The 57284-nt window shown below is 63.8% G+C and carries 50 protein-coding genes and 1 pseudogene (2 of these 51 cut by a window edge); 30 read left to right on the top strand and 21 right to left on the bottom strand.

The window, feature by feature from the left end; all coding sequences use genetic code 11:
• From AC07R1_RS13700 to AC07R1_RS13680, 5 genes are all read right to left on the bottom strand, one after another.
• On the bottom strand, positions 1–2511 hold the 5' portion of the coding sequence (locus tag AC07R1_RS13700; RefSeq protein WP_015637299.1) for a sarcosine oxidase subunit alpha. 507 nt of this gene lie to the left of the window's left edge; only the first 2511 of its 3018 coding nucleotides appear in the window; it begins with the start codon at positions 2509–2511; the stop codon falls past the left edge of the window.
• On the bottom strand, positions 2508–2810 hold the full coding sequence (locus AC07R1_RS13695; RefSeq protein WP_011063902.1) for a sarcosine oxidase subunit delta: 303 nt from the start codon (positions 2808–2810) through the stop codon (positions 2508–2510). The genes AC07R1_RS13700 and AC07R1_RS13695 overlap by 4 nt, the downstream gene beginning before the upstream one ends.
• Before the next feature lie 14 nt (positions 2811–2824).
• Positions 2825–4075 (bottom strand): sarcosine oxidase subunit beta family protein, encoded by a 1251-nt coding sequence (locus AC07R1_RS13690; RefSeq protein ID WP_016964291.1) that lies wholly within the window; start codon positions 4073–4075, stop codon positions 2825–2827.
• Between the two features lie 23 nt (positions 4076–4098).
• Entirely contained in the window at positions 4099–5352 is a 1254-nt protein-coding gene (locus AC07R1_RS13685) for a serine hydroxymethyltransferase (protein WP_125062331.1), read from the bottom strand.
• Between the two features lie 312 nt (positions 5353–5664).
• Complete coding sequence (locus AC07R1_RS13680) at positions 5665–6405, bottom strand: TraX family protein (RefSeq protein WP_210672114.1); 741 nt, start codon at positions 6403–6405, stop codon at positions 5665–5667.
• A 100-nt stretch (positions 6406–6505) separates the two neighbouring features.
• On the opposite strand from AC07R1_RS13680, the gene AC07R1_RS13675 reads away from it, so the two are divergent.
• From AC07R1_RS13675 to AC07R1_RS13665, 3 genes are all read left to right on the top strand, one after another.
• Positions 6506–7546 (top strand): threonine aldolase family protein, encoded by a 1041-nt coding sequence (locus AC07R1_RS13675; protein ID WP_011063906.1) that lies wholly within the window; start codon positions 6506–6508, stop codon positions 7544–7546.
• A 379-nt stretch (positions 7547–7925) separates the two neighbouring features.
• Positions 7926–9371: a purine-cytosine permease family protein gene (locus tag AC07R1_RS13670; protein ID WP_495110608.1), complete on the top strand. Its 1446-nt coding sequence runs from the start codon at positions 7926–7928 to the stop codon at positions 9369–9371.
• A complete protein-coding gene (locus AC07R1_RS13665; protein WP_495110607.1) occupies positions 9368–10195 on the top strand; it encodes a nitrilase-related carbon-nitrogen hydrolase in 828 nt (275 codons plus the stop codon). Before AC07R1_RS13670 ends, AC07R1_RS13665 begins: the two co-directional genes overlap by 4 nt.
• A gap of 78 nt (positions 10196–10273) precedes the next feature.
• Here the strand turns inward: AC07R1_RS13665 and gbcB are convergent, their stop codons facing one another.
• On the bottom strand, positions 10274–11374 hold the full coding sequence (gbcB, locus tag AC07R1_RS13660) for a glycine betaine monooxygenase reductase subunit (RefSeq protein ID WP_011063909.1): 1101 nt from the start codon (positions 11372–11374) through the stop codon (positions 10274–10276).
• Between the two features lie 291 nt (positions 11375–11665).
• On the opposite strand from gbcB, the gene gbca reads away from it, so the two are divergent.
• The gene (gene gbca / locus AC07R1_RS13655; RefSeq protein WP_011063910.1) at positions 11666–12961 is read left to right on the top strand and encodes a glycine betaine monooxygenase oxygenase subunit; all 1296 of its coding nucleotides are present in this window, start codon (positions 11666–11668) and stop codon (positions 12959–12961) included.
• Between the two features lie 422 nt (positions 12962–13383).
• Here gbca and AC07R1_RS13650 read toward each other — a convergent pair.
• Positions 13384–13679 (bottom strand): annotated as a pseudogene (locus tag AC07R1_RS13650) (hypothetical protein); the annotation flags it as partial.
• 392 nt (positions 13680–14071) lie between these two features.
• Here AC07R1_RS13650 and AC07R1_RS13645 point away from each other — a divergent pair.
• Entirely contained in the window at positions 14072–14473 is a 402-nt protein-coding gene (locus AC07R1_RS13645; RefSeq protein ID WP_495110606.1) for a hypothetical protein, read from the top strand.
• A 365-nt stretch (positions 14474–14838) separates the two neighbouring features.
• Here AC07R1_RS13645 and etfB read toward each other — a convergent pair whose 3' ends face one another.
• The 6 genes from etfB to AC07R1_RS13615 form a co-directional block, all read right to left on the bottom strand.
• On the bottom strand, positions 14839–15609 hold the full coding sequence (gene etfB / locus AC07R1_RS13640) for an electron transfer flavoprotein subunit beta (protein ID WP_011063912.1): 771 nt from the start codon (positions 15607–15609) through the stop codon (positions 14839–14841).
• A gap of 9 nt (positions 15610–15618) precedes the next feature.
• Positions 15619–16839 carry an electron transfer flavoprotein subunit alpha gene (etfA, locus tag AC07R1_RS13635; protein WP_041120168.1) on the bottom strand — a complete coding sequence of 407 codons (1221 nt, stop codon included), beginning with the start codon at positions 16837–16839 and terminating at the stop codon, positions 15619–15621.
• Entirely contained in the window at positions 16839–18788 is a 1950-nt protein-coding gene (gene dgcB, locus AC07R1_RS13630) for a dimethylglycine demethylation protein DgcB (protein WP_072443626.1), read from the bottom strand. The genes etfA and dgcB overlap by 1 nt, the downstream gene beginning before the upstream one ends.
• A gap of 114 nt (positions 18789–18902) precedes the next feature.
• Positions 18903–20963, bottom strand: coding sequence for a dimethylglycine demethylation protein DgcA (dgcA, locus tag AC07R1_RS13625; RefSeq protein ID WP_015637308.1), 2061 nt, complete (start codon positions 20961–20963; stop codon positions 18903–18905).
• Between the two features lie 15 nt (positions 20964–20978).
• On the bottom strand, positions 20979–21509 hold the full coding sequence (locus tag AC07R1_RS13620; protein ID WP_011063916.1) for a 4-vinyl reductase: 531 nt from the start codon (positions 21507–21509) through the stop codon (positions 20979–20981).
• Positions 21510–21670: 161 nt separating this feature from the next.
• Positions 21671–22648 (bottom strand): dipeptidase, encoded by a 978-nt coding sequence (locus AC07R1_RS13615; RefSeq protein ID WP_011063917.1) that lies wholly within the window; start codon positions 22646–22648, stop codon positions 21671–21673.
• A gap of 235 nt (positions 22649–22883) precedes the next feature.
• Here AC07R1_RS13615 and AC07R1_RS13610 point away from each other — a divergent pair, with 235 nt between their 5' ends.
• Positions 22884–23285, top strand: coding sequence for a lysozyme inhibitor LprI family protein (locus AC07R1_RS13610; RefSeq protein ID WP_019095253.1), 402 nt, complete (start codon positions 22884–22886; stop codon positions 23283–23285).
• 108 nt (positions 23286–23393) lie between these two features.
• Here AC07R1_RS13610 and AC07R1_RS13605 read toward each other — a convergent pair whose 3' ends face one another.
• From AC07R1_RS13605 to AC07R1_RS13595, 3 genes are read right to left on the bottom strand one after another with little or no spacing between them, the layout of a single operon-like run.
• The gene (locus AC07R1_RS13605; RefSeq protein WP_220223383.1) at positions 23394–23744 is read right to left on the bottom strand and encodes a hydroxyisourate hydrolase; all 351 of its coding nucleotides are present in this window, start codon (positions 23742–23744) and stop codon (positions 23394–23396) included.
• Positions 23741–24250 (bottom strand): nucleoside deaminase, encoded by a 510-nt coding sequence (locus AC07R1_RS13600; RefSeq protein ID WP_041120175.1) that lies wholly within the window; start codon positions 24248–24250, stop codon positions 23741–23743. The genes AC07R1_RS13605 and AC07R1_RS13600 overlap by 4 nt, the downstream gene beginning before the upstream one ends.
• A gap of 55 nt (positions 24251–24305) precedes the next feature.
• The gene (locus tag AC07R1_RS13595) at positions 24306–25643 is read right to left on the bottom strand and encodes a nucleobase:cation symporter-2 family protein (RefSeq protein WP_072451775.1); all 1338 of its coding nucleotides are present in this window, start codon (positions 25641–25643) and stop codon (positions 24306–24308) included.
• Positions 25644–25824: 181 nt separating this feature from the next.
• Here AC07R1_RS13595 and AC07R1_RS13590 point away from each other — a divergent pair, with 181 nt between their 5' ends.
• The 5 genes from AC07R1_RS13590 (at position 25825) to AC07R1_RS13570 (ending at position 28535) form a co-directional block, all read left to right on the top strand.
• Positions 25825–26739, top strand: coding sequence for a LysR family transcriptional regulator (locus tag AC07R1_RS13590; protein WP_011063922.1), 915 nt, complete (start codon positions 25825–25827; stop codon positions 26737–26739).
• A 99-nt stretch (positions 26740–26838) separates the two neighbouring features.
• Positions 26839–27093: a type II toxin-antitoxin system RelE family toxin gene (locus AC07R1_RS13585; protein WP_011063923.1), complete on the top strand. Its 255-nt coding sequence runs from the start codon at positions 26839–26841 to the stop codon at positions 27091–27093.
• Complete coding sequence (locus AC07R1_RS13580; RefSeq protein ID WP_015637312.1) at positions 27077–27400, top strand: helix-turn-helix domain-containing protein; 324 nt, start codon at positions 27077–27079, stop codon at positions 27398–27400. The genes AC07R1_RS13585 and AC07R1_RS13580 overlap by 17 nt, the downstream gene beginning before the upstream one ends.
• Before the next feature lie 34 nt (positions 27401–27434).
• Entirely contained in the window at positions 27435–27848 is a 414-nt protein-coding gene (locus AC07R1_RS13575) for a DUF3010 family protein (RefSeq protein WP_410036801.1), read from the top strand.
• A gap of 48 nt (positions 27849–27896) precedes the next feature.
• Positions 27897–28535, top strand: a complete 639-nt coding sequence (locus tag AC07R1_RS13570) for a hypothetical protein (protein ID WP_262213794.1) — start codon at positions 27897–27899, stop codon at positions 28533–28535.
• Positions 28536–28616: 81 nt separating this feature from the next.
• Here the strand turns inward: AC07R1_RS13570 and AC07R1_RS13565 are convergent, their stop codons facing one another.
• Positions 28617–29561, bottom strand: a complete 945-nt coding sequence (locus AC07R1_RS13565; RefSeq protein ID WP_495110605.1) for a GlxA family transcriptional regulator — start codon at positions 29559–29561, stop codon at positions 28617–28619.
• Positions 29562–29755: 194 nt separating this feature from the next.
• Here AC07R1_RS13565 and AC07R1_RS13560 point away from each other — a divergent pair, with 194 nt between their 5' ends.
• The 5 genes from AC07R1_RS13560 to AC07R1_RS13540 all read left to right on the top strand — a co-directional run bounded on the left by AC07R1_RS13560 (position 29756) and on the right by AC07R1_RS13540 (position 34571).
• A complete protein-coding gene (locus AC07R1_RS13560) occupies positions 29756–30700 on the top strand; it encodes a choline ABC transporter substrate-binding protein (RefSeq protein ID WP_011063927.1) in 945 nt (314 codons plus the stop codon).
• 88 nt (positions 30701–30788) lie between these two features.
• On the top strand, positions 30789–31676 hold the full coding sequence (gene cdhC, locus AC07R1_RS13555) for a 3-dehydrocarnitine:acetyl-CoA trimethylamine transferase CdhC (RefSeq protein ID WP_019095257.1): 888 nt from the start codon (positions 30789–30791) through the stop codon (positions 31674–31676).
• A 159-nt stretch (positions 31677–31835) separates the two neighbouring features.
• The gene (locus tag AC07R1_RS13550; RefSeq protein WP_019095258.1) at positions 31836–32801 is read left to right on the top strand and encodes an L-carnitine dehydrogenase; all 966 of its coding nucleotides are present in this window, start codon (positions 31836–31838) and stop codon (positions 32799–32801) included.
• Positions 32802–32909: 108 nt separating this feature from the next.
• Positions 32910–33386 carry a thioesterase family protein gene (locus tag AC07R1_RS13545; protein ID WP_103408019.1) on the top strand — a complete coding sequence of 159 codons (477 nt, stop codon included), beginning with the start codon at positions 32910–32912 and terminating at the stop codon, positions 33384–33386.
• Positions 33387–33410: 24 nt separating this feature from the next.
• Complete coding sequence (locus tag AC07R1_RS13540; protein ID WP_065365102.1) at positions 33411–34571, top strand: gamma-butyrobetaine dioxygenase; 1161 nt, start codon at positions 33411–33413, stop codon at positions 34569–34571.
• A gap of 254 nt (positions 34572–34825) precedes the next feature.
• On the opposite strand, the gene AC07R1_RS13535 is transcribed toward AC07R1_RS13540, so the two are convergent.
• Positions 34826–35254 carry a DUF4952 domain-containing protein gene (locus AC07R1_RS13535; protein ID WP_495110604.1) on the bottom strand — a complete coding sequence of 143 codons (429 nt, stop codon included), beginning with the start codon at positions 35252–35254 and terminating at the stop codon, positions 34826–34828.
• Between the two features lie 314 nt (positions 35255–35568).
• On the opposite strand from AC07R1_RS13535, the gene AC07R1_RS13530 reads away from it, so the two are divergent.
• Positions 35569–35832: a hypothetical protein gene (locus tag AC07R1_RS13530; protein ID WP_015637320.1), complete on the top strand. Its 264-nt coding sequence runs from the start codon at positions 35569–35571 to the stop codon at positions 35830–35832.
• 62 nt (positions 35833–35894) lie between these two features.
• Positions 35895–36341 (top strand): aminoglycoside 6'-N-acetyltransferase, encoded by a 447-nt coding sequence (gene aac(6'), locus AC07R1_RS13525; RefSeq protein ID WP_019095262.1) that lies wholly within the window; start codon positions 35895–35897, stop codon positions 36339–36341.
• Here the strand turns inward: aac(6') and gbdR are convergent, their stop codons facing one another.
• Together gbdR and AC07R1_RS13515 are read right to left on the bottom strand one after the other, a co-directional pair.
• A complete protein-coding gene (gene gbdR / locus AC07R1_RS13520; RefSeq protein WP_011063935.1) occupies positions 36342–37445 on the bottom strand; it encodes a choline metabolism transcriptional regulator GbdR in 1104 nt (367 codons plus the stop codon). It lies immediately after the preceding gene.
• Positions 37446–37857: 412 nt separating this feature from the next.
• Complete coding sequence (locus AC07R1_RS13515) at positions 37858–39234, bottom strand: L-serine ammonia-lyase (protein WP_011063936.1); 1377 nt, start codon at positions 39232–39234, stop codon at positions 37858–37860.
• 427 nt (positions 39235–39661) lie between these two features.
• Here AC07R1_RS13515 and AC07R1_RS13510 point away from each other — a divergent pair, with 427 nt between their 5' ends.
• The 3 genes from AC07R1_RS13510 to choV all read left to right on the top strand — a co-directional run bounded on the left by AC07R1_RS13510 (position 39662) and on the right by choV (position 42709).
• Positions 39662–40618: a choline ABC transporter substrate-binding protein gene (locus AC07R1_RS13510; RefSeq protein ID WP_011063937.1), complete on the top strand. Its 957-nt coding sequence runs from the start codon at positions 39662–39664 to the stop codon at positions 40616–40618.
• Positions 40619–40688: 70 nt separating this feature from the next.
• Positions 40689–41534 carry a choline ABC transporter permease subunit gene (gene choW, locus AC07R1_RS13505; RefSeq protein WP_019095263.1) on the top strand — a complete coding sequence of 282 codons (846 nt, stop codon included), beginning with the start codon at positions 40689–40691 and terminating at the stop codon, positions 41532–41534.
• Positions 41531–42709, top strand: a complete 1179-nt coding sequence (choV, locus tag AC07R1_RS13500; RefSeq protein WP_011063939.1) for a choline ABC transporter ATP-binding protein — start codon at positions 41531–41533, stop codon at positions 42707–42709. Before choW ends, choV begins: the two co-directional genes overlap by 4 nt.
• A gap of 166 nt (positions 42710–42875) precedes the next feature.
• On the opposite strand, the gene AC07R1_RS13495 is transcribed toward choV, so the two are convergent.
• Positions 42876–44828 (bottom strand): BCCT family transporter, encoded by a 1953-nt coding sequence (locus AC07R1_RS13495; RefSeq protein WP_225368821.1) that lies wholly within the window; start codon positions 44826–44828, stop codon positions 42876–42878.
• A gap of 486 nt (positions 44829–45314) precedes the next feature.
• On the opposite strand from AC07R1_RS13495, the gene betI reads away from it, so the two are divergent.
• From betI to yccS, 9 genes are all read left to right on the top strand, one after another.
• The gene (betI, locus tag AC07R1_RS13490; RefSeq protein WP_011063941.1) at positions 45315–45908 is read left to right on the top strand and encodes a transcriptional regulator BetI; all 594 of its coding nucleotides are present in this window, start codon (positions 45315–45317) and stop codon (positions 45906–45908) included.
• 108 nt (positions 45909–46016) lie between these two features.
• Complete coding sequence (betB, locus tag AC07R1_RS13485) at positions 46017–47489, top strand: betaine-aldehyde dehydrogenase (RefSeq protein WP_011063942.1); 1473 nt, start codon at positions 46017–46019, stop codon at positions 47487–47489.
• 135 nt (positions 47490–47624) lie between these two features.
• Positions 47625–49328 carry a choline dehydrogenase gene (gene betA / locus AC07R1_RS13480; RefSeq protein WP_011063943.1) on the top strand — a complete coding sequence of 568 codons (1704 nt, stop codon included), beginning with the start codon at positions 47625–47627 and terminating at the stop codon, positions 49326–49328.
• Between the two features lie 229 nt (positions 49329–49557).
• Positions 49558–51000 (top strand): TldD/PmbA family protein, encoded by a 1443-nt coding sequence (locus AC07R1_RS13475; RefSeq protein ID WP_019095264.1) that lies wholly within the window; start codon positions 49558–49560, stop codon positions 50998–51000.
• Positions 51000–52337, top strand: coding sequence for a TldD/PmbA family protein (locus tag AC07R1_RS13470; RefSeq protein WP_495110603.1), 1338 nt, complete (start codon positions 51000–51002; stop codon positions 52335–52337). Before AC07R1_RS13475 ends, AC07R1_RS13470 begins: the two co-directional genes overlap by 1 nt.
• Before the next feature lie 36 nt (positions 52338–52373).
• Positions 52374–53804 carry a multidrug transporter subunit MdtD gene (gene mdtD / locus AC07R1_RS13465; RefSeq protein WP_011063946.1) on the top strand — a complete coding sequence of 477 codons (1431 nt, stop codon included), beginning with the start codon at positions 52374–52376 and terminating at the stop codon, positions 53802–53804.
• A gap of 244 nt (positions 53805–54048) precedes the next feature.
• A complete protein-coding gene (gene dbpA, locus AC07R1_RS13460; protein ID WP_230493580.1) occupies positions 54049–55386 on the top strand; it encodes an ATP-dependent RNA helicase DbpA in 1338 nt (445 codons plus the stop codon).
• Positions 55387–55447: 61 nt separating this feature from the next.
• On the top strand, positions 55448–56626 hold the full coding sequence (locus tag AC07R1_RS13455) for a BaiN/RdsA family NAD(P)/FAD-dependent oxidoreductase (RefSeq protein WP_011063948.1): 1179 nt from the start codon (positions 55448–55450) through the stop codon (positions 56624–56626).
• A 229-nt stretch (positions 56627–56855) separates the two neighbouring features.
• Positions 56856–57284, top strand: the 5' portion of a protein-coding gene (gene yccS, locus AC07R1_RS13450; protein WP_019095267.1) for a YccS family putative transporter. 1764 nt of this gene lie beyond the right edge of the window; only the first 429 of its 2193 coding nucleotides appear in the window; the start codon lies at positions 56856–56858; its stop codon lies beyond the right edge, outside the window.

Raw genomic sequence — 57284 nt, 5'->3', positions numbered from 1 at the left:
CTGCTCCAGCACGCCCATGGCGTAGTCGGCCTGGACGTTGACCTCGTAGGACAGCTCGCCGGTGAACGAGATACGGAACACCCGCGCCGGTACGCCACCCACCAGGCCTTCCTTCCAGGTCATGAACGGGAAGCCGTCCTTGTCCAGGTCGATGTCGGTGACTTCGCTCAGCAGCTTGCGGCTGTTGGGCCCGGACAGGGTCATGGTGGCCCAGTGGTCGGTGACCGAGGTGAAGTACACCTTGAGGTCCGGCCATTCGGTCTGCTGGTAGATCTCCAGCCACTGCAGCACGCGAGCCGCGCCGCCGGTGGTGGTGGTCATCAGGAAGTGGTTGTCGGCCAGACAGGCAGTGACGCCGTCGTCGAAGACCATGCCGTCTTCCTTGCACATCAGGCCGTAGCGGGCCTTGCCCACGTCGAGCTTGGTCCAGGCGTTGGTGTAGATGCGGTTGAGGAACTCCCGGGCATCGGGGCCCTGGATGTCGATCTTGCCCAGGGTCGAGGCGTCCAGCAGGCCGACGCTGTCACGCACGGCCTGGCATTCACGCTTGACCGCGGCATGCAGGTCTTCGCCGTTTTTCGGGAAGTACCAGGGGCGTTTCCACTGGCCGACGTCTTCGAACTCGGCGCCATTCTTCACATGCCAGGCATGCAGCGCGGTGAAGCGCACCGGCTCGAAGATGTGCCCGCAGTGCCGGCCAGCCACGGCGCCGAAGGTGATCGGCGTGTAGTTCGGACGGAACATGGTGGTGCCCATCTGCGGAATGCTGACGTTCAGCGAACGGGCGGCGATGGCCAGGCCGTTGACGTTGCCCAGCTTGCCCTGGTCGGTGCCGAAGCCCAGGGCGGTGTAGCGCTTGACGTGTTCCACCGACTCGAAGCCCTCGCGGGTCGCCAGTTCGATGGCGGCCGCAGTGACGTCGTTCTGCAGGTCGACGAATTGCTTCGGCGCACGCGCCGTGCCTTTTTCGTGGGGCACCTGGAACAGCGCCAGGGTCGGTTCTTCAAGACGGGCCAGGGCCTTGGGCAGAACGCCCTCAACGGCCTGGAAACCGGCTTCGCTGGCGGCGCGCACACCGCCTTCGAAACCGTCGGCCAGGGTATCGCCGAGGCTGTAGACGCCGTTGATGCCACCGACGCACACACGTTTCTGCGGCGCTTCACCGGGCACGAAACCGAGGATGTCTTCGCGCCACACCGGCTTGCCGCCCAAGTGCGAGGCCAGGTGCACCACCGGGCTGTAGCCGCCGGAGCTGGCGATCAGGTCGCAGTCGAGCCATTCGCCGGGGCTGGTGACCTTGTGTGCCTTGACGTCGATGGCCGCTACACGCGCGCCGGTCACGTGCTTGCTGCCACGGGCCTCGATCACCGCGCTGGAGGTGAGGATGCGAATACCCTTGGCCCGGGCTTCTTCCACCAGGGCGCCGCGCGGGTTGTGCCGCGCATCGGCGATGGCCACCACTTGCAGGCTGGCGTCGAGCCAGTCCAGGGCCACACGGTAGGCGTGGTCGTTATTGGTGGACAGCACCAGTTTCTTGCCCGGGGCCACGCCGTAGCGCCGCACATAGGTGGAGACCGCGCCAGCCAGCATGTTGCCCGGCACGTCGTTGTTGCCGTAGACCAGCGGCCGCTCGTGGGCGCCGGTGGCCAGCACCACGCGCTTGGCGCGTACCCGGTGGATGCGCTGGCGTACCTGGCCGATGGGCGCGCGGTCGCCGAGGTGATCGGTGAGGCGCTCGTGAATGGTCAGGAAGTTGTGGTCGTGGTAGCCGTTGACCGTGGCCCGCGGCAGCAGCAACACATCCGGCAGCGACTGGAGTTCGGCAACCACACTGGCCACCCACTCCGCCGCCGGCTTGCCGTCCAGGCTCTCGCGACTGTCCAGCAGGGTGCCGCCGAATTCTTCCTGCTCGTCGGCGAGGATCACCCGGGCGCCACTGCGGGCCGCTGCCAGGGCGGCGGCAAGGCCCGCGGGGCCGGCGCCGACGATCAGCACGTCGCAGTGCTGGTTCATGTTGTCGTAGGTGTCCGGATCGTTCTCGGTGGGCGAACGGCCCAGGCCCGCGGCCTTGCGGATGTACTTCTCGTAGGTCATCCAGAACGATTGCGGGTACATGAAGGTCTTGTAGTAGAAGCCCGGCGGCATCAGCTTGCCGCCGACCTTGCCGAGAATGCCCATCATGTCGTTGTTGACGCTGGGCCAGCCGTTGGTGCTGGTGGCGACCAGGCCCTGGTACAGCGCCTGCTGGGTGGCGCGCACGTTGGGGATCTGGGTGGCTTCGGTGGCGCCGATCTGCAGCACCGCGTTGGGCTCCTCGCAGCCTGCGGCGAAGATGCCCCGGGGCCGGGAGTACTTGAAGCTGCGGCCGATGATGTCCACGCCATTGGCCAGTAGCGCCGAGGCCAGGGTGTCGCCCTCAAAACCCTTGTAGCTCTGGCCGTTGAAGGTGAAGGTCAGGACCTTGTTGCGGTCGATGCGTCCGCCGTTGGACAGGCGATTGGTCTGGCTCATACCTTCTCTCCAGCAGCCTTGGCGGTGAATTGCGGCTTGGTGCCGATCTTGTAGGTCTCAAGAATTTCGTAGGTCACGGTGTCGCGGGTGGCGTTGAAGTACTGGCGGCAACCGGCGGCGTGGATCCACAACTCGTGGTGCAGGCCGCGAGGGTTGTCGCGGAAGAACATGTAGTCGCCCCACTCCTCGTCGGTGCAGGCGTTGGGGTCCAGGGGCCGTGGAATATGCGCCTGGCCGGACGAATGGAATTCCTCTTCGGAGCGCAGCTCGCCGCAGTGAGGACAGAAGATATGCAACATAGGTAGTTGTCCTTTTAGTGGGCGACCGCAGCAGCGCCGTGTTCGTCGATCAGCGCGCCGTTGTGGAAACGGTCGATGGAGAAAGGGGCGGCCAGAGGATGCATCTCGCCCTTGGCCAGGCTTGCGGCAAACACGTTGCCCGAGCCCGGGGTGGCCTTGAAGCCGCCGGTGCCCCACCCGCAGTTGAAGAACATGTTCGGCACCGGAGTCTTGGAAATGATCGGGCAGGCGTCCGGGCTGGTGTCGACGATGCCGCCCCACTGGCGGTTCATGCGCACACGGGAGAGGACCGGGAACATCTCGACGATGGCCTGGATGGTGTGCTCGATCACCGGGTAGGAACCGCGCTGGCCGTAGCCGACCCAGCCGTCGATACCGGCGCCGATCACCAGGTCGCCCTTGTCCGACTGGCTGATGTAGCCGTGCACCGCGTTGGACATGATCACGCTGTCGATGATCGGTTTGATCGGCTCCGACACCAGCGCCTGCAGCGGGTGGGATTCGATCGGCAGGCGGAAGCCCGCGAGCTTGGCCATGTGCCCGGAGTTGCCGGCAGTGACCACCCCGACGCGCTTGGCACCGATAAAGCCCTTGTTGGTCTCGACGCCGATGCACACGCCGTTTTCCTTGCGAAAACCAATGACTTCGGTCTGCTGGATCAGGTCCACGCCCAGGGCGTCGGCGGCGCGGGCAAAGCCCCAGGCCACGGCGTCGTGACGGGCCACGCCGCCGCGGCGCTGGACCGTGGCGCCGAGGATCGGATAACGGGTGTTTTTCGAGCAATCCAGGTAAGGAATCTCGTCCGCCACCTGCTGGGTGTTGAGCAACTCGCCATCGATGCCGTTGAGGCGGTTGGCGCTGACCCGACGCTCGGAATCACGGATGTCCTGCAGGGTATGGCACAGGTTGTAGACCCCGCGCTGGGAGAACATCACGTTGTAGTTGAGGTCCTGGGACAGGCCTTCCCACAGTTTCATGGCGTGCTCGTAGAGCTGCGCCGACTCGTCCCACAGGTAGTTGGAACGCACGATGGTGGTGTTGCGCGCGGTGTTGCCGCCGCCCAGCCAGCCTTTTTCCACCACCGCGACATTGGTGATGCCGTGCTCCTTGGCCAGGTAGTAGGCAGTGGCCAGGCCATGCCCGCCACCGCCGACGATGACCACGTCATAGACCTTCTTCGGGGTCGGCGTGCGCCACATCCGCTGCCAGTTTTCATGGTGGCTGAGAGAGTGCTTGAAGAGGCCGAAGCCCGAATAGCGTTGCATAGTCATTGCTCCAGTTGCGGCTCTCAGCGGTAAACCGGGAAATCAGCGCACAGGGTCGCCACCTGGCGAGCGACATTGGCCTCGACATCGGCATCGCCGAGGTGGTCGAGGATGTCGCAGATCCAGCCCGCCAGTTCGGTGCACTGGGTGACCTTGAATCCGCGGGTGGTGACCGCCGGGGTGCCGATGCGCAGGCCGGAAGTCACAAACGGCGACTGCGGGTCGTTGGGCACGGCGTTCTTGTTCACGGTGATGTGGGCACGGCCCAGAGCGGCATCGGCATCTTTACCGGTCAGGCCCTGACGAATCAGGCTGACCAGGAACAGGTGGTTGTCGGTGCCGCCGGACACTACATCGTAGCCGCGTTTGATAAACACGCCGGCCATGGCCTGGGCGTTGTCGATCACTTGCTGCTGATAAGCCTTGAAGCCAGGTTCCAGCGCTTCCTTGAAGCACACCGCCTTGGCCGCGATCACATGCATCAGCGGACCGCCCTGGGCACCCGGGAACACGGCAGCGTTGAGTTTCTTCTCGATCTCTTCGTTGGCCTTGGCCAGGATCAGCCCGCCACGGGGACCGCGCAGGGTCTTGTGGGTGGTGGTGGTGACCACGTCGGCATAGGGCAGCGGGTTGGGATACAGACCGGCGGCCACCAGCCCGGCGACGTGGGCCATGTCGACGAACAGCAGCGCCCCGACCTTGTCGGCGATCTGCCGGAAGCGCGGGAAGTCCAGGGTCTTGGAGTAGGCCGAGAAGCCGGCGACGATCATCTTCGGCTTGTGTTCAACGGCCAGGCGCTCGACTTCGTCGTAGTCGATCAACCCGGTGCGGGTGTCGATGCCGTATTGCACCGCGTTGTACAGCTTGCCCGAGGACGACACCTTGGCCCCGTGGGTCAGGTGGCCGCCATGGGCCAGGCTCATGCCGAGGATGGTATCGCCGGCCTGCAGCAGGGCCAGGTACACCTCGCTGTTGGCCGAAGAACCGGAGTGCGGCTGGACGTTGGCGTAGTCGGCACCGAACAGTTGCTTGGCGCGCTCGATGGCCAGGGCCTCGACCTTGTCCACGTGCTCGCAGCCACCGTAGTAGCGCTTGCCCGGATAGCCTTCGGCGTACTTGTTGGTCAGCCCGCTGCCTTGCGCCTGCATCACCCGCTTGCTGGTGTAGTTTTCCGACGCGATCAGCTCGATGTGATCTTCCTGGCGTTGTTCCTCGGCATTGATGGCCGCCAGCAGTGCATCGTCGTAACCCTGGATCTGGTCTTGCTTGCTGAACATCACGTCTCTCCCAGCGGCGGCGGTGCGCCTTTCGTCTCGGTGAGGCGAGCCTTACAGCTACGCCCTTTGGATGCGATGGTATGACCGGGAAGGGGAACTCAAATGCCTATGGACGCCACGCAAAGGTGCGTTTACGACATGCCCTGGCGTGCGGAGATAAATGCCTGCCCGCACCACCCGCCAACGGCTCTGGATCGGGCCTATCCTTCCCCCGCAACGCAACGCTCTCTGCCGTAGGAGCCGGCTTGCCAGCGAAGAGGCCCGCAAGCCGGGCGCAAACCCTCACGGGCGCCTTCGCCGGCAAGCCGGCTCCTACAGGGCTGCGCGCAGGGCCAGCAGCAGGAGAAAGTGCGCCGGGTACAGCAGGTAGGCCCAGCGGCGCATGGCCGGCACCGACCTGCCACGCAGCCCCCGCAGCAGCATCAGCCCCAGCCACGGCGCCAGCAGACAAGCGGCAATACCGCAGGTCGCCACCTGATTGCCCAGGCGCGCCGCCGGGAACAAGGTTTCCCATTGATTGGCCGCCAGGCACAGCGCCCCAGGCAGCAGGCTGAAATACCAGGGCCGGCGCAACACCAGTACCAGGGCCAGCGGCAGCAACACCCCGAAGGCGCCGAACATCAGCCGCTCGCTGAAAACCACCGCCAGCAGCGAGGCCAGCAGGCCAAGCCCCAGGTCCAGGCCTCTGCGCCGCTGCCAGCCGCGAGCCACCAGCAGGCCCAGGGCCAGGGTGGGCAACACATTCAAGGTATCGGGGTCGGGAATGAACAGGCGATAGGGAATCTCGCTCAGCAGGCTGAACAGCAGCAACCAGCCCAGGTAGCGCCATGGGCCGGGCCGGCGGTCGATTTCATCCCTGGCCCGGGTCAGGTTCACCGCCATGGCCAGGCAGAACCAGGGAAACGCCAGGCGCCCGGGTACGTAAAGCCAGTCCAGGCTCAGGCCCACATAACGCAGGTGATCGAGGACCATGCTCAGCAGCGCCAGCCATTTCAGCGCATCCAGCGCCCCGTCGCGCCGGGCAGTGTCGGGTTTCAGCATCGCGTCACGCATAAATCCTTATGGGCCATGCATTATTCCGGCATAAACAGAGCGTGTGCTGGGCCATTATTCTTGGTTAAAGTGCGCACCATCATCGACCACGGAGCCGGCCATGACCGACAAGAGCCAACAATTCGCCAGCGACAACTACTCCGGCATCTGCCCCGAAGCCTGGGCCGCCATGGAGCAGGCCAACCACGGCCACGAGCGCGCTTACGGCGACGACCAGTGGACCGCTCGCGCCTCGGATCATTTCCGCAAACTGTTCGAAACCGATTGCGAAGTGTTCTTCGCCTTCAACGGCACCGCCGCCAACTCCCTGGCCCTGTCGTCGCTGTGCCAGAGTTACCACAGCGTGATCTGCTCGGAAACCGCCCACGTCGAAACCGACGAGTGCGGCGCCCCGGAGTTCTTCTCCAACGGCTCCAAGCTGCTGATCGCCGGCACCCAGAACGGCAAGCTGACCCCGGAATCGATCCGCGAGATCGCCCTCAAGCGCCAGGACATCCACTATCCCAAGCCGCGGGTGGTAACCCTGACCCAGGCCACCGAGGTGGGCAGTGTCTACACCCCGGAAGAAGTTCGCGCCATCAGTGCCACCTGCAAGGAACTGGGGCTGAACCTGCACATGGACGGCGCGCGCTTCTCCAACGCCTGCGCCTTCCTCGGCTGTACCCCGGCGGAGCTGACCTGGAAGGCCGGCGTGGACGTGCTGTGCTTTGGCGGCACGAAAAACGGCATGGCGGTGGGTGAAGCGATCCTGTTCTTCAACCACAAGCTGGCGGAAGACTTCGACTACCGCTGCAAGCAGGCTGGCCAGCTGGCCTCGAAAATGCGCTTTCTCTCCGCGCCCTGGGTCGGCCTCCTGGAAAACGACGCCTGGCTCAAGCACGCCCGCCACGCCAACCACTGCGCGCAGCTGCTGGCCCAACTGGTGGCCGACATCCCTGGCGTGGAACTGATGTTCCCGGTGCAGGCCAACGGCGTGTTCCTGCAACTTTCGGAACCGGCCATTGCCGCACTGACGGCCAAGGGCTGGCGCTTCTATACCTTCATCGGCAAGGGTGGCGCGCGCTTCATGTGCTCCTGGGACACCGAGGAAGACCGCGTGCGCGAACTGGCAGCCGACATCCGCACCGTCATGAGCGCCTGACCCACCCCCCGCCTGTAGGAGCTGGCTTGCCAGCGAAGAGGCCCGCAACCCGGGCGCAGCTCTCACCGACGCCTTCGCCGGCAAGCCGGCTCCTGCAATGGCCAGCGCACCTCCCACCCCGTAGGAGCTGGCTTGCCAGCGAAGAGGCCCGCAACCCAAGCGTCGCGCTCACCGACGCCTTCGCCGGCAAGCCGGCTCCTACAATGGCCAGCGCACCTCCCACCCCGTAGGAGCCGGCTTGCCAGCGAAGAGGCCCGTCAAGCACGCCCCCTTCATCAGTTCACAAATTCCTGAACTGATTATTTGCCCCCACTGATTCAACAACCGCAGCGTTTGTCCGAGACTCCGGGGTCGACCTATAAAAATAAGGCTGTACCCCATGACGACTTCTTCTTGCGTCACCGAGAACGCCCAGCCTCCCGGCCTGAAGATCGAAACCCGCTCCATCGACTACGTGCCGCGCAACGAGCGCCACGGCAAGGTCTGGCACCAGGGCCCCTTCTGGTTCACCGGCAACTTCGTGCTCACCACCATGGTCACCGGTTTCACCGGCGCAGCCCTTGGCCTCGCCCTGCAATACGCCATCCTGGCGATCGTCATCGGCGTCTGCCTGGGCACCTTCTGCATGGCCTTCCACGCCAACCAGGGCCCGCGCATGGGGCTGCCGCAGATGATCCAGTCCCGCGCCCAGTTCGGCCTGCGCGGCGCCATCGTGCCGTTCACCGCCGTGGTGTTCGTCTACATCGGCTTCAACGTGTTCAACGTGATTCTCGCCACCGATGCCATCAACACCGTGATTCCCGGCGCCCGGGCGCCCTGGTACACCCTGATGATCGCCGTGGCGGTGCTGATCGCGGTGATCGGCCATGACCTGCTGCACACCGTGCAGCGCTGGCTGACCTACGTGATGATCAGCGTGTTCGCGGTGCTCACCGTCAGTGCCCTGCTGACCCTGCAGGCCGACTCGGCCCTGGCCGACCCGCAGTTCTCCTGGTCGGCGTTCCTGATCCAGCTGTCGGCCGCCGCCGGCTACCAGATCAGCTATTCGGTGTACGTCTCCGACTACTCACGCTACCTGCCGCACCAGACGCCGTCGCGCCAGGTGATTTTCTGGACCTACCTGGGCGCCGCCGGTTCGGCCCTGTGGCTGATGTCCCTGGGGGCGTTCCTGGCCTCGGCCCTGCCCTCCCCCGATGCCATCGCCAGCGTGCGCGAAGTGGGCAACCGGGTGATCCCCGGCTTCGGCACCTTCACCGTGCTGATCGCAGTGCCGGCGCTGGTGGGCATCATGGCGGTCAACTGCTACGGCGCCATGCTCACCGGCATCAGCGCCATCGACGGCTTCAAGTCGATCAAGCCCAACCTCAAGAGCCGGGTCTGCGGAATCGTGCTGGTGGCGGTGGGGATCTTTCTCATCGCCATGAACATTCCCGAGAGCTACCTGGGCAGCTTCAACACTTTCGTGCTGCTGATGCTGTATTTCCTGGTGCCCTGGACCGCAGTCAACCTGGCGGACTTCTACCTGGTGCGCAAAGGTCGCTACGCCATCAGCGACATCTTCAATCACGCCGGGATCTATGGCCGCTGGTCCAGCGCCGGGCTGCTGGCGTATTTCCTCGGCCTGCTGGCGATGGTGCCGTTCATGTCCCTGAGTTTCTTCCAGGGCCCGCTGTCCCAGGCCCTGGGCGGCGCCGACATTGCCTTCGTGGTTGGCCTTGCCGTGGCCGCGCTGGTCTACTGGGCGCTGACCCGCAACCTGGACCTGGACGCGGAGCGCCTGGCCATCCAGGCCAGCGAGCAGCAACTGGAAGGAGGCGCGCAATGATTCCTCAGGCATCCCTCAAGGTGGCCTGCCAGCAAGTGGCCCCGCGCATCGGCGACCTTAAGTACAACCGCGCCCTGGGCGCCGAGGCGATACGCCAGGCCGCCGCCCGCGGCGCCCAGGTGGTAGTGCTGCCGGAACTGGTGCAGAGCGGCTATGTGTTCAGCGACCGCAATGAAGCCCTGGCACTCTCGGAAAGCCTCGACGGGCCGACCCTGAGCCTGTGGAAAACCCTGGCCGAAGAGCTGCAGGTGGTGATCGTCGGCGGCTTCTGCGAGCGCCTGGACCAGGAGCGCGTGGCCAACAGCGCGGCGCTGGTCGAACCCGAAGGCAGGCTGACGCTGTACCGCAAGGCCCACCTGTGGGATCGGGAAAACCTGATCTTCACCCCGGGCGACGAGCCGCCGCCGGTGGTGGCGACCCGCTTCGGGCCGATCGCCATGATGATCTGCTACGACCTGGAGTTTCCCGAGTGGGTGCGCCTGCCAGCCCTGGCCGGTGCGGCCCTGCTGTGCGCCCCGGTGAACTGGCCGGATGGCCCGCGCCCGCTCGGCGAGCGGCCGGCGGAGATGGTCCGGGTGCAGGCCAATGCGGCGGTCAACCGGATGTTCATCGCCGCCTGCGACCGTTGCGGCGAGGAACGTGAAGTGAACTGGGTGGGCGGCTCGACCATTGTCGATGCCGACGGTTATCCACTGGCGGGCAGGGATCGGGAAAGCGCCGAGCAGTTGCTGCTGGCGGAGCTGGACCTGACCCAGGCCTGGCACAAGTCCATCAGTGAACATAACCATGTGCACCTGGATCGGCGCCCGGCGTTGTATCAGTAACCGAAGGATCAGGTTGCACCTGTTCGCTGGCAAGCCGGCTCCTACAGCAAACGGATGCAGGGGCCGGTTTGCCGGCGATCAGAACTCCACGCGCACGTCGCCCTTGGGCACGCTGCAGCAGGACAGGATGTAGCCTTCGGCTTCGTCTTCCTCGGTGATCCCGCCGTTGTGCTCCATCTCCACCTCGCCCCCCAGCTTGAGCACCTTGCAGGTGCCGCAGATGCCCATGCCGCAGGCCTTGGGAATCATCAGGCCAAGCTTGGCCGCCGCCGCGTGCACGGTTTCCCCGGGGGCCACGCGGATGCTCTTGCCCGAAGCGGTGAACTCCACCTGATGCAGGTCCGCCAGGTCCGGCTCCGGCGCCTCGGCCGCCTGTTCGGCGTGTTCCACCGCATCGGCCCGGGCTTCGGCCGGGGTCGCGCCGAAGGATTCCTCGTGGTAGCGAGCCATGTCGAAACCGGCGGCTTCCAGCAGCCGCTTGACCGCGCTCATATAGGGCGTGGGGCCGCAGCAAAACACTTCCCGCTCCAGGAAATCCGGGGCCATCAACTCCAGCATCTTGTGGTTCAGGTAGCCGCGATAACCGGCCCAGGGCTCGCCCAGGCCGTGCTTTTCGCAGATCAGGTGCAGGCTGAAGTTGTCGATCCGCGAGGCCATGTGCTCCAGCTCGCGGTGGTAAATGATGTCCTTGGGGGAACGGGCGCTGTGGATGAACACCATGTCGACGTTGGCGTTGGTGTCGTAGAACCAGCGCGCCATGGACATCACCGGGGTAATGCCGACGCCGCCGCTGAGGTAGAGGATCTTCGGCGCCGGAAAGTCGATGGCGTTGAACAGCCCCACCGGCCCGTGCACCGCCAGTTCCTGGCCTTCGTGCAGGGTGTCGTGCAGCCAGTTGGAGACCTTGCCGCCGGGCACGCGCTTGATGGTCACCGAGAAGCTGTAGGGCACCGAGGGCGAGCTGGAGATGGTGTAGGAACGCATCACCGGCTGGCCCTCGATCTCCAGCTCCAGGGTGACGAACTGCCCCGGTTTGAAGAAGAACATGATCGGCTGGTCGGCCATGAAGCAGAAGGTCCGCACGTCCCAGGTTTCCTGGATGACTTTGACGCAACGGACGATGTGACGGCCATTGGCCCAGGTCTGGGTGGTTACCGGGTTGAGGAAGGTGTTGGACATGCTGTTCTCCACGGCCGACGGTCGGCGTCTTGTCAGCGATTCTGCGTAAGGCTTCTCGCGCCCATTTACCTATCTGCGACATTCACATGCTTATCGCGACCAGCCCCCAGCTGCCGGGGCTGGCGCGTCGGGAACAGATTGGGCCATGTCGCCCATGGATAAGGTTCTCGGCGCCTGCGGACCCACACTCGCCTCAACGACAACAGCCGTTTTTTTCGTGACTTGCGTAGCACCCACCGTAGCCACTAATTAATTCGCCGGCCGCACTGAACGGCCATGAGGACTTGAACGATGGACGTCACCGCAACCCTGAGCTTGGGCGATCCGCTGGAACCTGCACGCAAGGCCACTGCACAGATGCTGCAGGAACGTGAGCGGACCTTTTCCCTGCCGCAGCCGTTCTACTGCGATGAAAGGCTGTTCGATATCGACATGCAGGAGATCTTCCAGAAGGAATGGCTGATCGCCGGCATGACCTGCGAGATCCCTACCAAGGGCAACTACATCACCCTGCAGATCGGCAAGAACCCGATCATCGTCATCCGCGGCGCCGACGGCGTGGTCCACGCCTTCCACAACGTCTGCCGCCACCGCGGCTCACGGCTGTGCACCAGCGACAAGGGCAAGGTCGCCAAGCTGGTCTGCCACTACCACCAGTGGACCTACGAACTGGACGGCCGCCTGCTGTTCGCCGGCACCGAGATGGGCGCCGACTTCGACATGAAGCAATACGGCCTGAAACCGGTGAACGTGAAGACCGCCGGCGGCTACATCTTCATCTCCCTGGCCGAGAACCCGCCGGCCATCGACGACTTCCTCGCGACCCTGGCCCATTACATGGAGCCCTACGACATGGAGAACACCAAGGTGGCGGTGCAGACCACCTTGCATGAAAAGGCCAACTGGAAGCTGGTGCTGGAGAACAACCGCGAGTGCTACCACTGCGGCGGCTCGCACCCCGAATTGCTGAAAACCCTGCTGGAATGGGACGACGTCACCGACCCGCGGGCCGACCAGGCGTTCAAGGACCACGTGGCTGCCTCCGCTGCCGCCTGGGAAGCCGAGAAGATCCCTTACGCCCACGCCAGCTTCGGCCTGCGCAACCGCATCGTGCGCATGCCGCTGCTCAAGGGCACCGTGTCCATGACCCTGGACGGCAAGCAGGGCTGCGCCAAACTCATGGGCCGGATCAAGAACCCGGACCTGGGCTCGATGCGCATCCTGCACCTGCCCCACTCGTGGAACCACTGCATGGGCGACCACATCATCGTGTTCACCGTGTGGCCCATCAGCGCCCAGGAAACCATCGTCACCACCAAGTGGATCGTGCACAAGGACGCCGTGGAAGGCGTGGACTACGACGTCGAACGCATGCGCCAGGTGTGGGACGCCACCAACGCCCAGGACCGGCGCCTGGCGGAAGAGAACCAGCGCGGCATCAACTCCACCGCCTACCAGCCCGGCCCGTACTCCAAGACCTACGAGTTCGGCGTGGTCAACTTCGTCGACTGGTACAGCGAGCGCATGCTGAGCAACCTGGGGGCGGAACCGGCGCCTTACCTCAAGGGTGTTCCGGTCACCGGCTGACACTGCAAGCACCGCAGCGGCTACAAGGCTTGTGTAGCCGCTGCCGCAGGCTGCGAAAGGCTTGGGCGGCATTCCGACGCAGCAGGCGCAGCGATCTTGAGAGCGCCTGGGTCCGGCGGAAAACCGTCAAGCAAGGTCCTGCGGACCTTGTCGCAGCCTCGCGGGCTCGGCAGCGGCTACAGGGCCTTCAGGGCCTTCAGGGCCGCGACCAGCTGACCGCGCCGGTCTCGCCGATGAAGGTCTCGCTGATCTGCGGGCCGTCCAGCCTCACCTTCACATAGCCATTGCGCACCCGTAGCGGGTAGTTCGGATCGTCTGCCGAAAGGGTTTCCGACCATTGCACCTGGGTGTTGCCCTTCAGTTCGCTGGTAACACCATAGGGAATCGCCCCATGGCCGATGCAGCGCCCATACATGCCGTCCCTGGGCGCTGTCCAGGTACTGGAAGCGCACGATCCAGCCGTCGCCGTCACGCTCCAGATGGCGCACCTGGGCCTGGCAGAAAATCTGCGCACCGTGATTGCGGTGGTGTTCTTGGCCTTGTTGTTACAGCCCCAGACGCAGTCGCCACAGTGGTTGCACGGCAGTTGCTCGCCCCCGACGTGGTTGAGGTTGTTGGGCAACTTGGCGAAGGTCACGTTGATCGGCGGCTTGTAGAAACGCGCCTCCTGCTTGAGAAAGTCCGCGGACTTCTGGTTGGCCTGGAGCTTGGCCAGGGAAACACAAACTGTGGAAAAAGTGCCAACCGGCGGCAGCCCGGGGGCGCAGCTATAGGCGGGCACGCTGGTTGGTGGCGCGGCGGCGGGTGCGTCGAGGGAGAAAGGCGCGGATCGCGGAAGCCTGTGATGAACGACAGTCCATTGCCTGAGCTCCCGGGAACCGGATGTGGATAAGTAACTGCCAGGTCCTTGTGGCATCAGTGAAGACAGGCCACTTGCCAGTGTCAAGGCAGCCATTAGAACTGTATGAAATTTGATCTATTGCCGTGCAAGCCATGGATTACAAGGGGTGCAGCCTTCGACGAACACCTTATCCACACCTTGGCCCACAGCAACTGTGGGCAAGTTCCTCTGGCATGGGGATATTTCGCCGGGCAATGGCAATAAAATCCGTGACTTATGTAGAAAGTGCTGTTTCACAAGGTATTGATCATTTTTTAAACATGGCCATCAAAGCCACGTATTCAGAGGGCTACAGAGGAAGGCGAACACCTTATCCACAGAACGGCCAACAGACTTTGGGGGCAACTCGGGTGCACGAGTCATGCACTGTGGAAAACCGCCAGAAGCCGCGCATTATCAGGGGCACGCCAGGATATTCTGCGGAAAAACCAGCATTTGGTCGTTTTTTGAACAAAAGCTTTAAAGCCCCGTTCTGCAAGGGATACAGCGCTAAGCGAACATCTTATCCACAGAAGCGCCAACAGACTTTGGGGGCAACTGCTGTGCAAAAGTCTACCCGAGGGTTTTCCCATCATGGAAAAAACGCCATAAAAAACCCCGACTTAGCCTGATCAAAAATCGTACAGGCGGCGCCAGGGCCCGCTGCACAAGGGCTGGAGCGAGGCGCGAACACCTTATCCACAGGTCCGCACACAGGGATTGTGAGTAACCCTACCCCCCTGTCGCGAAAGACGGCCGGGAATTGTGCAAAACCGCGCTGGCCTCTTCGCCGGCAAGCCGGCTCCTACAAGGCATCGGTGCATTTCCCCTTGTGGGAACTGGCTTGCCAGCGCACGGCTGCGCCCGGGAATTGTGCAAAACCGCGCCGGCCTCTTCGCCGGCAAGCCGGCTCCTACAAGGCATGGGTACATTTCCCTCCCGTAGGAGCTGGCTTGCCAGCGAACAGCGGTGCCAGGGGTTGTGCATAACCCTGGGGTCAGCGCACTACGCCTTCTTCGATGAGCAATTTGAGAATGGCTTCGGCACCCGCCTCAGGGCTGACGCCCTTGAGTACCTGGCCGGTGCCGCCGCTGGCCTTGGCGGTAGCGGCTTTCATGCGGTCGGCGCCGCTCTTGGCCTTGATCACTTTCAGGCGCTTGGGGCGCGGCTTGGCCGGCTGCAGGCTGGAGCCTGTGAACAACTCGTCCTCCACCACCAGCACCTGGTCGGTTTCGAGCACGCCCCGGCGCGCCGGGCCGTAGGCGCTCTGGCGCGGCTTGGGTGCGGCGTTATCCACAGTGGCGAGGAATGGCAGGCGCACCTTGAGCCGGCGTCGCTGGCCGCGGGGCAAGGCTTGCAGGACATGGGCCACGCCATCGCCCAGGGACTCGACCTGGGCCAGCCCCACCACCAGCGGCCAGCCGAGGTTTTCCGCCAACAGGAATGGCAGCATTCCCGAGCCCTCGCCGGTTTCCGCCTGGCTGCCGGTGAGCACCACCTGGGCGCCGGCATGACGCAGGTACTGGGTCAGTGCCGGCAGGGCATCGGCGCCCGCCGGTTGCTCCAGCACATGCAGCTGTTCCAGGCCCATGCCCAGGTAGGCGCGCAGGGCCGGTTCGGCTACATCGCCGGCATGCAGCACCTGCAACTGCGCACCGGCCAGTTGCAGGCCCAGTTCCACTGCCCGGGCATCCTGTTCGGCACGCCGCGGGCGGCCGGAGGTGGGGTGGGCGCCAATCGAAATCAGGCTGATTACATTGCTGTGCATAACATCCCCTTAAGCCGCATCGCGCTTGGCGTCGTTGCGGTAGGCCGCTACCGCCGCGATCAAGGCCTTGAGAATCTCCGCGCTGTCGCCAATCACCGACAGGTCGGCACGCTTGATCATGTCGCAACCCGGGTCGAGGTTGATCGCCACCACCTTGTCGCAGGCACCAATGCCTTGCAGGTGCTGGATCGCTCCGGAAATCCCCACCGCCACATAGACCCGCGCGGTGACCCAGATACCACTGGCCCCCACTTGCCGGTCGCGGGCCATGAAGCCGTCGTCCACCGCCACCCGCGAAGCACCTTCGGTGGCCCCCAGGGCGGCGGCGGTCTGGTGAAACAGCGGCCAGTCCTTGACCCCGTTGCCCCCGGAAAAGATGAACTCGGCCTCGGCCATGGGAATCGCCGCCGGGTCCACCGCCACTGCGCCCAGGTCTTCGATCCGCGCCAGGCTGCGGGCCACGCTTGTGGATAACTCCACCGGCAAGGCTTCGTGGCGGGTTTCGCTGACTGGCTCCGCGCATTCGGCGGCGGCCAGGATCAAGCGCGCCACCGGCCGCGCCAGGTCCTGCAGGCCGGCGCCGGCACGGCCGATGCACTGCCCGTCCTTGACCTGCCAGACCCGGGTCGCCGGGCGTTCGCCCAGGGCCGCGGCAAGGCGCCGGCCCAGTTCGCCGCCGCCGGTGCGGCTGTCGGGCAGCAGCCAGTGGCGCGGGCTGAACTGGTTATCCACAGCCCGCAGGCCCTGCACCCGTTGTTCCGGTGCATAACCTTCGAACTCGCTGCCTTGCAGCACCAGCAGGCGGTCGACACCCGCGGTGGCGAAGGCCGATTCCTTGTGTTCGCCGAACACCACCGCCAGCACCGCGCCGTCCTGGCCCGCCAACTGATGGGCCAGGCCCAGCAGGTCGCGGTCGTGGCTGCTCAGGCGGCCACCGACCATGTCCGGCACCACGCTGATGTAGAACGCCGGCTGCGCCACTTGATGCAGCGGCAACTGCACCTCGGCCGCTGCCGTGCGCTTGGCGCTGCCGCCCTGCTGGGCGCCACTGCGGTCGATGCGCTTGAGGCCGTTGGGGCCGATGAAACCGATGCCGTGGGGGTTCTTGCGGATCAGGCCATTGGGCCCCATCCAGCTGTGTTGCGCCGGCTGCATGGCCGCGTGCAGCGGGTGCAGGCGGTTGCGGGCGATCCACTCGGCCCGGGGATCGCGGCGGATAATGTCGCTCATCAGTGCACCTCCGCAGGTTCAGGTTTCACCGACGCCGGCGCTTTGCTCGGGGCGGCGTCTTCGAGCAAGGCATCGGCTACCAGTTCGGCGATGTCCTTGATCATCGGCCGCGGCTCCACCACCCCTTCGAGCATCGCCGTGCACTGTGGACAACCCACGGCCACCAGCTCGGCGCCGGTCTCGCGGATGTCCTGCATGCGCATGTCGGGAATCCGTTGCTTGCCCGGAATGTCGGTGATCGGCGCGCCGCCGCCACCGCCGCAGCAACGGGAACGGAAGCCCGAGCGCTGCATTTCCTTGATCTCGATGCCCAAGGCACGCAGTACGTCCCGAGGGGCTTCGTACTCACCGTTGTAACGACCCAGGTAGCAAGGATCGTGATAGGTCACGCTGCTGCCCTTGTGCTGGCCCAGGTTCAGCGCACCGGCGCCGATCAGCTCGGCCAGGTAGGTGCTGTGGTGCTGCACCAGGTAGTTGCCATCGAAGGCGCCGTACTCGTTCTTCAGCACATGGAAGCTGTGGGGATCGCAGGTGACGATGCGCTTGAAGCGGTACTTGGCCAGGGTCTGGATGTTGCGCTTGGCCAGCAGCTGGAAAGTCGCTTCGTCGCCCAGGCGCCGGGCCACGTCACCGCTGTCGCGCTCTTCCAGGCCGAGCACGGCGAAGTCCACCTTGGCCGCCTTGAGCACTTTGACAAAGGCCCGCAGGGTGCGCTGGTTGCGCATGTCGAAGGCGCCGTCGCCGACCCAGAACAGCACGTCGGTGCTTTGTTTGTCGCTGAGCAGGGACAGGTTCAGGTCCGCCGCCCAGTTCATCCGCCCGCCGGGGTTGAAGCCGCCGGGGTTGTCGGTGGCAATGAGGTTTTCCAGGACCTCGGCGCCCTTGTTCGGCGTGGCGCCCTTCTCCAGGGTCAGATGGCGACGCATGTCGACGATGGCATCGACGTGTTCGATCATCATCGGGCATTCCTCGACACAGGCCCGGCAGGTGGTGCAGGACCACAGGGTCTCGGCGTCCACCAGGCCGTTGACGATGGGCTGGTGCGGGTTGCCGCCGTGTTCGCCGATGGCCTTGCCAGGGTACGGGCTGCCAGCGAACTGCGCGTCGGTACCGCCGGCCAGGCCGACCACCATGTCCTGGATCAGTTTCTTCGGGTTCAGCGGCTGGCCGGCGGCGAAGGCCGGGCACGCCGCCTCGCACTTGCCGCACTGCACGCAGGCGTCGAAGCCCAGCAACTGGTTCCAGGTGAAGTCCTTGGGCTTTTCCACCCCCAAAGGCGCGTTCGGGTCTTCCAGGTCCAACGGTTTGAGGCCGGTGGAGCGTCCGCCACCAAAGCGCTCGGCGCGCCGGTGCCAGGCCAGGTGCAGGGCACCAGCGAAGGCGTGCTTCATCGGCCCGCCCCAGGTCATGCCGAAGAACAGTTCGGACACGCCCCAGAGCACACCCAGCGCAAGCAGCGCCGCCAGCAGCCAGCCACCGAAGTTTTCCGGAAGGATCCCGGCCACCGGCAGAGTCGCCACGAAGAAGCTCACGGAGAATGCCAGCAGGCTTTTGGGCAGGCGCATCCACGGCCCTTTGGACAGCCGCGCCGGCGGGTTGCGCCGGCGCTTGGCGACGAACAGCGCGCCGACGAACATCAGCGTGGTGGCCAGCAGCAAGGCATAACCCAGGATGCGGTTGTGCAGGCCGAAACCGTGCACCAGGATCGCCAGCACGGCGGCCAGGACAAAGCCCCCCGCCGTGGCCACGTGGGTGTTGGCCATGTATTTGTCCCGGGCCACCACGTGGTGCAGGTCCACCATGTAGCGCTTGGGCATGGCCAGCAGGCCGCCAATCAGATCGACCTTGGAGGCTCGCCCCCGGCGCCACATGGCCACGCGTCGCAGCGCGCCAAGGACCGCAAGGCCGATGGCGGCGAACAACAGAATGGGAAGAAGGGTGTTCAACATGGTGGAGCTCCCAAAGACCTGGGGCCTTGTAGGAGCTGGCTTGCCAGCGATCAGGCAGCACGCGGTATCTCGCCAGTGCCGATCGCCGGCAAGCCGGCTCCTACAGGAAGTGGCTTAGAAATCCTTGCACAGGCGCAGTGCGTCGTAGATCGCGGCATGGGTGTTGCGCTGGGACACGCAGTCGCCGATGCGGAACAACAGGTAGCCCTCCCCCGTCTCGCTCAGGCACGGCTGCGGCTTGATCGCGAACAGCGCCTCGACGTCCATCTGGCCCTTGTTGCGCGAACCTTCCTTGAGCCCGTAGTAGAGCTCTTCGTCAGGACGCACGCCGTTTTCCACCACCACCTGGTCCACCACCCGTTCTTCCCGGGCGCCGGTGTATTCGTTTTCCAGCACCGCCACCAGCTTGTCGCCCTCGCGGTACACCTTCTCCAGGGTCAGGTCCCCGGTCATGATCACTTCCTTGGGGTACAGGCTGCGGTAGTAGGTAGGGAACGAGGTGCCGCCCACGGCGATGCCCGGCTTGATGTCGTCGGTGACGATTTCCACTTGCGAACCCTTGTCGGCGATGAAGTCGGTGACCGACATGCCGGTGAACTCGCAGATGGTGTCGTACACCAGCACGTTCTTGCCCGGCGCCACCTTGCCGTCGAGGATGTCCCAACTGCTGACCACCAACCCTTCGGCGGCGCCCCAGTGCTCGTTCTGCTCGATGAACGGATGGCCGCCCACGGCCAGCACCACCACGTCGGGGCGCAGGTCGAGGATGGTCGCGGTGTCCGCCGCGGTGCCCAGGCGCAGGTCGACTTTCAGGCGCGCCAGCTCCAGCTGGTACCAACGGGTAATGCCGGCGATCTGGTCCCGTTGCGGGGCCTTGGAGGCGGTGGTGATCTGCCCGCCAATGGCTTCCTTCTTCTCGAACAGGGTCACGTCATGGCCACGTTCGGCCGCCACGCGAGCGGCTTCCATACCGGCAGGACCGGCACCGACCACCACCACCTTGCGCTTGATGCCGGTGGTTTTCTCGATGATGTGCGGCACGCCCATGTATTCACGGGACGTGGCGGCGTTCTGGATGCACAGCACGTCCAGGCCCTGATACTGGCGGTCGATGCAGTAGTTGGCGCCGACGCACTGCTTGATCTGGTCGATCTGGCCCATCTTGATCTTGGCGATCAGGTGCGGGTCGGCCATGTGCGCGCGGGTCATGCCCACCATGTCGACGTAACCGCCTTCGAGAATCCGCGTGGCCTGGTTCGGGTCCTTGATGTTCTGTGCGTGCAGCACCGGCACCTTGACCACTTCTTTGATGCCCGCCGCCAGGTGCAGGAACGGCTCCGGCGGGAAGCTCATGTTGGGGATCACGTTGGCCAGGGTGTTGTGGGTGTCGCAGCCCGAACCCACCACGCCGATGAAGTCCAGCATGCCGGTGTCGTCGTAATACTTGGCGATCTGCTTCATGTCCTCATGGGACAGGCCGTCCGGGTGGAACTCGTCGCCGCACAGGCGCATGCCCACGCAGAAATCGTCGCCCACTTCAGCGCGTACCGCCTTGAGCACTTCCAGGCCGAAACGCATGCGTTTCTCGAAGGTGCCGCCCCATTCGTCGGTGCGCTTGTTGACCCGTGGGCTCCAGAACTGGTCGATCATGTGCTGGTGCACCGCCGACAGCTCGACACCGTCCAGGCCACCGGCCTTGGCCCGGCGCGCGGCCTGGGCGTAGTTGCCGATCACCCGCCAGATCTCCTCCGGCTCGATGGTCTTGCAGGTGGCGCGGTGCACTGGCTCGCGCACCCCGGACGGCGACATCAGGGTCGGCCAGTTGAAACCGTCCCAGCGCGAGCGCCGGCCCATGTGGGTAATCTGGATCATGATCTTGGCGCCATGCTTGTGCATGGCGTCGGCCAGGTTCTGGAAATGCGGGATGATCCGGTCGGTGGACAGGTTCACCGAGCTCCACCACTCCTGGGGGCTGTCGATGGCCACCACCGAGGAACCGCCACAGATCGCCAGGCCGATGCCGCCCTTGGCCTTTTCCTCGTAGTACTTCACATACCGTTCGGTCGTCATGCCGCCGTCGGTGGCGTAGACCTCGGCGTGCGCAGTGCTCAGCACACGGTTGCGGATGGTCAGTTTGCCGATCTGGATCGGCTGGAACATCGCTTCGAAAGCCATTTTTCTTAACTCCGCTTACAACGGTTTGACGACGAACAGGCCATCGTCGTGGCCTTCTTCGGAACCACCGTAAACCTGCTCTGCCACGGTGCGGATCTTGCTGCCACGGGCCGCCAGGATCTGGTCCATGGCACCGGCGAACCAGCCGGTGAACATGTAGTCCACCTTGCGCCCGACCTTGCCGTACACGTAGACGAAGGCCGAGTGTTCGAGCTTGACGCTGGCGGTGCCTTTATCCAGGTCGATGTCCTGGATCTTGAACAGGCCCCAGCCGCGCTGGGACAGGCGCTTCATGTAGTGCTCGAACACCGCGACGCCTTCCAGGCCGTGGCATTCGGCTTCTTTTTCACACCAGTGCCAGGCGGACTTGTAGCCGGCCTTGTAGAGGATCTCGGCGTAGGCATCGGCGCCCAATACCTCCTCGATGCCCATGTGGTTGTTGACGAAGAAATGCCGTGGCACGTAGAGCATCGGCAGGGCGTCGGAGGTCCAGACACCGGTTTCGCTGTCGACTTCGATAGGCAATTGCGGGGCGATCTTGGCCATGTTTCAAAACTCCGGAATTCTGTGGATAAGTACGTCTGTAGCCGCTGCCGCAGGCTGCGAAAAGGCTCGAAGAGCCTTCCGAGGGCCGCAAGAGCGCGTCTCCTTCGGAGCCGATCGCAGCCTGCGGAAGCGGCTACAGGAATGTGCTGTGGGGGGTGGCCTTATTCGCCCCAGACGTCCTTCAGGACGCTGACCCAGTTCTCGCCCATGATCTTGCGCACCACGCGCTCGCTGTGGCCGCGCTTGAGTAGGGTCTCGGTGAGGTTGGGGAACTCGCCCACGGTGCGGATGCCCAGGGGGTTGATGATCTTGCCGAAGTTGGTCAGGCGCCGGGCGTAGCCCTTGTCGTGGGTCAGGTATTCGAAGAAGTCCTGGCCATGGCCCTGGGTGAAGTCGGTACCGATGCCAATCGAATCTTCACCGACGATGTTCATGGTGTATTCGATGGCTTCGGCGTAGTCGTCGATGGTCGAATCGATGCCCTTGGCCAGGAACGGCGCGAACATGGTCACGCCGACGAAACCGCCGTGGTCGGCGATGAATTTCAGTTCGGCATCGGACTTGTTGCGCGGGTGCTCCTTGAGCCCCGACGGCAGGCAGTGGGAGTAGCAGACCGGCTTCTTGGATTCGAGGATCACTTCCTCGCTGGTCTTGGAGCCAACGTGGGACAGGTCGCACATGACCCCGACGCGGTTCATCTCGGCGACGATCTCGCGGCCGAACCCGGAGAGCCCGCCATCACGCTCGTAGCAGCCGGTGCCCACCAGATTCTGGGTGTTGTAGCACATCTGCACGATGCCCACGCCCAGCTGTTTGAACACCTCGACGTAGCCGATCTGGTCTTCGAAGGCATGGGCATTCTGGAAGCCGAAGAGGATGCCGGTCTTGCCCAGCTCCTTGGCCTTGCGAATGTCCGCGGTGGTGCGCACGGGCATCACCAGGTCGCTGTTTTCGCGTATCAGCTTCTGGCTGGAGGCAATGTTGTTGACCGTGGCCTGGAAACCTTCCCAAACCGACACGGTGCAGTTGGCTGCGGTCAGGCCGCCCTTGCGCATGTCCTCGAACAGCTCGCGGTTCCACTTGGCAATGATCAGCCCGTCGATAACGATGCTGTCGGCGTGTAGTTCGGCTGGGCTCATCAGGCTGTCCCCTTATTGGCGATTCATGCGCCGAATCGTCTGCCGGCGCTTTGGGGTCAGCATATGCTTGAGGGCCGGGGCGCCTGGGTGCAAAAACGACAGGGGAATTGCCGAAAGCGTCAAGCGCCGACAAAGGGCCGGACGGAGGGCACGGGTGGCCTCTGTTCTTTGCCCAGGGCTTGCGCCAGAATTCGCCGCTTCAACGAAAGCGTCACTGGATGAGGGCAGCGCTGCAATGAAACCGATCTTCCTGGCCTTGTTACTGATAACGACAGGCGTACAGGCGGCCGAAGAGGCCGACAACACGCCCTGCGACGGCGTGGAAAACGACGTGCAGACCCTGGAATGCGCGACCTACAACAGGACCACCGCCGAACAGTTGCTGGGCGACAACGTGCAGAGCCTGCTGGAACGCCTGGGTACCCTCTATGGCAGCGACAAAGGGCAACTGGCCGACATCAGCGCCAAAGTCAAAAATGCCCAGCAACTGTGGCAGAAGCAGCGCGATGCCGACTGCGCGATGGAGTCCTTTCCGGCCAAGCCCGGCACCAAGGCCTACACCATCGCCACTAATGACTGCCTGGCGCGCATGAGCGACGAACGCTCGGAGTTCATCGAATCCATCGCCCAGGAATGACCCGCCACCGCTAGGAGCGGGCCGGCCCGCGAAAAGCGCTCTGGCGAACCGGTTGTGGTGGCTGCGAGCGTTTCGCGAGCAGGCTCGCTTCTACAGGTCAGCGCCGGGTCAGGCGCCACCGCGAAAGCACGAGACGCCCCAGGCGGTGAGCTTGAACGGCAGGTGGTAGTGCTGGCGCGGATCATCCAGGCCGAAGCGGTACACCAGCACCTCGAGGAAGGGCACCGGCGGCAGCGCCTGGCCTTGCTCGCGATAGAACGCCGCCACGTCCAGCTCCACTTCGTAGACGCCCTGGCCGAAACTCGCCGAGCGTTCGGCAAGCTCGCTCAGCAAGCCGTTGCCGGCAATTCGCCCTGCGCAGAGCAGCTCGCCGTCCAGGCGGCGCACCCGCACCGCCATGCCTTCGGCCACCTTGCCGCTGGCGACGTCCACCACATGGATGGATAGGCCGCCGTTCATTTCCAGAAGCCCTTGTGCGCCAGGGCGGCCTCGCTCTCAAGCATCGGCCCGAACACCGGGATCTGCCGCTGCCCACGGGCGAACACTTCGCGGCACGGCAGGGAAAAGGTCGGGTTTTCCGGGTGGTCGCCGGTCAACTCCAGCAGCTCATGTTCAGACAAGGCGTAGACCACCCGACCAATGCCGGTCCAGTAGATGGCCCCGGCGCACATGCAGCAGGGCTCGGCGCTGGTGTACAGGGTGCACTCGGCCAGGGCCTGGGGGCTGAGGCGCTTGGCCGCCAGCGCCGCTGCCGCCAGCTCGGCGTGCTGGGTCGGGTCGCCTTCGGGGGGCATCGAGTTGTTGCCGGCGCTGGCGATGACCTTGCCGTCGCGATCGGCCACCAGGGCGGCGAACGGATGACGGCCGCGGGCCTTGGCCTCTTCGGCGAGCTGGATGCTCTGGCGCAGCAGGTGCAGGTCCAGTTCGGTGACGCCGGCAGGGATGGAAGAAAGAATCTGGGTCATCTTGACCTCCTTTTCATGGGCAGGAGCCGCCACAGCAATGGCGGCGAGAAAAACGTCAGTCATTGAGCTCGACATGGGCTGCCAGCACCTGGGTGGCGGCCTCACGGGGGTTGAGCAGCAGGTTGAGAACGATGGCGGTGATGGCGCCAAGGAAGATGCCGCTTTCCAGCACCAGCCTGAGGGGACCGTGCAGATGGGCGAACAGCGCCGGGAAGGACATCGGCAGCACCCCGACGCTGACCGACACCGCCACCACGATGGCGTTGCGCGTACCTTCGAACGGCACCCGCGACAGTTCCTGGATGCCGGCCACTGTAGTCATGCCGAACATCACGATGGCGCAACCGCCAAGCACCGGGGTCGGCACCGCGGCCACCAGGGCACCCAGCTTGGGAAACAGCCCCATGAGCACCATGATTGCCCCGGCCGCAGCCACCACGAAGCGGCTCTTGACCCTGGACAGCGCGATCAGCCCGGTGTTCTGGGTAAAGGCGTTGTAGGGAAAGCTGTTGAACAGCCCGCCGAGCAGGGTCGACAGGCCATCGGCGCGGAACGCATCGCCCAGGGTGCGCTGGGTGGTCGGCTTGCCGGTGAGCTTGCCGATGGCCAGGCAGTTGCCGGTGGTCTCGGCCATGATCACCAGCATCGCCAGGGTCATGATCAGGATCGGCACCAGGGAAAACTGTGGAGCCCCAAACGCCATGGGCCGGCTCAGTTCGAACCAGGCCGCCTGGCTCACCTGGGCAAAGTCGGTCATGCCGAACGCCGCGGCGATCAGGCTGCCCACCAGCAAGCCGATGAGCACGCTGAGGTTGCCGATAAAGCCCGAGAACTTGCCGTAGATCACCAGCGTCACCGCTACCGTGGCCAGCCCCAGCAGCAGGTTGGCCGGCGCGCCGAAATCGTCCGCCGCGGGGTTGCCGCCGCCGAGCCAGATCGCCGCTGCCGGCATCAGGGAAATGCCGATGATGGTGATCAGGCTGCCGATCACTACGGGCGGGAAAAACCGCAGCAAACGGCTGAACAGCGGCGCCAGGGCAATGGTGATGACGCCTGCGGCGATCACCGCGCCGAACACCTCGGTCAGGCCGAACTGCTTGCCGATCATGATCATCGGTGCCAGGGCGATGAACGAACAGCCCTGGATCAACGGCAGCCGCGCGCCAAAACGCCAGAACCCCAGGGTCTGGACCAGGGTGGCGATGCCCGAGGTCAGCAGGTTGGCGTTGATCAATAGCACCACCTGCGCCGGGGTCAGGCCCAGGGCATTGCCTAGAATCAACGGCACCGCCACCGCACCGGCATACATCACCAGCACATGCTGCAGGCCGAAGGTGAACAGCTGGCGGACGGGCAGGACCTCGTCCACGGGATGCACGCGGGAAATTGTCATGTCGCAGGTCTCCTGAAGGTGCAGCTTTTGCTTTTGTTTTGGCAGGCATCCGGGGCAAGCGCCGCCGGCAGGAAGTACGGACGTCGGGGCCATGATCTGTGCTTGAATACGATGAAACAAATGAGCAGCCATCGTTTTTAACGATGGATCAGACAGCCCTCTTCCAGGGCCGGGAGCCGCGATGCGCTTTTCGCTGGATCAACTGCAGATGTTCGTACAGGCCGCGCAAAGCGGCTCGTTCTCGGCCGCCGCACGCAAGCTGGGCAAGACCCAGTCCACCGTCAGCGTGGCCATCGGCAACCTGGAGGCGGACCTGGGGGTCGAGCTGTTCGACCGCAGCGCTCGCAGCCCGGTGCTGACGGCCACCGGGCAGAAGATGCTGCTGCAGGCCGAGGCGGTGCTGGAGCGCTGCCTGACCCTGCAGGCCAACGCCGACTGCCTGTCGCAGGTGGTGGAGCCACACCTGTCGATCGTCATCGAAACCCCCTATGGCCCGCTGATGCCGGCCCTGCGGGAGTTCGAACAGGCCTTTCCCTATGTCGACCTGCTGATCCGCCACCCGCTGTCCGGGGACGCCAGCGAGCTGGTGGCCCGGGGTGAGGCGGTGCTGGGCATCGCCTTCTCGCAACCGGGCTACCCCCAGGAGCTGGAGTTCCAGCAATTGGGCAAGCTGATCATGTTGCACGTCTGCCACCCGGACCACCCGCTGGCGCAGCTCGACAGCGTGACCTTCGACGACCTGCATGTGCACCGGCGCCTGGCCTTCAGCGCCCACGCCAACAAGCTGCCCAGCAGCGAATACCTGCGCTCCACCCAGCTGTGGCAGGCGGAAAACTACCTGGCGCTGCTGGAAATGGTCCGCGCCGGCCTGGGCTGGGCCACCCTGCCGCGGCAACTGATCCAGCGTGAACTGGCCAAGGGCGAGCTGGTGGAACTGCAACTGGGGGCCTACCCCCATACCGACTGGCTGATCGGCGTCGACCTGCTCTGGGCCCGACAACGGGTGATGGGCAAGGCCGAGCGCTGGCTCAAGGAGCGGCTGCTGCGCCAGAAGGTGTACGAGGTGGACCGGCGCGGGCAGTCCACGACCTGGTAATGCTGGCGCGGGCAACAAAGGAACAAGGTTCTGCACTTGGCCGGGCAGGAAATATAAGCAAGGATTCGTATTCCTTATAAAAGACTTATATAGTCCGCCATGAACGAGATCCTCTGGAGTAGAAAAGCGGTCAAGCAGTTGATGCGACTGCACCACGAGCATCAGGTCCAGGTTCGCGATGCGATTGCCCTGCTGGCCGACATGCCCGCCAGTGGCAACGTCAAAGCCCTGTCCGGCCACACTTATGCCTATCGTCTTCGGGTCGGGCAGTACCGGGTCCTGTTCGACTGGGACGGAGCCATACACATCGTCAGTGTTCAAGAGGTCAAGAAACGTGATGAACGTACCTACTGACATCCAGATCATCCACGGCCCGGACGGCAGCCCGGCATTCGTGGTGATTCCCTACGCGCAGTACATGGCGCAGTACAAGGAAGCCGATCTGATACCCCATGACGTGGTCAGCCGCATGGTCGACGGCGCCACGCCGATCCGCGCCTGGCGCGAGCACCTGCACCTCACCCAGGACGAAGTCGCCAGGCGCCTGGGGATCTCCCAGCCGGCCTTTGCCCAGCAGGAAAGCGTCGCCCGGCCGCGCCGGGCCACCCGGGAAAAGATCGCCGCCGCCTTCGGCATACGCGCCGACCAGCTGGAGCTGTAAGCTGCGCCTCACTCACTGATTGAAAGGGTTCCCCATGAGCATCTGCGGTATCGAGATCAAAGGCAGCGAAGCCATCTTCGCCCTCGCCACCCTGCAAGACGGCGCGGTGCAACACCAGCCGCTGGCCACCAAGAAAATCGCCCTGGAAGACGATGACGAGGCCGCCAACGTCAAGGCCTTCGCCAGCCAGGTCGGGGCCTTCGTGCGCGAACACGGGATCACCCGCATCGCCATCAAGAAGCGCAGCAAGAAAGGCGAGTTCGCCGGCGGCCCCACCACCTTCAAGATCGAAGGCGTGTTTCAGTTGCTGGAGAATTGCGAGGTGACCCTGCTGTCGCCCCAGACCATCAACGCCCAGTACAAGAAGCACGGCTTCGCTCTGGCCGCGAGCCTCAACAAATACCAGCACGAAGCCTATAAGGTAGCCTGCACAGCACTCAAGATTTAAAAGCAACGAATCGCTTTAGAAACTAGAAAGACACTTCAAGGAAAGAAAATGAAATACAGCATCAAAAAAAACCCAATTACATGGACCACCCTGAGTGGTCTAGGCAACTCCAAGGCAATTAAATCGATCAGCTTCTGGTTTATTGCGATACCAATACTTGCAAAACTAACCGAGAAATTTCCTTCAGAAATAAACCTAGGAATTTTTCAAACCCCAATCTTATTGAACTGGGACATTCCATTCAGCTTAAAAGTCTTATATGGCGCTACTCTTCTGTTCACAACCGCAAATATTTTATACTCTTTATACGCACCAAAAATAATAAAAGATTATAAGACCTTTGCTGAGTTCAAAGAAAAAGAAGGCAGCTTCGAGTCACTAAAGCAAATGTTCGAAGAGTTACTAGAGAGAAGTTCCGCCGATTACCAAGATACACTCATAAAAGATTTTTTCGGACATGTGACTAGCAACGAAGCTGAAAAAAGCTACATCAGTAACCTTAGGAATAGGTTTGATGCATGTACTGTGAGTACAGAACATCACGCTGACGCTTTCTCCAACATTAAAGGCGCCTTCAATGTTGAGCGCCCCACCATCACAAAAATCATTATGACGTTTTATGCATTTGGCTTTATTTGCCTAGCCTTCCTACTGATCCAAAACATCCAGTATGTCTATTTCGGATAGCTTATATTTATAACCTAGCCCCTTAAAGCTTAAGCTCACCGAAAGCGCTATCGAACTATCCTCAAAAGCGAGTTTGTTTTTTCAACTAATCGAGACCCTACGGTCTTCCCGGGGACAATTCACGAAACGCGCGCGGTAACTGCGGGTGAAGTAGGACGGCGATTCAAACCCGCAGGCAATGCTCACCTCCAGCACGCTCATGTCGGTCTGGCGCAGCAGTTTGCGGGCTTTCTCCAGGCGCAGGCCCAGGTAGAAATTGCTCGGGGTGTCGTTGAGGTGCAGGCGGAACAGGCGCTCCAGCTGGCGCCGGGTGACCTTGATCGACTCGGCCAGGGCCAGGGTACTCAGGGGCGGTTCGCTGTGCTGTTCCATTTCGCCGATCACCTGCACCAGCTTCTTGTTGCTGATGCCGTAGCGGCTGGCGACTTCCATGCGCTGGTGATCCTTGCGCGGGCGGATGCGCCCCAGCACGAACTGCTCGCTGACCTGGACCGCCAGTTGCGGGCCGTGGGCCTGGGCGATCAGGTCGAGCATCATGTCGATGGACGCCGTGCCGCCGGCACAGGTGATGCGCCGTCGATCGATCTCGAACAGCTCCTGGGTCACGCTCAGTTGCGGGTAGGACTCCTTGAAGGCCTCGATGGCCTCCCAGTGCAAAGTCACCCGGTGCCCCTCCAGCAAACCGCTCTCGGCAAGGATCACGCTACCGGTGTCGATCCCGCCCAGGGTCACGCCCTCCATCTCCAGCCGCCGCAACCAGTGCTCCAGGGCCGGGGTGAGAAACTTCAGCGGCTCGAAACCGGCCACCACCCACAAGGTCGCGCCTTTCTTCAGCGGCTCCAGGGCCGCATCGACATTCACCGACATGCCATTGCTGGCCAGCACCGCGCCGCCGTCGGCGCTCAGCACATGCCAGCGGTACAGCTCGCCACGAAAGCGGTTGGCCACCCGTAGCGGCTCGATGGCCGAGATGAAACCGATGGCGGAAAACCCCGGCATCAGCAGGAAATAGAAGTCCTGGGACATGCAACGCACTCCGTCGACGGCCAGCGTGGGCCTTGTGATACGCCAAATGCCCCCATGCCACAAGGGGGCAGGTCGCTGCAGTGCAAGAGTCGGTCGCCGCTGTGCGCTTGCCACCGGCGGCGCCTGCGTACCTTGGCAACACCTGCGCACAAAGACGCCGGGACCGACAATAACGACCTGCCGAGGAAAGCATCATGAAACGACTGATCAGCAGCTGTGTGCTTGCGCTTAGTGGTAGCGTTTTTCTGAGCAGCGGGGCCCTGGCCGCCGATGCCGCCAGTTGCCAGAACGTGCGCCTGGGCGTGGTCAACTGGACCGACGTGATCGCCACCAGCGCCCTGACCCAGGTCCTGCTCGACGGCCTCGGCTACAAGACCAAGCAGACCAGTGCTTCCCAGCAGATCATCTTCGCCGGCATCCGTGACCAGCGCCTGGACCTGTTCCTGGGCTACTGGAACCCGCTGATGACCCAGACCATCACCCCCTTCGTCGACGCCAACCAGGTCAAGGTCCTGGCCGAACCGAGCCTCAAGGACGCCCGCGCCACCCTGGCCGTGCCGGCCTACCTGGCGGACAAGGGGCTGAAGACCTTTGCCGACATCGCCAGGTTCCAGAAGGAACTGGGGGGCAAGATCTACGGCATCGAACCGGGTTCGGGAGCCAATACGCAGATCAAGGAAATGATCGCCAAGAACCAGTTCGGCCTGGGCAAGTTCCAGTTGGTGGAGTCCAGTGAGGCGGGCATGTTGTCGGCGGTGGCCCGGGCGGTGAAACGCAACGAAGCCATCGTGTTCTTCGGTTGGGCGCCGCACCCGATGAACGTCAACTTCAAGATGACCTACCTCAGCGGCAGCGAAAACGCCCTGGGGCCCAACGAAGGCCAGGCCACGGTGTGGACCGTCACCGCGCCTAACTACGCCGAGCAGTGCCCGAACGTGCACCGGCTGTTGACCAACCTGACCTTCAGCGCCGAAGACGAGAGCCGCATGATGCAGCCGCTGCTGGATCACAAGGATGCCCTGGAATCCGCGCGGCAATGGCTCAAGGACCACCCGCAGGACCAGCAGCGCTGGCTGGAAGGGGTCACCACCTTCGATGGCAAGCCGGCCGCCGAACACCTGCAACTGACCAGCAAATAAGCCACCGCCACTGCCGCCCCGCAGCCCGCCCTGGGCTGCGCACGGCCACCTCACGCCCTCAGCAAACACGCCTGTAAGGAACCGCACCATGAACCACGACGTCATCATCACCTGCGCACTCACCGGTGCTGGCGACACAACCGCCAAGAGCCCGCACGTGCCGGTCACCCCGAAACAGATCGCCGCGGCCGCCGTAGAAGCCGCCAAGGCCGGCGCCACCGTGGTGCACTGCCATGTGCGCGACCCCGCCACCGGCAAGTTCAGCCGCGATGTGGCGCTGTACCGCGAAGTGATGGAACGGATCCGCGAGGCCGACATCGACATCATCGTCAACCTCACCGCCGGCATGGGCGGCGACCTGGAGATCGGCGGCGGCGAGAACCCCATGGAGTTCGGCCCCAACACCGACCTGGTCGGCCCCTTGACCCGCCTGGCCCACGTCGAGGAACTGCTGCCGGAGATCTGCACCCTGGACTGCGGCACCCTGAACTTCGGCGACGGCGACACCATCTACGTCTCCACCCCGGCCCAACTGCGGGCCGGCGCCAAGCGTATCCAGGAGCTGGGAGTGAAGGCCGAGCTGGAAATCTTCGACACCGGGCACCTGTGGTTCGCCAAGCAGATGATCAAGGAAGGCCTGCTGGACAACCCGCTGTTCCAGCTGTGCCTGGGCATTCCCTGGGGCGCCCCGGCGGACACCACCACCATGAAGGCCATGGTCGACAACCTGCCGGCGGACGCAGTCTGGGCCGGCTTCGGGATTGGCCGCATGCAGATGCCCATGGCTGCGCAAGCGGTGCTGCTGGGGGGCAACGTGCGGGTCGGCCTGGAAGACAACCTGTGGCTGGATCGCGGCGTGCTCGCCACCAACGGCCAACTGGTGGAACGGGCCACGGAAATCCTCAGCCGCCTCGGCGCCCGGGTCCTGACCCCGGCCGAAGGTCGGCAGAAAATGGGCCTGAAGCAACGCGGCTGACCCCAATCCACCTCTCCCTCCGTAGGAGCGAGCTTGCTCGCGAAGAGGCCGTCACATCCGAGCTCGTAGCAGCCGGCGTGCCGGCGAAGGGGCCCGCAAGGCCGCCAATAGCTTCGCTGGCAAGCCAGCTCCTACGAACTCTTTATCCAGGAAGACGCGATGACTTTTATTACCGATATCAAAACTTTCGCCGCCCTGGGCAGCGGCGTGATCGGCAGCGGCTGGGTGGCCCGAGCCCTGGCCCACGGCCTCGACGTAGTGGCCTGGGACCCGGCGCCCGGCGCCGAAGCGGCCCTGCGCAAGCGCGTCGCCAACGCCTGGGGCGCGCTGGAAAAACAAGGGCTGGCCCCCGGAGCATCACAACAGCGCCTGCGCTTCGTCGACACCATCGAGGAGTGCGTGAAGGATGCCGACTTCATCCAGGAAAGCGCTCCCGAACGCCTGGAGCTCAAGCTGGAACTGCACAGCAGAATCAGCGCCGCGGCCAAGCCTGAGGCGCTGATCGGCTCCAGCACCTCGGGCCTTTTGCCCAGCGAATTCTACGAGGGCTCGACCCACCCGGAACGCTGCGTGGTGGGCCACCCGTTCAACCCGGTGTACCTGCTGCCACTGGTGGAGGTGGTGGGCGGCAAGCGCACCGCGCCCGAAGCGGTCCAGGCCGCGATCAAGGTCTATGAATCCCTGGGGATGCGCGCCCTTCACGTGCGCAAGGAAGTACCCGGGTTCATCGCCGACCGTCTTCTCGAAGCGCTGTGGCGCGAGGCCCTGCACCTGGTCAACGACGGCGTGGCGACCACCGGGGAAATCGACGATGCGATCCGCTTTGGCGCCGGCCTGCGCTGGTCGTTCATGGGCACCTTCCTCACCTACACCCTGGCGGGCGGCGACGCCGGCATGCGCCACTTCATGGCCCAGTTCGGCCCGGCGCTGCAACTGCCCTGGACCTACCTGCCGGCCCCGGAGCTGACCGACAAGCTGATCGACGACGTGGTCGAAGGCACCGCCGAGCAACTGGGCACCCACAGCATTGCGGCCCTGGAGCGCTATCGTGATGACTGCCTGCTGGCGGTGCTGGAGGCGGTGAAAACCACCAAGGCCAAACACGGCATGCACTTTCACGACTAACCCAACCCCGTAGGAACTGGCTTGCCGGCGAACGGGCCGCCAAGCCAGGCGCAAACCCAACGGACACCTTCGCCGGCAAGCCGGCTCCTACCGTTATCCGGTGACCTTATGCCTGCCCTGACCACCTACAGCACCCGCATCATCAGCGACTGGGTCGATTACAACGGCCATCTGCGCGATGCCTTCTACCTGCTGATCTTCAGCTATGCCACTGACGCCCTGATGGATCGCCTGGGGCTCGACAGCGACAACCGCGAAGCCAGCGGCCACTCGCTGTTCACCCTGGAACTGCACCTGAACTACCTGCATGAGGTGAAGCTCGACACCGAGGTCGAAGTGCGCACCCAGGTCATCGGCCACGATCGCAAGCGCCTGCACCTCTACCACAGCCTGCACAGACTCGATGATCCCCGGGAGCTGGCAGGCAACGAGCAAATGCTGCTCCACGTCGACCTGGCCGGGCCGCGTTCGGCGCCGTTCAGCGAGCCGGTGCTGCAACGCCTGCAAACCCTGGCCGCCGAGCAGGCGGACCTGCCGCGCCCGGCCTGCCTCGGCCGGGTGATCGCCCTGCCCGCGGCAAAATAGCCCTCAGAAGAAAAGGAGATCGCCGTGAACACCGCCGCCCTTGCCGACTACCGCAGTTACCCGTTGATCAGCGCACTGGCCACTGTCCAGGTCCTGCCGGACCGGCTCCAGGTGCACTGGGCCGACGGCCGTCTCAGCCCTTTTCACCATCAATGGCTGCGGGACAACTGCCCTTGCCCGCAATGCGTCTACAGCGTGACCCGCGAACAGGTGCTGGAAATCGTCGATGTTGCCGAAGACCTCGAGTGCAACGCCGCACGCATTGATGCCGACGGCTGCCTGAACCTCGACTGGGCGGACGGCCACCGCAGCCGCTTCGACCCCGGCTGGCTGCGGGCCCATGCCTATGATCGACAGTCGCGCGAAGAACGACAGGCCGCCAAGGCCCGGCACTCGCTGTGGGACGCCAGCCTGCAACTGCCCGAGTTCCAGTACCAGGCGCTGATGGAGGACCCCCAGGTGCTGCTGCAATGGCTGCTGGCCCTGCGCGATACCGGCCTGACCCAGGTCCGTGGCGCGCCCACCGAACCCGGCTCGCTGGCCCTGATTGCGCGGCGTATTTCGTTTATCCGCGAAAGCAATTTCGGCGTGCTGTTCAACGTGCAGTCCAAGGCCGATGCCGACAGCAACGCCTACACCGCCTTCAATCTGCCGCTGCACAGCGACCTGCCGACCCGCGAGCTGCAACCGGGGCTGCAATTCCTGCATTGCCTGGTGAATGACGCGGTAGGCGGCGAAAGCATTTTCGTCGACGGCTTCGCCATTGCCGACGCCTTGCGCCGGGAAGACCCCGAAGCGTTCCGCGCCCTGTGCGAAATTCCCGTGGAGTTTCGCAACAAGGACCGCCACAGCGACTACCGCTGCCTGGCGCCGGTCATCGCCCTGGATGCCCGGGGCCAGGTCGCGGAAATCCGCATGGCCAATTTCCTGCGTGGCCCCTTCGACACCACGGAAGAACAGATGCCCCGGCTGTACCGCGCCTACCGGCGCTTTATCGCCCTGACCCGCGAAGCAAGGTTCCGGGTCATCCGCCGCCTGGACCCGGGCCAGCTCTGGTGCTTCGACAACCGCCGCACCCTGCACGCGCGCAACGCCTTCGACCCGGCCAGCGGCGCCCGGCACTTCCAGGGCTGCTACATCGACCGCGACGAACTGCTCTCCAGAATCCTGGTGCTGCAGCGCTGATCCTCACCCCACCCGCCCCCGGCTCCCCTGTAGGAGCCGGCTTGCCGGCGAAACTTGCCGGAGAGCTTTCCACAGGCCAAAAAAAGCCCCGATCAAGCCGTGACAGGATCGAGGCAGGGACTACTTCTGAGGAGCTGCGGTGAGAAGGTGACCAAACCGACACGACGCGAGCTGGTTTCAGTCTGCCCACTCTGCCTTCCCGCGAGTTAGCCGAGAGCGACCTGCTCATAGGTAATAGGGCCACTGCCACGCCTTCAGATGTCCTCGGTATACAGCACCACCGTCACATAGAAATAGCCGATCTTGTGCCAATCCTGGCGCCGGTTGTAGGGCGTCTCTTCAGAGCCCATGCCAACCTGGTAATTACTCCCGGTCTTTTTATCCCTATAGGAAATGAAACCCTTCGTTTCCCAGCCGCAGCAGACAAACCTGAGCCCCTCCTGCTCCCCCAACTCCCGCTGCAGATAGCGCTCTACCTCATGGGCGTCCTTACCTTTGACCCGGTAACTGGCAGTCAGCGGTGCGCCCTGATCCTGGGGCCTCGACTCACAACGGAAAAACTCCAGGGACTTCGGTGGATCGGTCATGGCCTTCAGAAAATCGCCGCACTCGGGAGCGGCCAGAGCGGCGCCGGAAACCATCAACAACAAACAGGCGAACCCCATTCTGAACATCACTTTCATCCACTCCAGCTCCATGGTTTGCCACTCGGCGGCCATCCTACCGAACACCCAGCGCTTGCACAGAGTGTCTTTGCGCGGCAGGAGCGCTCATTACCCCACCCTTCAGGCAAGCCCGAGGCCTCACAAGCAAACGCCGCAAGACTTGATTGCGCCGCCTTTTCCCAACGCTGTGGCAACCGGCCATGGCCATCGACTTAGCCGAAAACGACCTGTTCATAGGTAAACGGGCCATCGCGACAATCTGCCCTTGCCGCCACCCGGACGCCCTACCAGAATCGGCTCACGACCACGCTCCCTGAACAAGGATAAGAGTCATGATGCACGCGGATCTGATTGACCAGGACGACCTGCTGGGACAACTCCGGGCCCTGGGTTTCGAAATGCCCGCAGGCGCCAGCGCCGAGCAGGCCTGCGAATGTGCGGTAAGGGGCTTGAGCGATGCACGGGCCAAGGCGCTCAAGGGCATGGTCGAGCAGATGCTCACCGGCAATGCGACCATCCTGCCTGCCGTACGCCAGGCCATCGACCGCCAACTGCTGCCGGCCCTGGCCGAGTACCAGCAGCAAAAACGCGCGTGAACGCCCCCGGGGCCCGGGCGGGTTGCTAAAGTGGGTTTCCTCCACAAACCACAGGCCCGCTCATGACCCCCATTGAACCTGGTTCATCCGCCAACGCTGGCGGGTGGCTGCAATTGCGCCAGGGCCTGTGGCCCGATTGCCCGCAGGATGAACACCAGGCCGAAATCCAGCAGATTCTGGCCGAGCCCCAGCGCTACGGCTGCTGGCTGGCCTGCACCGAGAACGGTGAGGCCGTGGGCCTGGCCGAGGCTGCATTGCGCCACGACTACGTCAACGGCACCGACAGCTCCCCCGTGGTCTTTCTTGAAGGCATCTATGTGGCCCCCGGGCATCGTCGCCAGGGCATTGCCCAGCGCCTGATCGAGCAGGTCGCCTATTGGGGGCAACAACAGGGATGCGTGGAAATGGCCTCGGACACCAGCCTCGACAACCTGGCCAGCCAGGATCTGCACCACGCGCTGGGCTTCGAGGAAACCGAGCGCGTGGTGTATTTCAAGAAGCGCCTGTGACTACAGGCGCACGCTGGCGAAGGTCGATTCGTTGCGTGCCTGGCTCAGGGCCGACAATGGCCCGGACAGCGGCGCCAAAACCATGGCTTGCGGCAGCGGCATCATCGCCACCTGCTGGGTGGTGTTGGAACCGATGCGCTCGTCACGCGGTGGAATGCCGAAGTACTCGCGGTAGCACTTGGAGAAGTGCGGCGTGGAGACAAAACCACAGACCGACGCCACTTCGATGATCGACATGGGAGTCTGCTTGAGCAGTTGCCGGGCGCGGATCAGCCGCAGCTTGAGGTAGTAGCGCGACGGCGAGCAATGCAGGTACTTCTGGAACAGCCGCTCCAGCTGTCGCCGGGACACGGCGACGTACACCGCCAGTTCGTCGAGGTCGATCGGCTCTTCGAGGTTGGCTTCCATCAGGGCGACGATTTCCTGCAGCTTGGGCTGGTTGGTGCCCAGCATGTGCTTGAGGGGTACGCGCTGGTGATCCTGCTCGTTGCGGATGCGCTCGTAGACGAACATTTCCGAGATCGCCGCCGACAGCTCGCGGCCATGATCGCGGCTGATCAGGTGCAGCATCATGTCCAGCGGCGCGGTGCCGCCGGAGCTGGTGAAGCGGTTGCGGTCGAGGGTGAACAGGCGGGTGCTCATGGCCACCCGGGGAAAGGCTTCCTGCATCGACGCCAGGCATTCCCAGTGCACGCTGCAATCGAAGCCGTCCAGCAGGCCGGCGCAGGCCAGGGCCCAGCTGCCGGTACATACCGCGCCCAGACGGCGCGACTGGCGGGCCTGGCTCTGCAGCCAGGACACATGTTCGCGGGTGACGGTGCGCTGGATGCCGATACCGCCGCAGACAATCACGGTATCGAGGCTGGGGGCTTTGTGCATCGCGGCATCGGGGGTGATCTGCAGACCGTCACTGGCCCAGACCTGGCCACCATCGACGCTGAGGGTGGTCCAGCGATACAGCTCGCGACCGGACAGTTGGTTGGCCATGCGCAGGGGTTCGACTGCGGAGGCCAGGGAAATCAGCGTGAAATTGTCCAGCAGCAGAAAGCCGATGGATTGAGGCGCACGGTTCTGGGGTTGGGCCCCGGAGTTGAACGACGTCATCGCGATATCTCCTCACACAAAGCGGGTGATGGCCTCAGGCGGAGGCTCTTTTTATGTGCCCTGTTCCTCAAGGGAGACGGGCTTGATATTCACAGAGCAATTGCCATGCCTAAAGTTGAATGGGCATTCAATAACTCCTGAAAACGACGTCGCGACGTGTCTACATAGCCCTTGTCAATGTGCGGATAAGAAGCGCCGCCGTCGGCGTGCGATGGCCAGGCCCAGAGAGCTGTGAGCAGTTAGGTAGCACTTGCGCGGCAGGCACTTCGCACAGGGGCGGGCGAGTGTCACTCAAAGCACAACCGGGCCACGGGCACGGGGGCTGCCCGGCCCGGTTGGCGACTTGTCTATTCACGACGCGCTAAAAGGTGGCGCGCCCCTGGGCATGTGAGCGATTTGTGCGCGCCGGCAATCAGCACTCCACGGCGCTGACCGCCAGGCCGCCACGGGAGGTTTCCTTGTATTTGTCGTGCATGTCGGCGCCGGTATCACGCATGGTGCGAATCACCCGGTCCAGGGAAATGAAATGCTGGCCATCGCCGCGCAAGGCCATTTGCGCGGCATTGATCGCCTTCACCGCGGCAATCGCGTTGCGCTCGATGCACGGCACCTGCACCAGCCCGCCCACCGGATCACAGGTCAGGCCGAGGTTGTGCTCCAGGCCGATCTCCGCGGCGTTGCACAACTGCTCCGGGGTCGCCCCGAGAATTTCCGCCAGCCCGGCCGCCGCCATGGCGCAGGCCGAACCCACTTCACCCTGGCAGCCGACTTCGGCACCGGAGATGGAGGCGTTCTTCTTGCACAGGATGCCGATGGCCGCCGCGCCGAGAAAGAAATCCACCACGTTGGCGTCGGTGACGTCTTCGCTGAACTTCATGAAGTAATGCAGCACCGCCGGAATGATCCCCGCCGCGCCGTTGGTGGGGGCGGTGACCATGCGTCCGCCGGCGGCGTTCTCTTCGTTCACCGCCAGGGCAAACAGGTTGACCCACTCCATGGCACTGAGGGTGGAGCCGATCACATTGGGCTTGTTCAGTTCCTGCAGGCTACGGTGCAACTTGGCCGCGCGGCGACGCACATTGAGCCCGCCAGGCAGGATGCCCTCGTGCTTGAGCCCCTGCTCCACGCAGTCCTGCATGGCACGCCAGAGCGCCATCAGGCCGCTGCGGATTTCCTCTTCCGAACGCCAGACCTTCTCGTTGGCCAGCATCAGTTCGGCGACCCGCAGGTTGTGCTTCTGGCACAGGCCCAGCAGTTCCACCGCACTGGAAAAATCGTAAGGCAGCTCGCTGCGGTCCAGGTCCGCCACACCGCTGTCGGCCTGGGCCTGGTCGACGACAAAACCGCCGCCCACCGAATAGTAGGTATCGCGGTGCAGCTCACCCTCTTCGCCCGCGGCCACCAGGGTCATGGCGTTGGGGTGGAACGGCAGGTTGCGGTCCACCAGCTGCATGTCCCGGGCCCAGATGAAAGGCACTGGCAGCCGCCCGTCCAGCAACAGGGTGTCGGTTTCCCGCAGCAGCTCGATGCGCGTGCCGATCAGCGACGGGTCGATCGCGTCCGGCCACTCCCCCATCAAGCCCATGATCACCGCGTTGTCGCTGCCATGGCCGATGCCGGTGGCGGACAGCGAACCGAAGAGCTGCACCTCGACCCGGCGTACCTGCTCCAGCAGTTGCCTTTCCTTTAATACCTGGACGAACAAAGCCGCTGCGCGCATGGGCCCGACCGTGTGGGAACTGGAGGGGCCGATGCCGATCTTGAACAGGTCGAAAACACTGATAGCCATTGCTGCGTAACTCCTGGTTGAGCACTGTCCGGGCGCCGGAAACGCCCTCTGACGGAGCTGCTACGCTCAAGCTGCAATCCGCCGAGAAGGGCGCATCATCAGGCTTTTGCCAAGGCCCACGACGTCTGACACCGACTCACTCATGCCCACTAACGCCGCCAGGCGCAACGCAGGGGTTTTGGGCGTTTTTTGCGGCTCAGTTGTAGGAAAAATCGCTCGAAAACACTGTAAGCGACCTCACCGACACTGGATGCGACCCTCCCTGTACTGGATACGACGCACCCTGTAGGCGACAGATTTTCACTGGTACATGATCAGTCTCGACTCGATTGCAAGGCACGGTGGTAGAGCTGTTCCCGACACACCAACCGCCACACTTATAAGCGCGGTCCAAACGCCGCCAAAAAAACATCCAGGAGTCCCCCCTATGAAAGGTTCCCCGTCGTTGTTGTTGGCCGCCATGCTGAGTCTGCCGCTTCTGGCACAAGCCGCAGAACCGGCACAATGCAGCACCGTAAACTTCTCCGATGTCGGCTGGACCGATATCACCGTGACCACCGCCACCACCAGCGTCGTGCTCAACGCCCTGGGCTACAAGACCAAGACCACCATGATTTCCGTGCCCGTGACCTACAAGTCCCTGGCCGACGGCAAGAACATGGACGTGTTCCTCGGCAACTGGATGCCGACCATGGAAAACGACATCAAGCCCTACCGCGACGCCGGGACCGTGGCCACCCTGCGGGCCAACCTGGAAAACGCCAAGTACACCCTGGCGGTGCCCGAGTCGCTGTACGACAAGGGCCTGAAGGACTTCGCCGACATCGTCAAGTTCAAGAAGGAACTGGACGGCAAGATCTACGGCATCGAGCCGGGCAACGACGGCAACCGCACCATCCAGACCATGATCGACAAGAATGCCTTCGGCCTGAAGGACGCCGGCTTCAAGGTGGTGGAATCCAGCGAGGCAGGCATGCTGTCCCAGGTCGAGCGCGCACAGCGCCGTGACACCGCGGTGGTGTTCCTGGGCTGGGAACCGCACCCGATGAACACCCGTTTCAAGATGAAGTACCTGACCGGCGGCGACGAGTTCTTCGGCCCCAACTTCGGCCAGGCCACCATCTACACCAACACCCGCAAGGGCTATGCCGAAGAGTGCAGCAACGTCGGCCAGTTGCTGAAGAACCTGTCGTTCACCCTGAACATGGAAAGCACCCTGATGGGCAACGTGCTGGACGACAAGATGAAGCCTGAGGCGGCCGCCAAGGCCTGGCTGAAGCAGAACCCTCAGGTGCTCGATACCTGGCTCGCCGGCGTGACCACCATTGACGGTAAACCTGGCCTGGAGGCCGTGAAAGCCAAGCTTGCACAAGCTTCAAATTAAGTAGTGCGCTTACGCCGGGCGGGCTCGCCCGCCCGGGCTGTTTTTCCCTTGCATGCGGACGTTCAATACCATGCTCACTGATCAGAAAATCCCCCTGGGCCAGTACATCGCGGCTTTCGTCGAGTGGTTGACGAAGCACGGCGCCAGCACCTTCGACGCGATCGCTACCACCCTGGAAACCATGATCCACGGCGTGACGTTCGCGCTGACCTGGTTCAACCCCCTGGCCCTGATCGGCCTGATTGCCCTGCTGGCGCACCTAATCCAGCGCAAATGGGGCCTGACCGCCTTTGTCGTGCTGTCCTTCCTGTTGATCCTCAACCTGGGGTACTGGCAGGAAACCATGGAAACCCTGGCCCAGGTGCTGTTCGCCACCCTGGTCTGCGTGCTCATCGGCGTACCGCTGGGCATAGTCGCGGCGCACAAGCCGCTGTTCTACACCATGATGCGGCCGGTGCTGGACCTGATGCAGACCGTGCCCACCTTCGTCTACCTGATCCCGACCCTGACCCTGTTCGGCCTGGGGGTGGTGCCCGGCTTGATTTCCACGGTGGTGTTCGCCATCGCCGCGCCGATCCGCCTGACCTACCTGGGCATTCGCGATGTTCCACAAGAGTTGATGGACGCCGGCAAGGCCTTTGGCTGCTCGCGCCGTCAGTTGTTGTCGCGCATTGAACTGCCCCACGCCATGCCGAGCATCGCCGCCGGCATTACCCAGTGCATCATGCTGTCGCTGTCGATGGTGGTGATCGCCGCCCTGGTGGGCGCCGATGGCCTGGGCAAGCCGGTGGTCAACGCCCTCAATACCGCGGATATCGCCCTGGGCTTCGAAGCCGGCCTGGCCATTGTGCTGCTGGCGATCATGCTCGACCGCATCTGCAAGCAACCTGAAGCCAAAGTAGGAGGTGACGCATGAGCATTATCCGCTTCGACAAGGTCGACGTGATTTTCTCCAAGGACCCGCGCGAGCCCCTCAAGCTGCTGGACCAGGGCATGACCCGCAACGAGATCCTGAAGAAGACCGGGCAGATCGTCGGCGTCGAGAATGCCAGCCTGGACATCGAGAAAGGCGAGATCTGCGTGCTGATGGGCCTCTCCGGTTCCGGCAAGTCGAGCCTGCTGCGCTGCATCAACGGCCTGAACACCGTGAGCCGCGGCAAGCTGTTCGTCGAGCATGAAGGCAAGCAGATCGACATCGCCTCCTGCAGCCCCGCCGAGCTGAAGATGATGCGCACCAAGCGCATCGCCATGGTGTTCCAGAAGTTCGCCCTGATGCCCTGGCTGACCGTGCGCGAAAACATCAGCTTCGGCCTGGAGATGCAGGGCCGCCCGGAAAAGGAACGGCGCAAGCTGGTGGACGAGAAGCTTGAGCTAGTGGGCCTGACCCAGTGGCGCAACAAGAAGCCCGACGAACTCTCCGGCGGCATGCAGCAGCGCGTGGGCCTGGCCCGTGCCCTGGCCATGGACGCCGATATCCTGCTGATGGACGAACCCTTCTCGGCCCTCGACCCGCTGATTCGCCAGGGCCTGCAGGACGAACTGCTGGAGCTGCAACGCAAGCTGAGCAAAACCATCGTCTTCGTCAGCCACGACCTGGATGAGGCCCTGAAGCTGGGCAGCCGCATCGCCATCATGAAAGACGGACGGATCATCCAGTACAGCAACCCGGAAGAAATCGTGCTCAACCCGGCGGACGACTATGTACGGACTTTCGTTGCCCACACCAACCCACTGAACGTGCTGTGCGGGCGCAGCCTGATGCGCAGCCTGGACAACTGCAAGCGGGTCAACGGCTCGGTATGCCTGGACCCGGGCGGCGATTCCTGGCTCGACCTGGCCGAAGGCAACACCATCAAGGGCGCACGCCGCAACGGCTCGCAGCTGGACCTGCAGAACTGGGTTCCGGGGCAAGCCGTGGAAGAACTGGGCCGACGCCCGACCCTGGTGGACTCCAGCATCGGCATGCGCGATGCCCTGCAGATCCGCTACCAGACCGGCAACAAACTGGTGCTCCACGACAACCAGAAAGTGGTGGGCATCCTTGGCGACAGCGAGCTCTACCACGCGCTGCTCGGCAAGAACCTGGGTTAAGCAGCAGACACAAAAAACGCCGCGAGCAATCGCGGCGTTTTGCTTTAACCACCCACCCCCTTCTGTAGGAGCTGGCTTGCCAGCGAACAGGCCCTGAAGCCTTGCAGCGCCCTTGAGGACGCCTTCGCCGGCAAGCCGGCTCCTACAAGGATGGGGCGGTTTTCACTCAGCTATAGACACGGCCAAGGAGCTGCCGATGGCTTTCGAACTGATCGAGCACATCCCGGGTGATCTGCTCCTGGGTGAAGCCCATCAAGTCGTATTCCTGGCTGCCGTTGTGCAGATACACCTCGGCGCGGTAGAAACGGCTGCGCACTTCGCTGTCGGCCCCTTCCGGCTGGGTCGATTCGCTAGGCGTCGCCAGGTAGCCGTCCAGGCTCACTTCATAGACGAAGGGATTGCCTTCATCCATTTCCACGCGCAGGCCCAGCAGGTTCTTCGACTTGCCCAGGTTGGTCTGCACTTCCAGGCTCAGGTTGCGCAACTGCGCCGCCGCTTCCTGCAAGGCCGGGCTGACGTGCTTGTCCATGTAGCGCTGCACCACCGACTGGGTCGGTTGCAGGTCCAGCTGGCTCAGGCGCTCGCTGAAACCGCGGCGGCCACGCTCGGCCAGTTGCGCCTGTTCCTGCTCGATCTGCACGTCCTGGCGCATGGCCTTGTGCAAGCCGAACATGAAGCAGATCAGCACCACCGAGAACGGCAGGCCGGCCAGCACCACCATGGTCTGCATGGCTTCGAAGTTGCCGGCGAACAGCAGGCCGATGGTCACCAGGGTGATCACCACCGACCAGAAGATCCGCAGCCAGTGCGGGGCGTCTTCGTCGACGTTGCCGCCCTTGCACGAAAGGTTGGCCATCATCACCGCCCCGGAGTCGGCGGGGGTCAGGAACAGCACGAAGCCGACGAAGATCGACACACCGATGACAATCTTCGAGGCCGGGTAGTGCTCGAGCAGTTGGTAGATCGCCATGGACGGCTGTTCCAACGCTGTCTTGCCCAACTCCACGGCTCCCTGATTGACCACCAGATCCAGAGCCGAGTTACCGAAGATCGACAGCCAGGCCAGGGTGAAGCCCAGGGGAATCAGCAGTACGCCGGCCACCAGTTCACGCACGGTGCGACCACGGGAAATACGCGCGATGAACATGCCTACAAATGGCGCCCAGGAAATCCACCAGGCCCAGTAGAACAGGGTCCACAGGCCCAGCCAGCGATCGGACTTGGCGCTGTCGCCCTCATACACATAGAGGTCGAAGGTCTTGAGCACTACACCGTTCAGGTAGTCGCCGATGTTCTGCACGAAGCCGTTGAGCAGGTGCAGGGTCGGGCCAAACAGCAGGACGAAGATCAGCAGGCCGCTGAACAGCACGATGTTCAGGTTGGACAGGCGGCGGATGCCGTTTTCCACGCCGGACACCGCGGCGATGGTGGCCACCGTGCTCATGACGATGATCACGATCAGCAGGTTGGTGTTGCTGTGCTCCATGCCGAACAGGTTTTCCAGGCCGGAAGACACCTGCATCGAACCAATCCCGAGGTTGGTCACCAGGCCCAGCAGGGTCACGAACATGCCGAAACCGTCCACCGCGTGGCCGGCCGCGCCCTTGACCCAGCGCTCGCCCACCAGCGGGTACAACGCCGAACGCAGCGCCAGTGGCTGGTTATGCCGATAGGCGAAGTACGCCACCGCCAGGCCCACCAGGGCATAGATGGCCCAGCCGTGCAGGCCCCAGTGCAGGAACGTCAGCTGCAGCGCCTGGCGTGCGGCCAGGTTGCTGCCCGGTACGCCTTCCGGCGGGTTGAAGTAGTGGTCCAGGGGCTCGGAAGCACCGAAGTACAGCAGCGAGATGCCGATGCCGGAGGAAAACAGCATCCCCGCCCAGGCGCCGTAGCTGAAGTCCGGGGTGTCCTGCTTGGTCCCCAGCTTGAGCTTGCCGTAGGAGGAGAACGCCAGGCCCACCACGAACACCAGGTAAGCGGCGATCACCACCATGTAGTACCAGCCGAAGCTGCGGGACAACCAGGCCTGGGCAATGCCCAGCAGTCGGCCGGCCTCTTGCGGGGCGATGATCAGAATGGCGGTCAACAACAGGATCAGCGCGGTGGAGGTGTAGAACACCCAACCGTTGACCCGCACCTTCTCCGGTGGGGTCTTTATAAGAGAGGCAGAACTCATTGCGCAGATGCTCCGGGCAGTGCGAGAGAAGGACACAAGGCAACACGGCACCCGACCAATCGGTTAGTTGGCAGCCGATCATCGGGTGTTATAAAGACACCCCGAAAACACCCGAAACCGCAAAAGCCGCGTTGCGCAACCGCATCCGGGGCCGGTGACGAACCTGCAGTTCGTCGCCTGGAACCCGGAGCGTCCTGCCCCTTCAACACGTGTGCTCTCTTGCCGGTCCACGCTATGCCGCGTGTAAGTTTCGGGCATTTTCGGAGGTCGTTTTTCCGCCATCTGCGAGCAGGAGAAACTCCCCAGGCAGCGACGATTTGTCGCAGATCTTATTCTTTGTTGATTGAACGTTCAATCAAAACAAAATAGACTGGCCCACAAGTCGACGGGCGTCATACGCCAATCGACAGGCCTAAGGAGAGGTATCAGATGCCCAAGGTCGGTATGCAACCCATACGCCGCCAGCAATTGATCGAAGCCACGCTGCAAGCGGTCGATCAGGTCGGAATGGGGGACGCCAGCATTGCGCTGATCGCCCGTTTGGCCGGTGTCTCGAACGGCATCATCAGTCACTACTTTCGGGACAAGAACGGCCTGATCGCAGCGACGATGGGTTACATCATGAGCATGCTCAACGAAGGCGTCAGAGCACGCCGCCAGGCCCTGACGGACGACAGCCCGCGCGCTCATCTGAAAGTGATCATCGAGGGCAACTTCGATGCCAGCCAGGTGAACGGCCCGGCAATGAAAACCTGGTTGGCCTTCTGGGCTTCCAGCATGCACCAGCCCGATTTGCACAGGTTGCAGCGGATCAACGACCACCGCTTGTATTCCAACCTGTGTTGCCAGTTCCGTCGTGCCCTGCCGCTCTACCATGCGCGCAAGGCAGCCCGCGGCCTGGCGGCCTTGATCGACGGTTTGTGGCTGCGTGGTGCCTTGTCGGGTGATGCATTCGACACCGACCAGGCGATACGGATCGCTTACGAATACATGGATCTACAACTGGCTAAGCAGGAGCGCTAGAGCACAAAAGAGACGCTCGGCCCCTGAACCGCCACTGATCAGCGCGCCCCGAACTTAGGGGCATGCCCGGTGGTCAAGCCCACTACTTAATGCACTTGCGAGGACACTATGGCCCGTTTCGAACTGCAAAAACTCTACATCGACGGCGGCTACACCGATGCCGGCAGCGACGCCACTTTCGATGCCATCAACCCGGCCAACGGTGAAGTTCTCGCACAAGTGCAGCGTGCGACCAAGGAAGACGTGGAACGCGCCGTGGTCAGCGCCGAGAAAGGCCAGAAGATCTGGGCCGCCATGACCGCCATGGAGCGTTCGCGCATCCTGCGTCGCGCCGTGGAAATCCTCCGCGAGCGCAACGACGAACTGGCCGCCCTGGAAACCCTGGACACCGGCAAGGCCTTCTCCGAAACCAAGTACGTGGACATCGTCACCGGCGCCGACGTGCTGGAATACTACGCTGGCCTGGTACCGGCCATCGAAGGCGAGCAGATCCCGCTGCGCACCACTTCCTTCGTCTACACCCGTCGCGAGCCCCTGGGCGTAGTGGCCGGTATCGGCGCGTGGAACTACCCGATCCAGATCGCCCTGTGGAAATCCGCACCGGCCCTGGCGGCCGGTAACGCGATGATCTTCAAGCCGAGCGAAGTGACCTCGCTGACCACCCTGAAACTGGCCGAGATCTACACCGAAGCCGGCCTGCCGGATGGCGTGTTCAACGTCCTGACCGGCAGCGGCCGCGAAGTCGGCACCTGGCTGACCGAGCACCCGCGCATCGAGAAGGTCTCCTTCACCGGCGGCACCGACACTGGCAAGAAGGTCATGGCCAGCGCTTCCAGCTCCTCGCTGAAAGACGTGACCATGGAACTGGGCGGCAAGTCGCCACTGATCATCTTCGACGACGCCGACCTGGATCGCGCCGCCGACACCGCCATGATGGCCAACTTCTACAGCTCCGGTCAGGTCTGCACCAACGGCACTCGCGTGTTCGTGCCGAGCCACCTGAAAGCCGCTTTCGAAGCCAAGATCGCCGAGCGCGTTGCGCGCATCCGCATCGGCAACCCGGAAGACGAAAACACCAACTTCGGCCCGCTGGTCAGCTTCCCGCACATGGAAAGCGTGCTGGGCTACATCGCCAAGGGTAAAGAAGAAGGTGCCCGCGTACTGTGCGGCGGCGAGCGCCTGACCGACGGCGAATTCGCCAAGGGCGCCTTCGTTGCACCGACCGTGTTCACCGACTGCACCGACGACATGACCATCGTCCGTGAAGAAATCTTCGGCCCGGTCATGGCGATCCTGACCTACGAAACCGAAGAAGAAGTGATCCGCCGCGCCAACGACACCGACTTCGGCCTGGCTGCCGGCCTGGTCACCAAGGATCTGAACCGCGCTCACCGCGTGATTCATCAGCTCGAAGCCGGTATCTGCTGGATCAACGCCTGGGGCGAGTCCGACGCCAAGATGCCGGTTGGCGGCTACAAGCAGTCGGGCGTGGGCCGTGAGAACGGCATCAGCTCGCTGAACAACTTCACCCGCATCAAGTCGGTGCAGGTCGAGCTGGGCGACTACGCCTCGGTGTTCTAAGCAGCTGTCAGCTACAAGCGGCAGGCCCAGGCAACAGCCTGGCTTGCCGCCTGCTCCCCATTCAATGCCAAGCCCGCTTCGCTGCCTTCCCTGCAGCTTGAAGCTTGAGGCTTGCAGCTCTCCACGGAGGCTCCAATGGCCCAAGAATACGATTACATCATTGTGGGTGCCGGCTCGGCCGGTAACACCCTGGCGACCCGTCTGACTGAAGACGAAGGCGTCACCGTCCTGCTGCTGGAAGCCGGTGGCCCGGACTACCGTTTCGACTTCCGCACCCAGATGCCGGCGGCACTGGCCTTCCCACTGCAAGGCCGTCGCTACAACTGGGCCTACGAGACCGATCCAGAGCCACACATGAACGGTCGTCGCATGGAGTGCGGTCGCGGCAAGGGCCTGGGCGGCTCGTCGCTGATCAACGGCATGTGCTACATCCGCGGCAACGCCATGGACTACGACGGCTGGGCCAAGCTGCCAGGCCTGGAAGACTGGACCTACCTGGATTGCCTGCCGTATTTCCGCAAGGCGGAAACCCGTGACATCGGCCCCAACGACTACCACGGCGGCGAAGGCCCGGTCAGCGTGACCACGCCCAAGGCCGGCAACAACCCGTTGTTCCACGCCATGGTCGAAGCCGGCGTGCAGGCCGGTTACCCGCGTACCGAAGACCTGAACGGCTACCAGCAGGAAGGCTTCGGCCCGATGGACCGCACCGTGACCCCCAAAGGTCGTCGCGCCAGCACCGCCCGCGGTTACCTGGACACCGCGAAAAAGCGTTCGACCCTGACCATCGTCACCCACGCCCTGACCGACAAGATCCTCTTCGAAGGCAAGCGCGCCGTGGGCGTGAGCTACCTGCAAGGCAGCACTGAAGAGCGCGTGGAAGCCCGTGCGCGCAAGGAAGTCATCGTCAGCTCCGGCGCCATCGCCTCGCCGCAATTGCTGCAACGTTCCGGCGTAGGCCCCCGCGCCCTCCTGGAAAGCCTGGACATCCCGGTGGTTCACGACCTGCCGGGCGTGGGCGAGAACCTTCAGGACCACCTGGAACTGTACCTGCAGTACGCCTGCACCCAGCCGGTGTCGCTGTATCCATCGCTGCTGTGGTGGAACCAGCCGGCCATCGGTGCCGAGTGGCTGTTCAACGGCACCGGCATCGGCGCCAGCAACCAGTTCGAAGCCGGCGGTTTCATCCGTACCCGCGAAGAGTTCGAATGGCCGAATATCCAGTACCACTTCCTGCCGGTGGCGATTAACTACAACGGCAGCAATGGTGTGAAAGAGCACGGCTTCCAGGCGCACATGGGCTCCATGCGCTCGCCGAGCCGTGGCCGCGTGCAGCTCAAGTCCAAGGACCCGCGCCAGCACCCGAGCATCCTCTTCAACTACATGGCCACCGAGCAGGACTGGCAGGAATTCCGCGACGGCATCCGCCTGACCCGTGAAATCATGCAGCAGCCGGCCCTGGACCCTTTCCGCGGCCGCGAGATCAGCCCGGGCATCGAGGTGCAGACCGACGAGCAACTGGACAAGTTCGTCCGCGAGCACGCCGAGACCGCCTTCCACCCATCCTGCTCGTGCAAGATGGGCACCGACGACATGGCTGTAGTGGATGGCCAGGGTCGCGTGCATGGCATGCAAGGCCTGCGCGTGGTGGATGCCTCGATCATGCCGATCATCACCACCGGCAACCTCAACGCGCCGACGATCATGATGGCCGAGAAAATCGCCGACAAGATCCGTGGCCGCCAGCCACTGCCACGCAGCACCGCGGCCTACTACGTAGCCGGTGAAGCCCCGGTACGTGGCAAGCCGATGCGCGATGTGACTCCCGCCGCGCAGTAAGCCTGACGGGCGCCGACCGCAAGGGTCGGCGCCCTTTTTCTCTTCCCTTCATTCCCTCAGAACTACTTCCTTGATCGCAGCCTTCGGCAGCGGCTACAGTTCTGCAACTTGCACATCCCCTTTCGCCCCCGCGCTCATCAGCACCTATACCTGTAGGAACCGCCGGGCGGTGTTCCGTTTGCTGGCGAAACGCGTCGACCCGCTATCGCGCCTCACAAGGAGGTCCTCCATGTTCGACTTTCACCCCCAGCTCAAGCAGCGCTTCGCTGCCTTGCGCACGGGCGCCGAATTCTTTTCCCTGCGTTATGTCCGCGAATCGGACCAGTACCTGTCGGTGCGCAAGAACGTCGCCGAGCCGCCGAGCCTGGGCCGAGACGAAGGGGCGATGCTGACCGTACGGGTGCGCGGCGTGGAAGCCTACGCCGCCACCAACGACCTGTCGCAAAGCGGCCTGCAGGCCGCCCTGGACCGCGCCGAGCAGCAGGCCCGGGTCATCGCCGCCCATGCCCTGCTGGACCTGCGTGAGCAACCGGTCTCCAGCCACCGCGCGGACTATTTCTCGCCCAACCTGGAGCAGCCCTTCCCCTCCCTCAGCGACTGCTATCAGCTGCTGGGCGATGAGTCGGCCTCGGTGCCCAAGGATGAACGCCTGGTGAACTGGCAGGTGGGCATCGGCGTGACCCAGGTCGAACAGATCTACCTCAACAGCGCCGGCGCCGAGCTGCGCCAGGCCCAGCGTTTCGTCTACCCGGGCCTGGACGTGACCGCCTACGACGGCAGCGACAGCCAGACCCGCAGCCTCGGCCGGGAGAACTTCGGCCAGCAGGGCGCCGGCGATGTGATCAGCCGCTGTGGCCTGCTGGGGGCTGCGCCGCGGGTCGCCGACCAGGCCCTGCAACTGCTGCTGGCGCCCAATACCCCCCAGGGCCCGCGGGACCTGCTGCTGATGCCGGACCAGATGATGCTGCAGATCCACGAATCCATCGGCCATCCCCTGGAGCTGGACCGCATTCTCGGCGACGAGCGCAATTACGCCGGCACCAGCTTCGTCAAACAGCAGGATTTCGGCAGCCTGCAATACGGCTCCTCGCTGCTCAACGTGACTTTCGACCCGCAGATCCCCGAGGAACTGGCCAGCTACAGTCACGACGACGACGGCACCGCGGCCAGCAAGCAGTTCCTGATTCGCGAGGGCCTGCTGGTACGCCCCCTGGGCAGCGCCCTGTCGCAATACCGCAGCGGCCTCGACGGCGTCGCCAACAGCCGCGCCAGCAGTTGGAACCGTGCACCGATCGACCGCATGGCCAACCTCAACATCGAGCCCGGCGACCAGCCCCTGGAGCAAATGATCGGGCACATCGAGCACGGCATCCTGATGTCCACCAACCGTTCCTGGTCCATCGACGATGCGCGCAACAAGTTCCAGTTCGGCTGCGAATGGGGCCAGTTGATCGAGAACGGCGAACTCCGGGGCGTGGTCAAGAACCCCAATTACCGGGGGATTTCCGCGCAGTTCTGGCGCAACCTCAGCGCGGTCGGCGACCGCAGCACCTTCCAGGTGCTGGGCACGCCCAACTGCGGCAAGGGCGAGCCCAACCAGGTGATTCGCGTCGGCCATGCTTCGCCGGCCTGCGTATTCAGCAAGATTGATGTATTTGGAGGAGACGCCTGATGATCAGGACAGCCGATCAGGCCCAGCCATTCAAGGCCTTGGTGCAGTGGCTCAAAGACGCGCTGCGCGAGACCGAGCAGTTCACCCTGAGCTACGCCGCCGAAGCCTCGGAGTTCATTCGCTTCAACCACGCCAAGGTGCGCCAGGCCGGGCAGGTGCAACAGGCCAGCGTGCATTTCAAGCTGATCGACAATGGCCGCCACGCCGACCTCAGCATCACCCTGAGCAATGACCCCGAGGTGGATCGCCAGCGCCTGGCCGATGGCCTGCAACAACTGCGCGAGACCCTGCCACTGCTGCCGGCCGACCCGTACCTGATGCTCAACCACACCCATTGGCAAAGCCATCACGTGCAGGACCAGCCGCTGCCCGGCAGTGAGCAGGTGGTGGAAGAAATCGGTCGCGCCGGCGCCGGCCTGGACCTGGTGGGCATCTACGCTGCCGGCCCCATCAGCCGTGGCTTCGCCAGTTCCGGCGGGGCCTTCGGCTGGCACCAGGCCAACAGCTTCAACTTCGATTTCAGCCTGTTCCACGAAAACGGCGAGGCGGTGAAGGCCAGCTACGCCGGGCACGCCTGGGACAGCCAGGCCTTCGCCCTGCGCTTCCAGCAGGCCCGGGAACAACTGGAATTCCTTGGCCGGCCACTGCGCACCCTGGCGCCCGGGCAGTACCGGGCCTACCTGGCGCCGGCGGCCCTGGAGGAGATCATGGGCATGCTGGCCTGGGGCGGCTTCTCGGCCCAGTCGATCGCCAGCAAGCACAGCCCGCTGCAGAAGCTCTATGCCGGTGATGCCGCGCTGAACCCGCTGGTGTCGCTCGACGAACAGGTCAGCGGTTCCCTGAGCCCGGCGTTTTCCGACGAAGGCTACCCGCGCAGCGACCTGTCACTGATCGCCGCGGGCAGCGCCAATGCCCAACTGATCAACTCCCGCAGCGCCGCCGAGTACGGCCTGACCACCAATGGTGCCGGCAGCGGCGAGTACCCCAGTGCACTGAACATGGCCGCGGGGCGGTTGTCCCAGCAGGAGATCCTCAAGCAGCTGGGCACCGGGCTGTACATCAGCAACCTGTGGTACCTGAACTACTCGGACCTGCCGGCGGCGCGCCTGACCGGCATGACCCGCTTCGCCACCTTCTGGGTGGAGAACGGCGAGATCCAGGCGCCGGTGAGCACCATGCGCTTCGATGACAGCGTCTACAGCCTGCTGGGCTCGCAGCTGGAGGCCCTGACCGAGCAACGCGAGCTGCTGCTGTCGGCCAGTACCTACGGCCAGCGCCAGACCGCTTCGATGCACTTGCCCGGAGCGCTGGTCAGCCGCCTGACCCTGACCCTGTAGAAACCGCCCTCAAACCTGAACTCACCCAGAGGTCCCATGCCCGAACGCGCGCCACTCGATGCCACCACCGCCCGCTGGCTGCCCTGGGTGGTGGCCATCGCCTTCTTCATGCAGTCCCTGGACGGCACCATCCTCAATACCGCCCTGCCGGCCATGGCCCAGGACCTGGCGGAAAACCCCCTGCGCATGCAGGGGGTGATCATCGCCTACATGCTTACTGTGGCCCTCTTGATCCCGGCCTCGGGCTGGATCGCCGACCGCTTCGGCACCAAGCGGATCTTCTTCGGCGCCATCTTGCTGTTCAGCATCGGTTCCCTGCTCTGCGCCCTGTCCAACACCCTGACCCAGCTGATTGGCGCCCGGGTGATCCAGGGCCTGGGCGGTGCGCTGATGCTGCCGGTGGGACGGCTGGTGGTGCTGCGTGCCTACCCGCGTTCGGAACTGGTGCGGATCATGGGCTTCATCACCATTCCCGGGCTTCTGGGGCCGCTGATCGGCCCGACCATGGGCGGCTGGATGGTGCAGTACCTGACCTGGCACTGGATCTTCCTGATCAACCTGCCGGTAGGCGCCGTTGGCTGCTATGCGGTGTGGCGTTTCATTCCCGACCTGCGCGGCAGCGAGCGCACACGCTTCGACAGCCTGGGCTTTGTGCTGTTCGGCGCGGCGATGGTGCTGATCACCATCGCCATGGAAGGCCTGGGGGAACTGCACCTGCCGCACTTGCGGGTGATGTTGCTGCTGTTCGGCGGGCTGGCCTGCCTGGCGGCCTACTGGCTGCGGGCCGTGCACACCGACAACCCGCTGTTCGCCCCGTCACTGTTCAAGGTGCGGACCTTTGCCGTGGGCATTCTGGGTAACCTGTTCGCCCGCCTGGGCAGCGGCGCCCTGCCGTTCCTGGTGCCCCTGCTGCTGCAAGTGGCCCTGGGCTATTCACCGTCCCAGGCGGGGATGAGCATGCTGCCCCTGGCGGCCGCGGCAATGCTGGCCAAATCCATCGCCCGGCCACTGATCGAGCGCCTGGGCTACCGCATCGTGCTCACCGGCAACACCCTGGCCCTGGGGCTGATGCTGGCCAGCATGGGCCTGGTCAGCGAGCACACGCCTTATCCGCTGTTGCTGGGCATGCTGGCGGTGCTGGGGGCGATCAACTCGCTGCAGTTCACCGCGATGAACACCGTGACCCTGATCGACCTCGACGATGCCGCGGCCAGTAGCGGCAACAGCCTGCTGTCAGTGGTAGCGCAATTGTCCCTGAGCCTGGGGGTGGCGTGTGCCGGTGCGCTGCTGGGCGGTTTTACTGCTGAAGTGGGCAATGACGGAGTGGACACCGTACTCGGCGCCTTCCAACTGACCTTCCTCACGGTAGGGATCATGGCGATGCTGGCGGCGGCGATCTTCCTCCAGCTGTCGCCCACCGATGGCCGCCGAGCGCGCAAGGTCCAAGAGCAGCACATCGAACACTGAACCCACACACCTCCCCCCGTAGGAGCCGGCTCGCCGGCGAAGAGGCCCATGAGCCCTGCGCCAACCTCGCGGCTGCTTTCGCTGGCAAGCCAGCTCCTACACAAAACCGCTCCTGCGCGGTTGCTCGTCCAGAATTTGCAGGTTGTGGGAGCGAGACTGATACACTGCGCGACATTTTGTTTTGCAGGCCAGTCCCGTGACCACCATTGCCACCGCTTTTAATACTTTGCCCCTGTCTCCCGCCATGCTGGCTAACCTCGACTCCCTCGGTTATGCCCAGATGACGCCGATCCAGGCGCAGAGCTTGCCGGTGATCCTCAAGGGCATGGACCTGATCGCCCAGGCCAAGACCGGCAGCGGCAAGACCGCGGCCTTCGGCATCGGCCTGCTGAACCCGATCAACCCGCGCTACTTCGGCTGCCAGGCCCTGGTGATCTGCCCGACTCGCGAGCTGGCCGACCAGGTGGCCAAGGAAGTGCGCCGGCTGGCCCGCGCCGAAGACAACATCAAGGTCCTGACCCTGTGCGGCGGCGTGTCGTTCGGGCCACAGATCGCCTCCCTGGAGCACGGTGCGCATATCATCGTCGGCACCCCAGGGCGTATCCAGCAGCATCTGCGCAAGGGTTCGCTGGTGCTCGACGGCCTGAACACGCTGGTGCTCGACGAAGCCGACCGCATGCTCGACATGGGTTTCTACGACGCCATCGAAGACATCATCGAAAAGACCCCGTCGCGCCGCCAGACCCTGCTGTTCTCCGCCACGTATCCGGTGGGCATCAAGCAACTGGCGTCGAAATTCATGCGCGATCCGCAAACGGTGAAAGCCGAAGCGTTCCACGACGATACGCAGATCGAGCAGCGCTTCTACGAGATTTCACCGGAAGAGCGCATGAGCGCAGTGACCAAAGTCCTGCACCACTTCCGCCCGGCCTCCTGTGTGGCGTTCTGCTTCACCAAGCAGCAAGTGCAGGAAACCGTCGATCACCTGACCGCCAAAGGCATCTCCGCTGTCGGCCTGCACGGCGACCTGGAGCAGCGTGACCGCGATCAGGTGCTGGCGATGTTTGCCAACCGCAGCACATCGGTACTGGTCGCCACCGACGTCGCCGCCCGTGGTCTGGACATCGATGCGCTGGACATGGTGATCAACGTCGAGCTGGCCCGCGATTCGGAAATCCACATTCACCGCGTTGGCCGTACCGGTCGCGCTGGCGAGAAAGGCATCGCGGTCAGCCTCGTCGCACCGTCCGAAGCCCATCGCGCGCAAGCCATCGAACAACTGCAGAAAGCCCCGTTGAACTGGGATCAGGTCGATAACCTCAAGTCCCAGGGCGGCGCCCCGCTGCAGCCACCGATGAGCACGTTGTGCATCGCCGGCGGGCGCAAGGACAAGGTACGTCCGGGGGATATTCTCGGCGCACTGACCGGCGACGCCGGCATCCCGGGCGCCCAGGTCGGCAAGATCGCGATCTTCGACTTCCAGTCGTATGTGGCGGTTGAACGCACCGTGGTCATGCAGGCGCTGCAGCGCCTGAACAACGGCAAGATCAAGGGCCGCTCGCTGCGCGTGCGCGTCCTTTAACCCCACTGTTTGACCTGTAGCCGCTGCCACAGGGCCGTTCGCTTCTATTGAGGACACCGTTTTGCGTTCTACCGAAGTCGTGATCATTGGCGCCGGCGCCGCCGGCCTGATGTGCGCCCTGACCGCGGCCGGCCGAGGCCGCCAGGTGTTGCTGCTGGACCACGCCAACAAGGCCGGCAAGAAAATCCTGATGTCCGGCGGTGGCCGCTGCAATTTCACCAATATGTACACCGAGCCGGCCAACTTCCTGTCGCAGAACCCGCACTTCTGCAAATCGGCCCTGGCGCGCTACACCCAGTGGGATTTCATCGGCCTGGTGGCCAAGCACGGCGTGCCCTACCACGAGAAGAAACTCGGCCAGCTGTTCTGCGATAACAAGTCCAGCGACATCCTCGGCATGCTGCTCGACGAGTGCGATCAGGTCGGCGTGGAGCTGCGCCTGGACACCTCGATCCAGACCATCGAAAAGGTCGAAAGCGGCTACCTGCTCGACACCACCCTCGGCCAGGTTCAGTGCCAATCGCTGGTGATCGCCACCGGCGGGCTGTCGATCCCGACGCTGGGCGCCACCGGCTTCGGTTATCAGGTGGCCAAACAGTTCGGCCATGAACTGCTGCCGACCCGTGCCGGCCTGGTGCCGTTCACCATCACCGACCAGCTCAAGGAGCTGTGCAGCGAGCTGTCGGGAACCTCGGTGGATTGCCTGGTGAGCTGCAACGACCAGAGCTTTCGCGAGAACATCCTGTTCACCCACCGCGGCCTCAGCGGCCCGGCGATCCTGCAGATTTCCTCCTACTGGCAGCCCGGCGACAGCGTCGAGATCAACCTGCTGCCGGACCACGACGCCCTGGGCTGGCTGCAACAGCAGCAGGCCGAGCGCCCCAACAGCGAGCTCAAGACCCTCCTGGGGGAGATCTTCACCAAGAAGATGGCCGGCCTGCTGGCCGACCACTGGTTCGTCTCCAAGCCGATGAAGCAGTACACCCCGGCGGAGCTGGCGGACGTGGCGCAGAAACTCGGCAGCTGGCAACTGGTACCGGCGGGCACCGAGGGCTACCGCACCGCCGAAGTGACCCTGGGCGGCGTCGACACCCGGGAAGTTTCGTCCAAGACCATGGAATCGCTGAAGAGCCCGGGGCTGTATTTCATCGGTGAAGTGCTGGACGTCACCGGCCACCTGGGCGGCTTCAACTTCCAGTGGGCCTGGGCCTCGGGCTACGCGGCGGCGCAGTACGTCTGAGCCGCTGCGTCTCCCTGTAGCCGCTGCCGCAGGCTGCGAACGACCCGAAGGGGCGCGGCGATCCGATGTCCGCTGAGGTCCTGCGGACCTGTCGCAGCCTGCGGCAGCGGCTACAGGTGTCCGACCGGCAACGGCAACAGAATTTGCCGGCCGATGTGACGACGGCATTGCGCCGTCGTCAATACTGGCTCAATTTAGCTGCATCGCCCCGGAAGGCCTGCCCTACTCCATGTCCTCGACCTCTTTTCGCCAATCCCTGCGCCGCCTCTGGGCGCTGGATAAATTCAGCTACAGCGTGCGGGTGTTCATCGCCCTGACCGGCAGCATGGCGCTGTGCTGGTATCAGGATGAAATGGCCCTGCTGATCCCGCTGTTCCTCGGCATCATCGCCAGCGCCCTGGCGGAAACCGACGACAGCTGGCAAGGCCGGCTCAATTCCCTGGCCGTGACCCTGGTGTGCTTCAGCATTGCCGCGCTGTCGGTGGAACTGCTGTTCCCCTACCCCTGGATCTTCGCCATCGCCCTGGCCCTGGCCAGCTTCGGCCTGACCATGCTGGGGGCGCTGGGCGAACGCTATGGCGCCATCGCCTCGGCGACCCTGATCCTCTCGGTCTACACCATGATCGGCGTCGACCAGCGCGGCGGCGCGGTGATCGAT

This window comes from Pseudomonas sp. GW821-FHT07F01, from assembly GCF_059418825.1.
This window is presented reverse-complemented; position numbering and strand designations above follow the sequence as displayed.

Excerpts from the sequence above, each read along its gene's own strand:
- AC07R1_RS13695 (WP_011063902.1), bottom strand. The coding sequence starts at position 2,810 with ATGTTGCATATCTTCTGTCCTCACTGCGGCGAGCTGCGCTCCGAAGAG.
- AC07R1_RS13690 (WP_016964291.1), bottom strand. The coding sequence starts at position 4,075 with ATGCAACGCTATTCGGGCTTCGGCCTCTTCAAGCACTCTCTCAGCCAC.
- AC07R1_RS13685 (WP_125062331.1), bottom strand. The coding sequence starts at position 5,352 with ATGTTCAGCAAGCAAGACCAGATCCAGGGTTACGACGATGCACTGCTG.
- AC07R1_RS13680 (WP_210672114.1), bottom strand. The coding sequence starts at position 6,405 with ATGCGTGACGCGATGCTGAAACCCGACACTGCCCGGCGCGACGGGGCG.
- AC07R1_RS13675 (WP_011063906.1), top strand. The coding sequence starts at position 6,506 with ATGACCGACAAGAGCCAACAATTCGCCAGCGACAACTACTCCGGCATC.
- AC07R1_RS13670 (WP_495110608.1), top strand. The coding sequence starts at position 7,926 with ATGACGACTTCTTCTTGCGTCACCGAGAACGCCCAGCCTCCCGGCCTG.
- AC07R1_RS13665 (WP_495110607.1), top strand. The coding sequence starts at position 9,368 with ATGATTCCTCAGGCATCCCTCAAGGTGGCCTGCCAGCAAGTGGCCCCG.
- gbcB (WP_011063909.1), bottom strand. The coding sequence starts at position 11,374 with ATGTCCAACACCTTCCTCAACCCGGTAACCACCCAGACCTGGGCCAAT.
- gbca (WP_011063910.1), top strand. The coding sequence starts at position 11,666 with ATGGACGTCACCGCAACCCTGAGCTTGGGCGATCCGCTGGAACCTGCA.
- etfB (WP_011063912.1), bottom strand. The coding sequence starts at position 15,609 with ATGCACAGCAATGTAATCAGCCTGATTTCGATTGGCGCCCACCCCACC.
- etfA (WP_041120168.1), bottom strand. The coding sequence starts at position 16,839 with ATGAGCGACATTATCCGCCGCGATCCCCGGGCCGAGTGGATCGCCCGC.
- dgcB (WP_072443626.1), bottom strand. The coding sequence starts at position 18,788 with ATGTTGAACACCCTTCTTCCCATTCTGTTGTTCGCCGCCATCGGCCTT.
- dgcA (WP_015637308.1), bottom strand. The coding sequence starts at position 20,963 with ATGGCTTTCGAAGCGATGTTCCAGCCGATCCAGATCGGCAAACTGACC.
- AC07R1_RS13620 (WP_011063916.1), bottom strand. The coding sequence starts at position 21,509 with ATGGCCAAGATCGCCCCGCAATTGCCTATCGAAGTCGACAGCGAAACC.
- AC07R1_RS13615 (WP_011063917.1), bottom strand. The coding sequence starts at position 22,648 with ATGAGCCCAGCCGAACTACACGCCGACAGCATCGTTATCGACGGGCTG.
- AC07R1_RS13610 (WP_019095253.1), top strand. The coding sequence starts at position 22,884 with ATGAAACCGATCTTCCTGGCCTTGTTACTGATAACGACAGGCGTACAG.
- AC07R1_RS13605 (WP_220223383.1), bottom strand. The coding sequence starts at position 23,744 with ATGAACGGCGGCCTATCCATCCATGTGGTGGACGTCGCCAGCGGCAAG.
- AC07R1_RS13600 (WP_041120175.1), bottom strand. The coding sequence starts at position 24,250 with ATGACCCAGATTCTTTCTTCCATCCCTGCCGGCGTCACCGAACTGGAC.
- AC07R1_RS13595 (WP_072451775.1), bottom strand. The coding sequence starts at position 25,643 with ATGACAATTTCCCGCGTGCATCCCGTGGACGAGGTCCTGCCCGTCCGC.
- AC07R1_RS13590 (WP_011063922.1), top strand. The coding sequence starts at position 25,825 with ATGCGCTTTTCGCTGGATCAACTGCAGATGTTCGTACAGGCCGCGCAA.
- AC07R1_RS13585 (WP_011063923.1), top strand. The coding sequence starts at position 26,839 with ATGAACGAGATCCTCTGGAGTAGAAAAGCGGTCAAGCAGTTGATGCGA.
- AC07R1_RS13580 (WP_015637312.1), top strand. The coding sequence starts at position 27,077 with ATGAACGTACCTACTGACATCCAGATCATCCACGGCCCGGACGGCAGC.
- AC07R1_RS13575 (WP_410036801.1), top strand. The coding sequence starts at position 27,435 with ATGAGCATCTGCGGTATCGAGATCAAAGGCAGCGAAGCCATCTTCGCC.
- AC07R1_RS13570 (WP_262213794.1), top strand. The coding sequence starts at position 27,897 with ATGAAATACAGCATCAAAAAAAACCCAATTACATGGACCACCCTGAGT.
- AC07R1_RS13565 (WP_495110605.1), bottom strand. The coding sequence starts at position 29,561 with ATGTCCCAGGACTTCTATTTCCTGCTGATGCCGGGGTTTTCCGCCATC.
- AC07R1_RS13560 (WP_011063927.1), top strand. The coding sequence starts at position 29,756 with ATGAAACGACTGATCAGCAGCTGTGTGCTTGCGCTTAGTGGTAGCGTT.
- cdhC (WP_019095257.1), top strand. The coding sequence starts at position 30,789 with ATGAACCACGACGTCATCATCACCTGCGCACTCACCGGTGCTGGCGAC.
- AC07R1_RS13550 (WP_019095258.1), top strand. The coding sequence starts at position 31,836 with ATGACTTTTATTACCGATATCAAAACTTTCGCCGCCCTGGGCAGCGGC.
- AC07R1_RS13545 (WP_103408019.1), top strand. The coding sequence starts at position 32,910 with ATGCCTGCCCTGACCACCTACAGCACCCGCATCATCAGCGACTGGGTC.
- AC07R1_RS13535 (WP_495110604.1), bottom strand. The coding sequence starts at position 35,254 with ATGAAAGTGATGTTCAGAATGGGGTTCGCCTGTTTGTTGTTGATGGTT.
- AC07R1_RS13530 (WP_015637320.1), top strand. The coding sequence starts at position 35,569 with ATGATGCACGCGGATCTGATTGACCAGGACGACCTGCTGGGACAACTC.
- gbdR (WP_011063935.1), bottom strand. The coding sequence starts at position 37,445 with ATGACGTCGTTCAACTCCGGGGCCCAACCCCAGAACCGTGCGCCTCAA.
- AC07R1_RS13515 (WP_011063936.1), bottom strand. The coding sequence starts at position 39,234 with ATGGCTATCAGTGTTTTCGACCTGTTCAAGATCGGCATCGGCCCCTCC.
- AC07R1_RS13510 (WP_011063937.1), top strand. The coding sequence starts at position 39,662 with ATGAAAGGTTCCCCGTCGTTGTTGTTGGCCGCCATGCTGAGTCTGCCG.
- choW (WP_019095263.1), top strand. The coding sequence starts at position 40,689 with ATGCTCACTGATCAGAAAATCCCCCTGGGCCAGTACATCGCGGCTTTC.
- choV (WP_011063939.1), top strand. The coding sequence starts at position 41,531 with ATGAGCATTATCCGCTTCGACAAGGTCGACGTGATTTTCTCCAAGGAC.
- betI (WP_011063941.1), top strand. The coding sequence starts at position 45,315 with ATGCCCAAGGTCGGTATGCAACCCATACGCCGCCAGCAATTGATCGAA.
- betB (WP_011063942.1), top strand. The coding sequence starts at position 46,017 with ATGGCCCGTTTCGAACTGCAAAAACTCTACATCGACGGCGGCTACACC.
- betA (WP_011063943.1), top strand. The coding sequence starts at position 47,625 with ATGGCCCAAGAATACGATTACATCATTGTGGGTGCCGGCTCGGCCGGT.
- AC07R1_RS13475 (WP_019095264.1), top strand. The coding sequence starts at position 49,558 with ATGTTCGACTTTCACCCCCAGCTCAAGCAGCGCTTCGCTGCCTTGCGC.
- AC07R1_RS13470 (WP_495110603.1), top strand. The coding sequence starts at position 51,000 with ATGATCAGGACAGCCGATCAGGCCCAGCCATTCAAGGCCTTGGTGCAG.
- mdtD (WP_011063946.1), top strand. The coding sequence starts at position 52,374 with ATGCCCGAACGCGCGCCACTCGATGCCACCACCGCCCGCTGGCTGCCC.
- dbpA (WP_230493580.1), top strand. The coding sequence starts at position 54,049 with ATGCTGGCTAACCTCGACTCCCTCGGTTATGCCCAGATGACGCCGATC.